The sequence below is a fragment of the Paraburkholderia tuberum STM678 genome, assembly GCF_902833905.1.
Taxonomy (GTDB): domain Bacteria; phylum Pseudomonadota; class Gammaproteobacteria; order Burkholderiales; family Burkholderiaceae; genus Paraburkholderia; species Paraburkholderia tuberum.
On sequence record NZ_CADFGP010000037.1, the window covers coordinates 1 to 56738 of the forward strand.

51 protein-coding genes and 9 pseudogenes (1 of these 60 running past the window's edge) are annotated in these 56738 nt (G+C 63.0%); 24 read left to right on the forward strand and 36 right to left on the reverse strand.

From position 1 onward, the window contains the following. Positions 1-303: 303 nt before the first annotated feature. The 8 genes and pseudogenes from HWY30_RS27250 to HWY30_RS41875 form a co-directional block, all read right to left on the reverse strand. A complete protein-coding gene (locus tag HWY30_RS27250; protein ID WP_244145027.1) occupies positions 304-537 on the reverse strand; it encodes an ArsR family transcriptional regulator in 234 nt (77 codons plus the stop codon). A gap of 444 nt (positions 538-981) precedes the next feature. Next, the gene (locus HWY30_RS27255) at positions 982-1584 is read right to left on the reverse strand and encodes a DUF1326 domain-containing protein (protein WP_090811189.1); all 603 of its coding nucleotides are present in this window, start codon (positions 1582-1584) and stop codon (positions 982-984) included. 238 nt (positions 1585-1822) lie between these two features. Beyond that, the gene (locus tag HWY30_RS27260; RefSeq protein ID WP_167368795.1) at positions 1823-2104 is read right to left on the reverse strand and encodes a CopD family protein; all 282 of its coding nucleotides are present in this window, start codon (positions 2102-2104) and stop codon (positions 1823-1825) included. A gap of 736 nt (positions 2105-2840) precedes the next feature. Then, positions 2841-3443: an SCO family protein gene (locus tag HWY30_RS27265; RefSeq protein ID WP_090811184.1), complete on the reverse strand. Its 603-nt coding sequence runs from the start codon at positions 3441-3443 to the stop codon at positions 2841-2843. Positions 3444-3979: 536 nt separating this feature from the next. Next, complete coding sequence (locus HWY30_RS43055) at positions 3980-4171, reverse strand: hypothetical protein (RefSeq protein ID WP_425199406.1); 192 nt, start codon at positions 4169-4171, stop codon at positions 3980-3982. Continuing rightward, positions 4092-4652, reverse strand: coding sequence for an IS110 family RNA-guided transposase (locus HWY30_RS43060; protein ID WP_425199407.1), 561 nt, complete (start codon positions 4650-4652; stop codon positions 4092-4094). The genes HWY30_RS43055 and HWY30_RS43060 overlap by 80 nt, the downstream gene beginning before the upstream one ends. Further along, positions 4567-4953, reverse strand: a complete 387-nt coding sequence (locus HWY30_RS43065) for an IS110 family transposase (protein ID WP_425199408.1) — start codon at positions 4951-4953, stop codon at positions 4567-4569. The genes HWY30_RS43060 and HWY30_RS43065 overlap by 86 nt, the downstream gene beginning before the upstream one ends. Positions 4954-5193: 240 nt before the next feature. Then, positions 5194-5383, reverse strand: a pseudogene (locus HWY30_RS41875) (transposase); the annotation flags it as partial. Positions 5384-5599: 216 nt separating this feature from the next. Here HWY30_RS41875 and HWY30_RS27280 point away from each other — a divergent pair. Further along, positions 5600-6415 (forward strand): annotated as a pseudogene (locus HWY30_RS27280) (phage integrase family protein); the annotation flags it as partial. A 26-nt stretch (positions 6416-6441) separates the two neighbouring features. On the opposite strand, the gene HWY30_RS27285 reads toward HWY30_RS27280, so the two are convergent. From HWY30_RS27285 to HWY30_RS27300, 3 genes and pseudogenes are all read right to left on the reverse strand, one after another. Continuing rightward, positions 6442-7476: a PDDEXK nuclease domain-containing protein gene (locus tag HWY30_RS27285; RefSeq protein WP_090811182.1), complete on the reverse strand. Its 1035-nt coding sequence runs from the start codon at positions 7474-7476 to the stop codon at positions 6442-6444. 254 nt (positions 7477-7730) lie between these two features. Continuing rightward, complete coding sequence (locus HWY30_RS27290; protein WP_244145028.1) at positions 7731-8636, reverse strand: hypothetical protein; 906 nt, start codon at positions 8634-8636, stop codon at positions 7731-7733. A gap of 187 nt (positions 8637-8823) precedes the next feature. Then, a pseudogene (locus HWY30_RS27300) lies at positions 8824-9868 on the reverse strand (DNA-binding protein). Between HWY30_RS27300 and HWY30_RS27305 the strand changes: the two are divergent. Next, positions 9837-11021: a tyrosine-type recombinase/integrase gene (locus HWY30_RS27305; RefSeq protein WP_090811891.1), complete on the forward strand. Its 1185-nt coding sequence runs from the start codon at positions 9837-9839 to the stop codon at positions 11019-11021. The pseudogene HWY30_RS27300 and the gene HWY30_RS27305 sit on opposite strands and share 32 nt — an antisense overlap. Positions 11022-11598: 577 nt before the next feature. On the opposite strand, the gene HWY30_RS27310 is transcribed toward HWY30_RS27305, so the two are convergent. Beyond that, positions 11599-13596, reverse strand: coding sequence for a PhoX family protein (locus HWY30_RS27310; RefSeq protein WP_090811175.1), 1998 nt, complete (start codon positions 13594-13596; stop codon positions 11599-11601). A 182-nt stretch (positions 13597-13778) separates the two neighbouring features. After that, a pseudogene (locus HWY30_RS27315) lies at positions 13779-14080 on the reverse strand (hypothetical protein); the annotation flags it as partial. Here HWY30_RS27315 and HWY30_RS27320 point away from each other — a divergent pair. Together HWY30_RS27320 and HWY30_RS27325 are read left to right on the forward strand one after the other, a co-directional pair. Further along, positions 14074-14514, forward strand: a pseudogene (locus HWY30_RS27320) (IS6 family transposase); the annotation flags it as partial. The pseudogenes HWY30_RS27315 and HWY30_RS27320 sit on opposite strands and share 7 nt — an antisense overlap. After that, positions 14424-14927 (forward strand): annotated as a pseudogene (locus tag HWY30_RS27325) (MBL fold metallo-hydrolase); the annotation flags it as partial. The pseudogenes HWY30_RS27320 and HWY30_RS27325, both read left to right, overlap by 91 nt. Before the next feature lie 209 nt (positions 14928-15136). Here the strand turns inward: HWY30_RS27325 and HWY30_RS27330 are convergent. After that, positions 15137-16066 (reverse strand): LysR family transcriptional regulator, encoded by a 930-nt coding sequence (locus HWY30_RS27330; RefSeq protein WP_090811173.1) that lies wholly within the window; start codon positions 16064-16066, stop codon positions 15137-15139. Between the two features lie 327 nt (positions 16067-16393). Between HWY30_RS27330 and HWY30_RS27335 the strand changes: the two genes are divergently transcribed. From HWY30_RS27335 to HWY30_RS27345, 3 genes are all read left to right on the forward strand, one after another. Next, complete coding sequence (locus HWY30_RS27335; RefSeq protein ID WP_244145029.1) at positions 16394-18274, forward strand: ATP-binding protein; 1881 nt, start codon at positions 16394-16396, stop codon at positions 18272-18274. Between the two features lie 229 nt (positions 18275-18503). Continuing rightward, entirely contained in the window at positions 18504-19616 is a 1113-nt protein-coding gene (locus HWY30_RS27340; protein WP_090811171.1) for a BMP family ABC transporter substrate-binding protein, read from the forward strand. 26 nt (positions 19617-19642) lie between these two features. Beyond that, on the forward strand, positions 19643-20179 hold the full coding sequence (locus tag HWY30_RS27345; protein ID WP_090811169.1) for a nucleoside deaminase: 537 nt from the start codon (positions 19643-19645) through the stop codon (positions 20177-20179). 151 nt (positions 20180-20330) lie between these two features. Here the strand turns inward: HWY30_RS27345 and HWY30_RS27350 are convergent, their stop codons facing one another. Then, positions 20331-21398 carry a purine-nucleoside phosphorylase gene (locus tag HWY30_RS27350; protein WP_090811167.1) on the reverse strand — a complete coding sequence of 356 codons (1068 nt, stop codon included), beginning with the start codon at positions 21396-21398 and terminating at the stop codon, positions 20331-20333. A 154-nt stretch (positions 21399-21552) separates the two neighbouring features. On the opposite strand from HWY30_RS27350, the pseudogene HWY30_RS27355 reads away from it, so the two are divergent. Beyond that, a pseudogene (locus tag HWY30_RS27355) lies at positions 21553-21696 on the forward strand (IS6 family transposase); the annotation flags it as partial. On the opposite strand, the pseudogene HWY30_RS27360 reads toward HWY30_RS27355, so the two are convergent. From HWY30_RS27360 to HWY30_RS27390, 7 genes and pseudogenes are all read right to left on the reverse strand, one after another. Next, positions 21689-21922 (reverse strand): annotated as a pseudogene (locus tag HWY30_RS27360) (GntR family transcriptional regulator); the annotation flags it as partial. The pseudogenes HWY30_RS27355 and HWY30_RS27360 sit on opposite strands and share 8 nt — an antisense overlap. Positions 21923-21975: 53 nt before the next feature. Next, positions 21976-23586, reverse strand: a complete 1611-nt coding sequence (locus HWY30_RS27365; protein WP_090811165.1) for an HAL/PAL/TAL family ammonia-lyase — start codon at positions 23584-23586, stop codon at positions 21976-21978. Positions 23587-23605: 19 nt separating this feature from the next. After that, a complete protein-coding gene (locus HWY30_RS27370) occupies positions 23606-24397 on the reverse strand; it encodes an ABC transporter ATP-binding protein (protein WP_090811163.1) in 792 nt (263 codons plus the stop codon). Positions 24398-24422: 25 nt separating this feature from the next. Then, entirely contained in the window at positions 24423-25169 is a 747-nt protein-coding gene (locus tag HWY30_RS27375; RefSeq protein WP_090811160.1) for an ABC transporter permease, read from the reverse strand. Positions 25170-25187: 18 nt separating this feature from the next. Continuing rightward, the gene (locus HWY30_RS27380; RefSeq protein WP_090811158.1) at positions 25188-25910 is read right to left on the reverse strand and encodes an ABC transporter permease; all 723 of its coding nucleotides are present in this window, start codon (positions 25908-25910) and stop codon (positions 25188-25190) included. Between the two features lie 94 nt (positions 25911-26004). Next, entirely contained in the window at positions 26005-26865 is an 861-nt protein-coding gene (locus HWY30_RS27385) for a transporter substrate-binding domain-containing protein (RefSeq protein ID WP_090811156.1), read from the reverse strand. 534 nt (positions 26866-27399) lie between these two features. Next, positions 27400-27561 (reverse strand): hypothetical protein, encoded by a 162-nt coding sequence (locus tag HWY30_RS27390; RefSeq protein WP_176078954.1) that lies wholly within the window; start codon positions 27559-27561, stop codon positions 27400-27402. A gap of 327 nt (positions 27562-27888) precedes the next feature. Here HWY30_RS27390 and HWY30_RS27395 point away from each other — a divergent pair, with 327 nt between their 5' ends. Together HWY30_RS27395 and HWY30_RS27400 are read left to right on the forward strand one after the other, a co-directional pair. Next, positions 27889-28488, forward strand: a complete 600-nt coding sequence (locus tag HWY30_RS27395; protein WP_090811154.1) for a LemA family protein — start codon at positions 27889-27891, stop codon at positions 28486-28488. 51 nt (positions 28489-28539) lie between these two features. Continuing rightward, positions 28540-29298 (forward strand): M48 family metalloprotease, encoded by a 759-nt coding sequence (locus HWY30_RS27400; protein ID WP_244145030.1) that lies wholly within the window; start codon positions 28540-28542, stop codon positions 29296-29298. Here HWY30_RS27400 and HWY30_RS27405 read toward each other — a convergent pair. Then, complete coding sequence (locus tag HWY30_RS27405; protein ID WP_090811152.1) at positions 29253-30170, reverse strand: mechanosensitive ion channel family protein; 918 nt, start codon at positions 30168-30170, stop codon at positions 29253-29255. The genes HWY30_RS27400 and HWY30_RS27405 overlap by 46 nt on opposite strands. A 438-nt stretch (positions 30171-30608) precedes the next feature. Here HWY30_RS27405 and HWY30_RS27410 point away from each other — a divergent pair. From HWY30_RS27410 to HWY30_RS42735, 6 genes and pseudogenes are all read left to right on the forward strand, one after another. Further along, positions 30609-30932 (forward strand): annotated as a pseudogene (locus HWY30_RS27410) (hypothetical protein); the annotation flags it as partial. Beyond that, entirely contained in the window at positions 30925-31176 is a 252-nt protein-coding gene (locus tag HWY30_RS43070) for a helix-turn-helix transcriptional regulator (protein WP_090811150.1), read from the forward strand. The pseudogene HWY30_RS27410 and the gene HWY30_RS43070, both read left to right, overlap by 8 nt. A 149-nt stretch (positions 31177-31325) precedes the next feature. Further along, positions 31326-31811, forward strand: coding sequence for an Hcp family type VI secretion system effector (locus tag HWY30_RS27420; RefSeq protein ID WP_090811148.1), 486 nt, complete (start codon positions 31326-31328; stop codon positions 31809-31811). A 12-nt stretch (positions 31812-31823) separates the two neighbouring features. Next, positions 31824-32342, forward strand: a complete 519-nt coding sequence (locus HWY30_RS27425) for a DUF2778 domain-containing protein (RefSeq protein ID WP_090811146.1) — start codon at positions 31824-31826, stop codon at positions 32340-32342. Further along, positions 32323-32589, forward strand: a complete 267-nt coding sequence (locus HWY30_RS27430) for a hypothetical protein (protein ID WP_090811144.1) — start codon at positions 32323-32325, stop codon at positions 32587-32589. The genes HWY30_RS27425 and HWY30_RS27430 overlap by 20 nt, the downstream gene beginning before the upstream one ends. A 130-nt stretch (positions 32590-32719) precedes the next feature. Beyond that, a complete protein-coding gene (locus HWY30_RS42735; protein WP_311734922.1) occupies positions 32720-32860 on the forward strand; it encodes a hypothetical protein in 141 nt (46 codons plus the stop codon). Between the two features lie 268 nt (positions 32861-33128). Here the strand turns inward: HWY30_RS42735 and HWY30_RS27440 are convergent, their stop codons facing one another. Next, the gene (locus HWY30_RS27440; RefSeq protein ID WP_090811140.1) at positions 33129-33392 is read right to left on the reverse strand and encodes a DUF1348 family protein; all 264 of its coding nucleotides are present in this window, start codon (positions 33390-33392) and stop codon (positions 33129-33131) included. Positions 33393-33483: 91 nt separating this feature from the next. After that, on the reverse strand, positions 33484-34341 hold the full coding sequence (locus HWY30_RS27445) for an oxidoreductase (protein ID WP_090811887.1): 858 nt from the start codon (positions 34339-34341) through the stop codon (positions 33484-33486). Between the two features lie 115 nt (positions 34342-34456). Here HWY30_RS27445 and HWY30_RS27450 point away from each other — a divergent pair, with 115 nt between their 5' ends. Together HWY30_RS27450 and HWY30_RS27455 are read left to right on the forward strand one after the other, a co-directional pair. Then, entirely contained in the window at positions 34457-35431 is a 975-nt protein-coding gene (locus tag HWY30_RS27450) for a LysR family transcriptional regulator (protein WP_090811886.1), read from the forward strand. A 199-nt stretch (positions 35432-35630) separates the two neighbouring features. Beyond that, entirely contained in the window at positions 35631-36488 is an 858-nt protein-coding gene (locus HWY30_RS27455; RefSeq protein WP_090811137.1) for an MBL fold metallo-hydrolase, read from the forward strand. Between the two features lie 180 nt (positions 36489-36668). On the opposite strand, the gene HWY30_RS27460 is transcribed toward HWY30_RS27455, so the two are convergent. Next, positions 36669-37601, reverse strand: coding sequence for a LysR family transcriptional regulator (locus tag HWY30_RS27460; protein ID WP_090811135.1), 933 nt, complete (start codon positions 37599-37601; stop codon positions 36669-36671). Positions 37602-37790: 189 nt separating this feature from the next. Between HWY30_RS27460 and HWY30_RS27465 the strand changes: the two genes are divergently transcribed. The 3 genes from HWY30_RS27465 to HWY30_RS27475 all read left to right on the forward strand — a co-directional run bounded on the left by HWY30_RS27465 (position 37791) and on the right by HWY30_RS27475 (position 43731). Further along, a complete protein-coding gene (locus HWY30_RS27465) occupies positions 37791-38591 on the forward strand; it encodes a putative hydro-lyase (protein WP_279613305.1) in 801 nt (266 codons plus the stop codon). A gap of 149 nt (positions 38592-38740) precedes the next feature. Next, on the forward strand, positions 38741-40048 hold the full coding sequence (locus HWY30_RS27470) for an MFS transporter (RefSeq protein ID WP_090811131.1): 1308 nt from the start codon (positions 38741-38743) through the stop codon (positions 40046-40048). A gap of 50 nt (positions 40049-40098) precedes the next feature. Continuing rightward, the gene (locus HWY30_RS27475; RefSeq protein ID WP_090811129.1) at positions 40099-43731 is read left to right on the forward strand and encodes a hydantoinase B/oxoprolinase family protein; all 3633 of its coding nucleotides are present in this window, start codon (positions 40099-40101) and stop codon (positions 43729-43731) included. A gap of 146 nt (positions 43732-43877) precedes the next feature. Here HWY30_RS27475 and HWY30_RS27480 read toward each other — a convergent pair whose 3' ends face one another. The 5 genes from HWY30_RS27480 to HWY30_RS27500 all read right to left on the reverse strand — a co-directional run bounded on the left by HWY30_RS27480 (position 43878) and on the right by HWY30_RS27500 (position 49904). Beyond that, positions 43878-44213: a helix-turn-helix domain-containing protein gene (locus tag HWY30_RS27480; protein ID WP_409259726.1), complete on the reverse strand. Its 336-nt coding sequence runs from the start codon at positions 44211-44213 to the stop codon at positions 43878-43880. Between the two features lie 80 nt (positions 44214-44293). After that, positions 44294-46249 carry an ABC transporter ATP-binding protein gene (locus HWY30_RS27485; protein WP_176078955.1) on the reverse strand — a complete coding sequence of 652 codons (1956 nt, stop codon included), beginning with the start codon at positions 46247-46249 and terminating at the stop codon, positions 44294-44296. Continuing rightward, a complete protein-coding gene (locus tag HWY30_RS27490) occupies positions 46249-47241 on the reverse strand; it encodes an ABC transporter permease (RefSeq protein WP_090811125.1) in 993 nt (330 codons plus the stop codon). The genes HWY30_RS27485 and HWY30_RS27490 overlap by 1 nt, the downstream gene beginning before the upstream one ends. After that, positions 47238-48191 carry an ABC transporter permease gene (locus tag HWY30_RS27495; RefSeq protein ID WP_090811123.1) on the reverse strand — a complete coding sequence of 318 codons (954 nt, stop codon included), beginning with the start codon at positions 48189-48191 and terminating at the stop codon, positions 47238-47240. Before HWY30_RS27495 ends, HWY30_RS27490 begins: the two co-directional genes overlap by 4 nt. A gap of 132 nt (positions 48192-48323) precedes the next feature. Next, positions 48324-49904, reverse strand: a complete 1581-nt coding sequence (locus HWY30_RS27500; protein WP_090811121.1) for an ABC transporter substrate-binding protein — start codon at positions 49902-49904, stop codon at positions 48324-48326. Positions 49905-50220: 316 nt separating this feature from the next. Here HWY30_RS27500 and HWY30_RS27505 point away from each other — a divergent pair, with 316 nt between their 5' ends. The 3 genes from HWY30_RS27505 (at position 50221) to HWY30_RS27515 (ending at position 53364) form a co-directional block, all read left to right on the forward strand. Beyond that, positions 50221-51111 carry a GNAT family N-acetyltransferase gene (locus HWY30_RS27505; protein ID WP_090811119.1) on the forward strand — a complete coding sequence of 297 codons (891 nt, stop codon included), beginning with the start codon at positions 50221-50223 and terminating at the stop codon, positions 51109-51111. Positions 51112-51371: 260 nt separating this feature from the next. Next, positions 51372-52772 carry an aspartate aminotransferase family protein gene (locus HWY30_RS27510; RefSeq protein WP_090811117.1) on the forward strand — a complete coding sequence of 467 codons (1401 nt, stop codon included), beginning with the start codon at positions 51372-51374 and terminating at the stop codon, positions 52770-52772. An 88-nt stretch (positions 52773-52860) separates the two neighbouring features. Next, a complete protein-coding gene (locus tag HWY30_RS27515) occupies positions 52861-53364 on the forward strand; it encodes an Lrp/AsnC family transcriptional regulator (RefSeq protein ID WP_090811115.1) in 504 nt (167 codons plus the stop codon). A 93-nt stretch (positions 53365-53457) separates the two neighbouring features. On the opposite strand, the gene HWY30_RS27520 is transcribed toward HWY30_RS27515, so the two are convergent. The 5 genes in view from HWY30_RS27520 to HWY30_RS27540 are tightly spaced (at most 11 nt apart) and all read right to left on the reverse strand, a layout consistent with a single transcriptional unit that may run on beyond the window. Then, complete coding sequence (locus tag HWY30_RS27520; protein WP_090811113.1) at positions 53458-53859, reverse strand: helix-turn-helix domain-containing protein; 402 nt, start codon at positions 53857-53859, stop codon at positions 53458-53460. An 11-nt stretch (positions 53860-53870) separates the two neighbouring features. Continuing rightward, positions 53871-55043, reverse strand: a complete 1173-nt coding sequence (locus tag HWY30_RS27525) for an NAD(P)/FAD-dependent oxidoreductase (protein WP_090811111.1) — start codon at positions 55041-55043, stop codon at positions 53871-53873. Then, positions 55040-56416: an FAD/NAD(P)-dependent oxidoreductase gene (locus HWY30_RS27530; protein ID WP_090811108.1), complete on the reverse strand. Its 1377-nt coding sequence runs from the start codon at positions 56414-56416 to the stop codon at positions 55040-55042. Before HWY30_RS27530 ends, HWY30_RS27525 begins: the two co-directional genes overlap by 4 nt. Further along, positions 56395-56706, reverse strand: a complete 312-nt coding sequence (locus HWY30_RS27535; protein ID WP_090811106.1) for a (2Fe-2S)-binding protein — start codon at positions 56704-56706, stop codon at positions 56395-56397. Before HWY30_RS27535 ends, HWY30_RS27530 begins: the two co-directional genes overlap by 22 nt. Further along, positions 56703-56738, reverse strand: partial view of an amino acid ABC transporter ATP-binding protein gene (locus HWY30_RS27540; protein WP_090811881.1) — the end only. Its footprint extends 741 nt past the window's final position; only the last 36 of its 777 coding nucleotides appear in the window; its start codon lies off the right edge, out of view; the stop codon is at positions 56703-56705. Before HWY30_RS27540 ends, HWY30_RS27535 begins: the two co-directional genes overlap by 4 nt.

The window sequence follows — 56738 nt, forward strand, 5'->3', positions numbered from 1 at the left end:
AAATGAGCGTCGATTCGATTCGTTATCCAGAAAATTTGACGCGTCTTGATCTGCAAGCCGATCCGACAGTTCATTAATCAGCGTTTCCCTAGATGATGCCATACCCCCGATGAAGTCAACGCGTCTATGCTTTAATTAACCGGCGCGGTGGGTTCGATAGCCGGAAAACATCGGGGCTTGCCTTGCAGGTCAGTTGCAAAACGCGTCATTCCTCCTTCGGTGGCTCATCAAATTCGGATGGCGGATGCTCACACTCGTGTTCAGCCACGTCGCTGATGACACGCTTTACGTGGTCGTCAGTTGCTACACAGAAAATCTGTTTTCCGCACCGATCGGCGCGCAGCACCCGGGCTGCAAAAGCCGCAGGTGATGGCTGACGAGCGTTTGCGCCAAGCCATATTTTGCCGCGATGCAGGAAACGCACATCGGCACGCGAAGGCATGCTGCAATTATTTTCAGGCGGGTCGGATCGCCCATCTGCCGGAACATCTCTACCCGTTCCGCGACCTGGTCGTCGGTCAACTCGGATGCCTGCATTTTTGCATTCCAAAAAGTCACGTCGCCAAGAGATGACGCACCGCCGCATGCACGGAAATGCCACGGTTGCCCGTCTCCTGCCAGGGGCCATCGGGATATCGAAGTCGACCAATGGTTCTCGACACATTAACGTGGCCGGGACCCGGGCGCGACGAAAAGGCTATGTACGAAGGGTCGAATTGGGCGATTAGCTATCCCCAACCGAGCGATGGCGGCTGCACCTTCAAGGTAGCCCTTCGATCGGAGCCAGGTCGAACGGCCGCGACGGGTTGGCGGATTCAACCGGTATGGTTCAGATAGCGTGAATACGGTCCTTCATCCAATCCCCACAGTGCCAGCCAGGCCGAAAGCACCGGCCCGGCTAGCAATGGCGGAAAAAGCCTTGAGCGCGAAGCGGACTTGAAGCGGACTTCATCGCGAGGCTCGGTGGCCGTTGGAGGAGAGTCAGGCCTGGAAGTTGAAATGGCCTTGGGTGGCGTTATGACCCGTCAGGTTGAGGTCGACCTTGAGCAGAGGGTTTTTCATCCGGTAAGCGCTCGCTTTGCTGATGATCGCCGGGGAGCATGGTGTCGTCGAGATGGAATTACCGAGAAGCACCGCGGGGGCGCCGCTCGGACTCCAGTACGGCTCGAGTTCCGCATGAATGTCCGCGCCAATATCGAGTTTGCCTTTACCGCCCTGAAGGTCGAAGATAATGGGCGCGCGCTCGATCGAGACGATTTTTCCGTACATATGGGCGAAGTCGGCCAGCGGGCCGCCGCGCTCGCCCCGGTAGACGCTGGAGAGCGCCTCAAACTGGACATCGGTGGCCCGGTCATCGATGTACACGGCTACCTGCCAGTTGCCCTGCAGGATATTGCCAGGAATGAAGGTGGCACAGGCCACCGTCAATCCAGAGACCTCAATGTCATCGATCGAGCCCTTGTCGAAGTGGTGGGCGATCGCGGCGCAACAGCTGCCATTGTCGGCGTCCTCACCTATGCAGCAAGGGCAAAGTACGTTGCAATTACACACTTCCAGAATACTGCCGTCGAGTTTGTAGCTCACGTTAGCCTCCTTGCGCCTTTACACGCCTCGCGCCGTCACCTCGCCTTCAACGGCTACTGGCATCAAGAATAGACCATTGATGCTGGCCGGAAAGGCGCGGATTCACACTACGGGCGTTCATTGGCGCGAACTGCCGGCTCTCGATCATTAGTGAGCCTGATCCACGTTCGTCGAAGCGACGGACTGTCGGGGTTCGGATACCCGGGTGATGCGAGCGATGGCTCTAACGTAACCAGGCCTACTCGCCCGAGGGCGCCGTGTGGCCAAGCACGCCGGCGGCCGCCAGTACCGCCAGCATGGCGACGGCTTCGACGGCCAGCAGACGGTCGAAGCCGCGTTGCGCGTCAGGGTAAGCGGGACCGCCATCTGCCGTCGCGGCCTGCGAGCGCGGCAAGTGGATCATCCGGTTGTAGCCGCCCAGCAGCACCGCCAGCGTGACGCACACGAACTTAAACGCGAGCGGGCGTCCATACGGTACGCTGAGTAACGGGGCAGTGAGGTGGGCCGTATCCTGCGTCACGTTATAAATGGGCTCCGTGTGGCAGCAGGCCGAGACTGCCCGGTGCGGACAAAACGACTGAAAGTGACGTTCGCGAACGTCACTTGTTGGCCGGCGGATTCGCGTAGCGTCGCTCGCAGCATCTGAAGCACGCGGCGCATATTCTTCTCACACGATGCTGTGTCCGGCCAGAAGCAGCCGATCATGTCAGGAAAACGTATGCTTGCTTCTTCCTGGTGACCGGACGCCAACGCGGCACGGGCCAATCGCAATGATCGCGTGCCTGGCGCGTCCCGGTGGGCCTGTTGGTCAACCTGGCGAGCGCGTGGCTGCTCGGCGACCATCACGGGCATGGTTACGAAGACGAGGCGCAGAAGATCTTCGCTCCGTCCGGTGTGTTTGCCGTTTCCATCTTCGAAGATGGCATCATGCGGTGCTCCAGCGCTTTAAGGGGTTGTCCCATGTCACGGTCGAGGTCCAGCCTGCTCAAGCGGTGGCGTGATCCACGATGCTACTGGCGCCACACACTTGTATGCCAGGAAACCTTGCGTTGAGCGTGCATAGGGATTCTGGTCGTAGCCGGTTATTGACCAGCTGAACGCGGTGGTATGCGTGGAACTTCGGGCGGCGACAACAAGCGCTCCCCCGGGCGAATCTGGCCGGAATCTCCGACGTACGTTCGACTCTATCTGTTGAAAACACCGTGGGTGCGCGGGCTCGTTCGCGGCCTCTTCAGCACCGTCGCGGGCGCCTGTCGTCAGGTCTCGTCGGCCAATTGACGCAGATCGTGCACAAATGCGTCGACCGGATCGTCGTCCGCACCGATCAGGCGTGCGTGCCCTTTCGCATCGAATATGTAGATCGCCGAGCTATGGGTTACCTCGTATCCACCGTTCGCGCGGGGCTTGTCAGCCTGGTACGCGACGCGATAGCGTTGCGCGAGCGCCTTGATCGCGCTGTCGGAACCGGTCAGGCCGACGTCGTGCTTTGCGTCAAACGCATCGACATACGCATGCATCACTGCGGGCGTGTCCCGCGCCGGGTCGACACTCACGAACAGGACCTTCACATGCTGTGCGGCGCCGCCCAGTTGATGCGTCACTTGGGCCAGTTTGGCCAGCGTCTCCGGGCATACGTCCGGGCAATGCGTGTAGCCGAAGTAGACGAGTGTGACATCACCTGCCAGGTTCGCCTGGCTAATCTGCTTGCCGGCGTCGGAGGTCAACGCGAAATCCAGATCGGGCAAATGCCCCTGGACGTCCGTGAGCTTCCACGGCTCTTCATGGTGGCAGGCGGCAAGTGAAACAGAGAGCGTTGCGCCGACAACGAGACGCACACAGCGATCAAAGAATGGGGGCATGGATTGGTGCGGCATTGCCGTCGCAAAGATCAGGATTGGGAAGTACAGTCTATTGCGGAGAGCTTTCATTCGTCTGCCCGCGTAGTGCCTCATCCGCTTTTCAACTCTCAACGACAAGGCTCCATTCGAGGGCCGTTGCGCCACAGGCCGCGTCATCCGAGCGCGCCGAAATGTCGCGCGTAAGGCGGGAAGCGAAGAGGGAATGCTTAAGGCTACTACAAGGGCTTCCCCATTGAGCGCAAGCACAAATGTGGTTTTCTGTTGTCGCAATGTTGCCTTGCCGACGTCGTGTGAGAAGGTGAAGGACTGCGGTACTACAACCGGTCATGTTGGGCTGACGGCCCGGACCCTGATGAAAGACGCGCGCAAGGGCCTCGTTCGCTGACCGGGAATGAAATCCCTGTAGCCTTATCAGGTATGCCTCGCGCAGGTCCAACCCGCTTCACATCACCGCTGGCAGTGCAAAGTGATCGTTTATTCGCTCATGGTACCGTTGCTTCTTATTCGTATGCGGTTGATGAACACATCCGTGGAGCTCACGCGGCGGCTGGCTCGTGCTTGAAGTCGTCGCCGTACTTGAGGACCGCCCACGCCATTCGCGCATTCTTGGCTGCGATCGCCACGGCCGCGCGCCAATATCCGCGCCGCTCAACGAGGCTTCTCACCCAACGGCTGAAGCGGTCCTGCTTCTCGCCGAGATTCGCGATGACGGCGCGCGCACCGTTCACCAGCAGGCAGCGCAGGTAGGCGTCGCCCGCCTTCGTGATGCGTGATGCTGCCAAGCCGCTGCTTGCCGCCGCTGCTATGCTGCCCCGGCGTCAATCCGAGCCACGCGCCTACCTGGCGACCATTTTTGAAGTCATGTCCGGCACCGAGGCTCGCAAGCAGTGCGCTCGCCGTGGTCGGGCCGATACCGCGCAACTGCATGAGCCGCCGGCTACGTTCGTCATCGCGCGCAATTTGGCGAATCGCGCGGTCGTATTCGGCAAGCCGGGCCTCGATGTTGCCTGCGTGCTCAAGCAGATCGCTGATACAGCGATTGGCCCAACTGGGTAAAGAATCGAGATGGACTGTGATCTCTCTTCGCAGACGCTCCGGGCTTTGCGGCAGCACCACGCCAAATTCAGAAAGCAGGCCACGTATCCGGTTGTAGATTGCGGTCCGTTCCTCGACAAAGCCCTGCCGCGTTCGATGCAGGCAGAGCCTCACAGATCGCCGCTGCGTCCGCCGCGTCGTTCTTGCCGCGCTTGCCCGACATACGGTACGGTGCCACGAGCTTCGGCGCCATCAGCTTCACGGTGTGGCCATATTGCTGGAACAGGCGGGCCCAGTGATGGGCGCCGGAACAGGCTTCCATGCCGATGAGGCAAGGCGGCAGCTGGGCGATGAGCAAGATGAGTTGGTCCCGCATGACGCGCGGCCTAACCAGCACAACCTTGCCGGACTCGTCCACTCCGTGAATCGCAAACACGTTCTTGGCCAGATCGATTCCCACGGTGACAACAGGCATGGACTTCCCCTCTTGTTGGTGTTGATGAAGGTTCGAGACTCCATCATGGCACTGTGATACCAATTCGCGGCTTCCACCGTAGCCTCGGGACGGGGGAAGTCCCTTTCATTCGCTGAACAAGCCGCGGAATCGGCGACGCGTCAGCAATTTGAACGTTGTCAAGTCATGAAGTCGAGCTTGAGCGCATGCTTTTCGGCCCTCCCGGGCCTGCTGGCGGCCACTTTGCCCGCCGTTCGCCCACTATGGGCGTACCGATGCCATCAGTTGCCTACGCGAAAGATAGACGTTCGCCAGTGCGAGCGCGACGAACGCCCGATTAGCGTTCTTTGCCAGCCCGCGATAGCGAACCTTGGTAAATCCCCACACACAGTCGCTTCACGACCGCGAAGACATGTTCCACCCGGGCGCGAATCTTCGACTTGTTGCGGTTCTTGCCGCGCTGCACCTCGTCGACTTCGCCGCCCGCACGGCGGGTGCGCTGATTGGTGAAGTCGCGCGCCCTGGGTGCCTTGCTGTGGATCAGCGCGTTCTGGCTCGCATAGGCGCTATCCACCTTCATTACAAAGGCTTCAACACTACTACGAGAAGCTCCGCCCCTCGCTCCGACATCGGTATTCTTCCTCATGGTGTTTGCCATTTGTCATTCTCCCCTCGCGCCGTGCGCGTGCTGCGCGCCCAAGGCATCACGACGCTGGCCGACCGTGCGGATGCCGCGACGACGCCAATGGTGGAAAGCGGTCCCCGGTCTCGGCGCGGCGAGTGTGCGCGCGATCGAGCAGTTCTTCGCCGCATGGCCCGCCCTCACCGAAAAGGCCCGCGCGCTGGTGGTGGCAAGCCAGCGTGGTGACATCGTGCCGTGGGAAACCCTGCGGCTGCCTCACGAGGTCGATGGCACCAGCGGTACGTTCCGCGCGCTCGTCGCGACCTGTCCGCTGGACGCGTCCAATGACTATGAGGCCGTGCAGACCTGGCTCGCGCTGCAGGAGTCGCCCGCCACGCGGCGCACCTACCGCAAGGAGGCCGAGCGCCTGATCCTGTGGGCGATCGTCGAGCGGGGCCGCGCGCTGTCGTCGCTGACGACCGAAGACGCAATCGCCTACCGGGCGTTCCTGCGGCATCCCTCGCCGCGTGCACGCTGGGTGGGTCCGGTACGGCCGCGTACGTCGCCTGACTGGCGGCCGTTCGACGGCAATCTCTCGGACCGTTCGGTTGCGCACGCGCTGTCGATCGCCGGCGCGCCGTTCCGCTGGCTGATCGAGCAACGCTACGTGCTCGCAATCCGTTCTCAGGTGTGAAGGTGCGTGGCGGCAACGGCGCAGCGACGCTCAATGCATCGCATGCTTTCACCGAAGGCGAATGGGCGCTCGTGCGCACGAGCGTCGACGGACCCGAGTATCCGGACCGGACTGCGTCCGGCGCACCTTCAACCGGCTGGAGCAAGGCGGCCGCGCGCGACAAACGGTCAGTCGCCGGATCCTGGCGATCGAATCATTCGCGCCGCTTGTCCTGGAGCCGTGATCTTGCGGCTTCAATTGACTGGTGCAATTTCGCCTGTAACTGCTCTCGTGGCGGCAGCACAGTCAGATACTCTGCGACATGGATACCGCTTTTATCGAGTTCGAGCAGCTCGATCTGCTCCTGCTTCTTGCCTGCACACAGGATAATGCCGAGCGGCGGTTCCTCGTCTGGCTCCTGTTCATGTTTCGCGAGCCAGCGCAAATAAAGCTCCATCTGACTCTTGTATTCGGCCTTGAACGCGCCCAGCTTGAGTTCGATTGCAACAAGCCTTCGAAGCTTGCGGTTGTAAAAGAGAAGATCAATGTAAAAATCGTCGTGATCAATCAGCAAGCGTTTCTGACGAGCCACAAACGTGAAACCAGCACCAAGTTCGAGAAGGAACTGCTCCATCTCTCGCAGGATCGCATCCTCCAGATCCTTTTCGAGGTAGTGATCGTTGAGACCAAGAAAATCCAGCACATACGGGTCCTTCAGCAACGCGTCGGGAGGCACACGTCGTCCGTCCCTCAGCATCGCGAGATCCCGCCGGATTGCGTCTTCGGGTTTCCGCGAGATTGCACTGCGCTCAAAAAGCATTGAGTCGATGCGCTCCTGCAACTGCCGCGTGGACCAGCGTTCGACACGGGCAAGTTCAATATAAAAATCACGCTTCACCGGGTCGTCGATGTAGATCAGCGTCTTCAGGTGCGTCCAGCTCAATTCTCTCCGCACTGCGGAGACCATCGCTTCGTCGGCAAAAACCTCCGCAAGACGCATGCAGTGGCGCAACTGCTTGTCGCTCCAGCCGCGCCCGTATTCGGCGGTAAGCTGACGCGCCAACGATCCGATCACCTGTTGCCCGTACTCCGCGCGGGCGCCCCGCAATACCTCTGCCTCAATACGATGCCCCACCTGCCAGTACAGCAGTGTCAGTTCTGCATTGATCGCAACGGCGGCCCGTTCGCGCGCCGAATCGATCAGCTGTCGGACTTCGTCAAGCAAGGAGGAAGGCGTAAGGTCGTTCATACTTTCATGCTCAGGTGTGCGGCTACCGCCGCGTTAAAACTGCCCGCGGACGGCCCAATCTGTCTTCAAACCCGTCACCGGGGCTTGCGCCGGCGAGCGTCCGAATTGTCTCCGCAGTGCGGAGACAATTACGGATACCTGTTCGGCCGCGCGGCCGTCTCCTCGCCCGGGCGAACCGTCCGCCCCCGAGTCGCATCTCGCGAATGATTGCAGGACGACTGCCCGATGTGACCATTCGCGGCCTCGCTCACCGATCAACGGTGCTGCACTTTCCGTGTCGCCATGTAGGTGTCGAACAGGCCCGCATGCAGCCGGCTGAGCTCCTGGCGCAGCCCGATGAGTTCATGCTGGTCGCCTTCGTGCTCCCGGCGCCGGATCTCCCCGAGCAGGGCCGTCGCGCGCGATGCCGCCTGGTCACGCTGTACGCGCGCCTCACCTAACCTGCCGGCGAGCGCCGGCTTCACCAACAGCAGCCATGCCGGAAACCAGGAATAGTCGTCGACCTCGCCGGTGCCAGGGAATTCGGCATCGAAGCGCCGGCGCAGCGCGTCCAGCGAAGCATCACCCAAGGTGGGCAACAACGCCACGAACCTCGCCGGCGCCAGCCACGCCAACTGCGCGAGCAGCGGCCACGCCGCATCCAGGCCAGCCGCCCGGTAGCGTGCCTCGGTCATCCACGCAAGCGGTGCCGGGATGCGCGACCAGGACTCGATGGCTTCGACTGCTTCAATCGCAGCCGCCCCGTCGCCCGCCAGAAGCCACAGCGGCACGGCGTGACTGTCTGCGTCGGCGGTACGAAACGGTAGCGATTCAGCCCGCTGAGCAAGCGCTCGCCAGCACGGCGTGAGCCACGACTGAACATTCTGCGCGGGCAGCACCCGCCGGGCGGCAAGTACGACCTCGTCCTCGAGATGCCGGCGTGCGCTGGCCAGCGTCTCGTGATCAGAAAAGGGCGTGGGCGATCCGCGTTCCAGCTCACGAACCAGCACGCTCATCGCTGGGAGCGCGCCATCGTCCGGATATTCGCCGGCGAGCAGCTCCAGTGCCGTTCGCGCCGCCACCGCATCGCGCCGCTGCAGCGGCTCCAGCACGTCGTTACGCAACATGACATCACGGCTGTCGGCGAAAATGTCGAGCTGCTGAATGGTGGGCTGCTGCATGTTCATCCCGCTCAGAAGAGCTGATCGTGAAGAGCGGCCAGATTAGCCCACTTCACCGTGCTGCGGAAGGTGCTGCCGTCTTCGTGCACCGACTCGATGATCATGCGCACGGTCCGCTCGCCATAGCGCATCAGCGCGCCGATCGGCGGACAGACCGGGGCCTTCCGTCTCTTGCGCGGGCGGGGTTCTATTTTCCATCCCTCTTTCCCCGCTTGCGGTGCACTACGGTCTTGCTGGCTGGCGCGGGCGTGACGCGCGGCGCGCGTGAAGGGCGTGTCGCCACCGGGCGCGCCGGGGTGGAGGCGGACTTCGCGCGGGCTGGGCGGGCGTCGCGAGTATCCGCCTGCCGCAGTGCCGCCGGTTGTTGCTGCAGCGTGACGTTCGTGGCCAGCACGGCACCGAGCCGTCCCTGCAGCACGCCCGCCTGGTGACGCACGTCCCCGAGCTGCGCCTGCAGCGCCTCGACCGCCCGGTGATGGTCCGCCCCGCGACTGTCGGCCCGCTTCACCGCGGCATCGAGGTCCTTCTGCAGCTTCGCGGCCGCACCCCGCTCGCGGTCGATCTCCAGCAGCGCGCGCTTTTCCGACGCTCGCAGGCGCTCTTCGGCGCGTTCCGCGCTCTCGCGCAGCTTCTCGAGATCCCGCGAGAAACCTTCGCACCTTGTCCAGTTCACGGTCGCGCACGAGCGCCTCGGCCTTGAGCCGGACGACCTCGGCCTCGCACGCCTGCCGCGCCGCGTGGCCCTCGGCCTGCGCCTTTTCCAGTTCGCGCACCTGGACCTGCGTGGCAAGGAGCGCCGCCGTGCGCTGTTCGAGCGCGGTCTCGACGCGACCCAGTTCGTCGCGGGCAGCAACGACCGACCGTCGCGCCTCAACGCGTTGCGCCTCGACCTCGTCGCGCAGCGCGTCGAGCGCGGCTTCGGCAGAGGCGGTTGCGCGGGTCCAGAGCGCCGCGACCAGTTCGCCGGCAGCCGGCCCCAGATCGGCGGGCAGGTCGGGGTGTTCGATGCGCACCCGGCTCCTTTCGCGCAGTTCGGCCCAGAATTCACCGAGTACCTGGGTCGGCGTGCTCATGCTGCCGCGCTTGACCAACTGGTAAAGCCGGTTCGCGGTCGGCGTGATCCCGAAGCGGAAGAACAGGAGCGCGCAGACTTCGCGGTACAGCTCGCGGGTCTTCGGGAATTCGCCTTTCAGGCGGTCGATTTCAACCGAGAGGCGGGTTTCGTCGGGCAGGACGCCCCTCCATGCGCTTGAACTGTCTGCCGACCTCGACGGCCGCGATGGCAGCAACCGGGCGCGCGGGCATTCACAGATCGCCGCCCACGACGACCTGAATGCGGTCCGCGCATGGCTCGCGCGGGTCGCCGACAAAAAGACCACCTTCGAGAATTACCGCAAGGAAGCCGAACGGCTGCTGCTATGGGCGATCGTGCAACTGGGCAAGCCGCTGTCGTCGCTCACGCACGAAGACCTGCAACTCTTCCGGCAATTCCTGAAAGACCCGTTGCCGCACGCGCGCTGGGTCGCCGACGGCGGGCGCAAATACCCGCGCCATGATCCGCGCTGGCGGCGGTTCTACAGGACGCTCCGGCCGAGTAGCCAGTACCAGGCGATGGTGATCATCAACGCGCTGTTCGCGTGGCTCGTCGAAGCCGGCTATCTGGCTGGCAACCCGCTGTCGCTGTCCCGGCAGCGCATCCGTCGCTCAAAGCCACGCATCACGCGCTATCTCGACCACGAACTGTGGCACGAAGTGAAGCTCCATATCGACAGCTTGCCGAAGGACACCCCGCGCGAGCGGGAGCGCTACCTGCGCGCACGGTGGCTGTTCACGCTGTTCTATCTTGGCGGCCTGCGTATCTCGGAGGTCGGCGGCAACACGATGGGCAGTTTCTTCTGCCGGCGCGATGCCGACGGCCACGAGCGCTGGTGGCTCGACGTGCTGGGCAAGGGCGACAAGGAGGGGCTGGTGCCCTCCTCGGCGGAAATGATGATGGAACTTGGGCGCTACCGGCGTGAGCGCGGCCTGTCCGCCCTGCCGTCAAGACATGAGGACACCCCGCTCGTGCTGCCGCTGGGCAAATCCATGCAGCCACTTCCCCGCTCCGCGCTGCATACGATCGTGAAGGCGATCTTTGCCGGCGCGGCCGAACGGCTCCGCCTGCGTGGCGACGGCTTCGCGGCACAGGCGGACCTGCTCGAACAGGCCTCCGCACTCTGGTTGCGCCACACCGCGGGTTCGCACATGGCCGACGGCGGCGCCGATCTGCGTACCGTGCGCGACAACCTGCGCCACGCGTCCCTGACGAGCACCAACATCTACCTGCACACGCCCGACGAAGAGCGCCATCGGGAGACGGTGGAAAAGCACCGCATTGAATGGTAGGCCTTGCCTGACCGGTCAGTGGCGTGTCGCTGCGGTCGGGAAAGCCAGTTCGAGCATGAAGCGGACAAAGCTGTAGGCGAACAGCAACGCGAGCGGTAACGACGCGACGACGAATGCCGGTTTCAAGCGGCGCCGGGCGTGCCCCGGGCGTGCCCCGGGCGCTCCGCATGTGCATCGCGCCGATGCTGCGCGACCACCCACCGCAGATCGCCGCCCGCGGTATTGCACGGTACGGGCCGCCGCGCCTTCTTCGCTTCCAGCGATTTCATAACCGGTTTTCTCCGGAGCGCCTTACCCTGCTGAAAGGCCGGGAGCATGAAGGGGGTGACGGTATAGCCAGCCGACCGCAATCCGCCCCGTAGTCGCTGACTATCACCACGCAGTTGCCTGAATGCAGGTCTATGTCACAGTTCGAAGAGTGTCTTGCGAACACACAACTTTGCCTCCCGGCTTCAATAAAAAACCCCCTCCAGAGAGCGGGCGATGAACCGCTCGCGAACCGTGCTTTTCGTATCGGATCAACGCGCCATCAATTTCCCCACAATGAGACTTGCGAGGATCTCTGCGAGCCTTGCCGTCACACCAGCTTGATCGATGTCGGGTCTGCTGTCAGATAGCCGACCGACGCGCCGAAGCGATCCCTGTAATTCGCGCGCACAAGCGGATCGAGCGTGTCCCTGAGCGCCTGCGTATGCTGGCTGCCCCAGTCGCCGGCATGCTGGAAGTTGCTCATGATGTAGGTCCAGCCGTTGAGTTCGTCGACCGCATGCAGACCGGTCGATTCGGCGCCGGCGGGTGTCGACAGCAGACGCGTGAGCTGCTTCGTGTCGACGTTGTACGCCCAAAGGAAATTGTTCACGTGGTAGCCGCTGTCCTCGCCGATAAAGAGCGTGCGCAGCTTCTCCGAGAATTTCAGGTTGTCCGGGTTGGCGACCAACTCCGGGTCGGCCTTGTTGCCGAGCGCGTCGGCGGCGATGTCCTTGCCGACCAGCAGCGCGCTGGTGTGCACCGGCACCCACTCGCTGTTGATCGCGGCACCCTGGTTATCCTTCTGGCCGCCCGCGAGCTTGTGCTGAAGCACGCCGCCGGCGTTGATCGCGGCGTCGACGGAAATGTTGCTCTCCGGGTTCCAGCCCTTCGCGTTGCCCTTCACCATCGAGTCGACGATGTTCTGCAAAGCGGAGTACGCGATCTTGTCCTTGATGTTGACCGTCGTCCCTTCCATCTTCGTGAAGCCCATGCTGCCGCCCGCCAGGTAAGCGTAGCGATGGGTTTCGAGGAAAGCCGCAACCTTCTCCTTGCCCGGCATGATCCTGACCCACTGCGCAGTGCCGCCGGCGAAGATCTTCCGGTAGTTAGCGTCGGCAGGATCGGTCCACTTGACGTCGATGACGTCCTGCGGCCGATTCGACTTAGCCATGGCCTCGACTTCCGCGCTCGTCGCGTGACCCAGTTTGATCCACGTCAGGTCCGCGCCCGCCGCGGCCGGATCGACCGAGAAGCCCGCGCCCACTTTCGCCACATACAACGTGCCGGCCGACAGGTCCTTCTCGTTGTCCGCCACGAACATGAAGAGGCCGCTGTTGGTCGCGTCGTCGCCCATCAGGACCGTGCGGTTGTCCGGCATCACCTGCACCAGTTCGTGCGAAATGCGCCCGAGGCAATAGTGTTTTCTGACCGAGCCGGTGCCATCCGCCTTGACCGTGATTTCCGGCAGATGACCATAGAGATACGGGTTGAAAGCAATGTTCGCGTTGCCGTACAGGTTATCGTTGAACGCCTTGTACTGCGCCAGATTGCTCGAACTGGCCGTGAACGCATCCGGCTCGTATTCCTCGCTCGACAGATGCGTGTTCCACGGCGACAGGCTCGCGCCGCAGGTAATCCACAGTCCATTCGCGGGCGACGTGTCGACGTTGTGATACTTGACGAGCGTCAACTTGCCGGTGGCCGGATCCTGATCCAGCGTCAGCACCGCGATCGGCGACGGGAGGCGGCCATACATGTCACTGCCGGACTGCGAGCGCGTCGTGTATTCGAACTGGACCACGGCGAACACCGTGTTGCCCTTTACGCCGGCGACCTTCGCGCCATCGATCTTCAGCAGCGACGTACCGTCCGGCGAGTCCGAAAAGAACTGGCGCCGTTGCGCGGGCACCGAATCGTCGTCGATCGGCTGGTTGTTGATGTCGAAGTACCCGCCTGCCAGCACGGTGCCGCCGTTGCCGTCCGGGACCAGATCGCCGGTCATGAAGAACGGCTGGTACGCGAGTTTGTAAGCCTTTTGGGAGCCGTCGGAATACGAAACCGTCAGGCCTGAGCCGACCGTGGTGGTTGCCATCAGCGACGGATTGGCGAGCGACGGCGCCGGCATGCTGGTGAAAGACGCCGAAGTGAAGTTCGCGACCGGGGTGGCAGGCGTAGTAGGCGTGGTGGAATTGGCCGACGGAGTCGCCAGATCGCCGCCGCAAGCGGTCAGCATCGACGCCGTGGCGATGCCGCCTAGCGGCAGCATCGGCGCACCGGCAAGTAGTTTCAGGGCCTTGCGGCGGGAAATGTCGAACGGCTCTGCCATGTTGTCGTGATCCAGGGTTCGGGTAGCGTGGGTGAATGCACAGCCGGCACGCAGTCAGCCCCAAACCAATTGGTTCACGCTCGCGCCGCTATGACGCGAGGATTCTATGAAGTTAATATGAAAGAATATTGACAGGCGTTAGTAATTTTTGAATCAGCCTGGTCAGCCGGCCTGCCCCGCCTCTAGCCCGGGCGGCGAAATTCGTTTTCGACCCAGGCCACGGCGCTCGCCTTGCTGAGCTGAAGCTGGGCGCGACCTGCACTTGCGCCGACTGCTCGCCGAAGGTGTCGAGCGCGGTCAGCAGCGCGTACGGTTCGATGTCGTCCGCAACGATGTCCAGCGTGATGTCGAGTTCGTCGTTACCGTCCGCGCTCGCCACCCGCACTTCTTTATGGAGTTGCGCACGCAGTTGCTGCTCATGGCGGCGCAGGACTTCTGAGGCGGTCTTCACCAGCGTGTTGAACGCCGACGTGTCGAGAATACCTGTATCGCGCCGTCAACAAGGCCGGCAACACCATCGACTTTCTGTTACGGGCCCATCGGGATAAGACTGCGGCGCGGCGGTATTTCGAAAAGTCGATGGCCCTGAATGGCGAACCCGAGACTGTGACGATCGACAAAAGCGGCGCCAATATGGCTGCGTTGCAAGCCATCAACGCCGAGCGCGAAACGCCCATCAAGATCCGGCAGACGAAGTACTTGAACAATATCATCGAACAGGACCCCCGCGCGATTAAACGGCGTACCCGCTCCATGCTCGGGTTCAAGAATTTCCGGTGCGCACGCATCCTGCTCGGTGGCATCGAGGTAGCTCAATGTCGGAGGACGTGGACACAGCCGGACAAGTTACCTTTCCGAATGCGGAACTTGTTGCTCATCAGCGAGAGGTCGAATTTTGGCAGGATGACGGAAATCTAAGTCGTGCCAGCGAGCGTGCCCGCGGTAACTTCCTGATAGCCCGTCAAGTGTTCGACGGCTACCGCGACAAGCTCCGTACTTTCGACGAGGGCGAAGTGCTGCCCGGTATCAGAGCGATGCCGCTACCGGGACACACAGATGGACACTCCGGATATCTTCTCGAATCCCATGATCAGGGCCTGCTTGTTTGGGGAGATATTGTTCATTTTCCTCACATCCAGATTAAACGGCCAGACGTATCGATTGCATTCGATCAAGACCCTGCCCTGGCAGCCACCACACGTTCACGGCTTCTGGACCTGGTCAGCTCGGAGGGACTTTTGATCGCCGGTATGCATTTGGGGGAACTCGGCTTCGCGCGAATAAAGCGAACGAGCGGAAGCTACGGTCTGCTTTATGAGACCGAAGTATGAGGCCGCGAACAGAAGCAACCATGTCTGATACCGGTCCGGCACTCTGCACTGGACCAACGACGAACACTACGCCAGCGTTCCCACATCAACGCCTTCTGGCTTTCGCTGTAATAGATCCGGCGCCTCTGTTTCATTTGCAACACTCCCGCCGCTCATGCGACGTTCATTGTGTTGCATCGACCGGTTGAATCCGCTGTAGTCGATCCGGGCTAAGCTTGACGCGCCCACGCAGTCTGATGCTGAGTCGCCCCGTTGCCTCCAATCTCGCCCATCAGATAATCGATGAACGACGCTATTCGCGAAGAAACGGCTGTATTGCGGTAATAGACAGCATGGATTGGCTGACGGACGTCCTTGGTCTGACGGGCGAGGATCTGCACGAGACGCCCTGTTTCGCGGTCCCGGTCGGTCATGAAATCCGACAGGCAGACAACGCCCACGCCTTCGAGCGCCAGTTGACGAAGCGTCTCGCCGCTCGATGAACTTGCCACCGGCTCGATACGGTACGGCTCACCGTCGGCACCGAGCAACGGCCAGACATTGAGCGACTCCGGTTGTGTAAAGCCCAGCAGTACGTGCTTGCCAAGGTCAGCGACCTCGCGCGGATGTCCGTGCGCCTCAAGATAGTCGGGACTCGCAAGAACACGCATGCGGCTACTGCCAACAAGCCGGCTATGCAGCGTCGAATCCTTGAGCCGGCCAATTCGAATAGCGACATCGGTGCGGCTCTCGAGTAGATCGATGATGCCGTCGTTCGTGTTCAGCTCCAGGTGAACGTGCGGATAGCGCACGCGGTAGCCTTGCACAAGCGGTGCGATCACGTGCAGCATGAAAGGCGACGCTGCATTGATCCGCAGGAGCCCCGACGGGTTTTCCCGCCGCGCGACCATCTGTTCCTCCGCGCTTTCCACGGAATCGATGATGGCGCGCGCGTGTTGAAGGAACGCGCGCCCTTCCTCGGTCAGCTCCATCCTGCGCGTGGTCCGGCGCATCAAGGTCGTTTTCAGCTTTTCCTCGAGGCGCCCCAGCGTCCGGCTGGCCGCCGACACTGTCAGGTCGAGATGTTGGGCAGTTGCCGTCATCGAGCCGGTATCGACCACGGCCATGAAAGTCGCCAATTCGTCGAGGGTGATATTCATTCTTGATTTCTTTTCAAAAGAATTTTGTTTATAGACCGGTTTGTGAACAAAAGTAAAGCTGGCAGACTCGGCCCGTCAGAATCCTCAATTCCTTCGCGAGGGAATGCAGCCGCCGGAGGGCGCAGGCGCGCTGTCGAGTCTGGTGAGACAAAACTTTCTCCAATGTCACGGAGATTTAATAAATCAAACAGGCTGTTTCTGGAGACATACGCCGCGACGTTCAGGCTTGCGCAGACCAGGCGGGCAACTAACTCTGCTTAGCCGGAATGCGACTGACATCGGCATAAAGCCGGCGCGCAACTCACCTCGATCAATGCGAGCACAAACATGACGGTTACCGAGCGACCCGCGACTTACGGCACCAGCATGATCGACCTGGGCCGGTTTCAGATCGATTTGGAGATGCGGACGCTGCACCAAAGCGGCACGCTCGTACCTGTCGGATCTCGCGCCTTCGATATTCTTGCCGTGCTCGTGTCGGCCGCTGGACGACTCGTTACGAAAGACGAATTGTTGGATAGTGTCTGGCCGAAAACCGTCGTCGAAGAAAACAATATCCAGGTCCATCTGTCCGCGTTACGCAAAATACTTGGTGAGGATCGCAACCTGATTGTCACGATCCCTGGTCGCGGGTATCAGTTGCGACGACGACCCGTTGAGAGCCCGGCTCCTGCGGTCGAGTCCCGAGCCTTCAGACGTAGCCTGCCGCTACGCGAAACCCGGCTCACAGGCCGCGACGCGGCCGTTCGGCAGATCAGCATGTTGCTCCAGACTACGCAGGTATTGACGCTGACTGGAGCCGGCGGTATTGGGAAGACGAGCCTGGCGATAGAGGTAGCACGGCAGGCATCGAACGATTCTTCCCGCGCTGTGTGTTTTGTCGACCTTGCCACGGCAACAACCGAAGATGCGGTCCTATGCGAGGTCGCCGAAGCATGCGGGCTGTCCACGCTCGATGCTGCAGTCGACATTGCGCAACTGGCTGCGGCGGTTTCCGGCAAACGTCTGCTCCTCGTGCTGGATAACGCCGAGCATGTGATCGACGCGGTCGCGCGGATCGTCGACGCACTCGTAGCGGCAAGCAAAATTCTGCGTGTGATGGTAACGAGTCGTGAACCGCTTCGCCTGATGCAAGAGACGGTGTACCGGGTCGAGCCGCTCGACGTGCCGCCTTCGCATTCAACCCATGCGGAGATCGTCCAGTTTTCAGCGGTAAAGTTGTTTTTGCTGCGCGTCAATTCAATCCAACGGTATGCATACGCCGGCTGCGAGGAAATTCATCTCATCGGCGAGATCTGCCGCCGGCTGGACGGCATTCCTTTGGCGATCGAGCTGGCAGCGGCGCGCGTCGCTGGCCTCGGCATTGGGGGTGTTCATCGCTATCTGCACGACCGTTTCAGTTTGCTGACGGGCGGCTACCGGACCGCTCTGCCACGCCATCAAACCTTACGTGCGACGTTCGACTGGAGTTTCTTCATCCTGAATCCATGCCATCAGTTACTGTTCAGGCGCCTCGCGGTATTCAGCGGCGGCTTTACGTTCGATGCGATGTGCGCGGTGGTGTGCGACGAGAAATACGCTGTGGCGGACGCGATCGGCGGCATCGGCGATCTGGTGGCGAAATCGCTCGTCAACATTGAGCTGGAGGGGCCGGTAAGCAGGTATCGCCTTTCCGATTCGGCACGTGCCTATGCGCTGGAGAAGCTGCATGCGCAAGGCGAGCAGAGGCTGATCGCGGCGCGCCATGCACGCTATGTCTCCCATTGCTTGCGACCGTGTCTGGCTGACAGTCTCGCTGAACAATTGGACCTGGAAATCGATTTCCGGCAGTCGCTGGATGATGCACGCAGCGCTTTCGATTGGGCGTTCTCACAGCATGGCGATACGCGGATTGGAGTCGAGCTCGCGGCAGGTCTCACAGAGGCGCTGCTCGATGCGGGCCTGATTCACGAATGCTGCACGCGTGCCGAGCAGGCCATCGATGCGCTTGAAGAACTGCCCCCTGCCTCGGTGGACTCAGACACCGAAATGCGCGTACGTGCCGCTCTCGCCTCGGCATTGATCTATGCTCAGGGGCCCGTGTCAAAGTCGGCACAATCGTGGACGGAAGTGCTGGCTCTTGCTGGCGATACAGGCGACGGTTCTGGTGCAAATAGTGAAGGTGAATCGGTTAAAGTGTTGCCCCCCGATCTCATCATCCGACAATGATATCCGAGCGCGGCCTGTCGCTGGCCCACACGACGATCGCGGTCTCCTATTCGAACTCCGCGATCCGCAGGCCAATTTCCCAATGGCTTCATATCCATTCCGTTATACGACACATAACGAATCGATATTTCGGCCTTGATATTGACTCACCATCATCGCTGACGCGACGCAGCCAGTCGGCTGGACGACTGGCGTCGTCTCCTTCCCGTTCCCTATCTTCGGAGACTCCATGAGAACAAACTTCGCTCGCGCGGTGGTGCGCTCACTGCGCCCTGCGGTTACGCTTTTAGCCGCGCTTGGCATCTATGTCGCGTTGAGCCCCACTGCCACCGCCGCGGTGCCGATGGGCGTCGCGTTCGTCTACCTCGGCAACCCCGGTGACGCTGGCTGGACCTACGCACACGAACAGGGTGTGAAGGCGATCGAGGCGAGGTTCGGTGACAAGATCAAGGTCACGCGCGTCGAGAACGTACCCGAATCCGCTGACTCGGAGCGCGTGTTTCGCGACCTCGCGAACAAGGGCAACAAGATTATCGTGGGCTCGAGCTTCGGATTCCAGGACTTCGAACTGAAGACTGCAAAGGATTATCCCGACGTCGTCTTCGAGCATGCGACCGGATACAAGAAGGCCACGAACTTTGCGACCTATGACGTGCGCACGTACCAGAGCGCCTATCTGGCTGGGCTCGTCGCCGGCTATACGACGAAGACGAATACGCTCGGCTTCGTCGCCTCGGTGCCGGTCCCGGAAGTGGTGCGCAACATTAACGCCTTCACAATGGGTGCGCGTTCGATCAATCCGAATGCGAAGGTAAAGGTCATATGGATCAATAGCTGGTTCGATCCAGGCAAGGAGAAACAGGCGGCCGAAACGCTGATCGGCCAGGGAGCCGACGTGCTGATCCAGAACACCGATTCGACGGCGACAATGCAGACTGCCGAGCAGAGGAAAGTGCACGCGTTCGGTTGGGACTCGGACATGAAGAAGTTCGGCCCGAATGCCCAACTGGGCGCATGCGTGAGCTACTGGGGCGTCTACTACTCTCACCTGATCGAACAGGTGCAATCCGGCACGTGGACCAACGCGCCGACGTGGTGGGGTCTCAAGGAAAAAGCAATCGACCTCGCTGACATCAACACTGCAGCCGTATCGCCTGCCGCGCAAAAGGCGCTGGCGCAAAAGCGCGACGACATTATCGCGGGCAGATTCGATCCGTTCTCCGGACCGATCAGGGATCAGAATGGCGCGATCAAGGTGGCAGCCGGCACGTCGCTGCCCGACGCCGAGCTGCTGCGGCTCAACTGGTTCGTGCAGGGGGTCGAGGGCACGTTGCCGAAGTAACCCAGCCAACGTGGAGGAGACACACTTTGAGCCTTGTCACTTCTCCGAAACAGAACGCGTCGGCGTTCCCTGAGCAGGGGCTCGCGCCGACACGCGAGCAGATCGTCCGCCATCTGCGTCATGCAAGCGTTATCGCAGAACGTGCGATGCTGTTGGGCCGTCACCCGTTTGGCGCCATACTCGTCGGGCCCGATCAGGAGTCGGTTCTAATAGAACAGGGCAATGTCGATTCCGTCAATCATGCGGAAGCGGTGCTCGCGCGTATCGCCGCGCTCAACTTTACGCCGCAATTCTTGTGGGGTTGCACGCTCTATACGACGGTTGAGCCATGTTGTATGTGCGCAGGCACGGCATATTGGGCCAACATTGGGCGGGTGGTTTTTGCAATGACGGAAGAGCGCCTGCTGCAAGCCACGGGCAATCATGCAGAGAATCCCACGATGAGTGTGTCGTCGCGGTATGTCTTCGACCATTGCCAGAAGCGCATTGAACTGGTTGGGCCCGTGGCCGAGGTCGAGGAAGAAGTGATGCAGGTGCAGCGCAGGTTCTGGGGACGCCGATGAGCATGGCGCATCGCGGCCTTATGTTCGCATCATGCCGCGCGCGCGGAGCCGCCACCGCCCGCGCAGCGGCCGCCGCAGCAACTGACGACAACGGTGGACACGAGCGCTGTGCAGACCGGCACGCGGTACCCTTCACCACGCCGCAAACGCGCTACCGCTGCGGTACGCCGTCGCGCCACTCGCCCCAATGCGTGACGATGTCCTGCACGAGCGGATTGCCCGTGAGGAACAGATTGTCGATCGCGATCGTGAAGCCGCCCTGCGACGAGTAGTTGAGCAGATTGTCCGCGCTCGACTGGCCCGCGTACGGCCGGTCGAAGTCCGAGCCAGCGCGCAGCACCGCGACACGGTTCAGGTCAACGCGATGCACGGTCGCCGCGCGCGTCAGCGCCTCGAAGGTGGCGTTGTCTTCCTGCTGCGTCGTGCAATAGGTGCCCTTGCCGTCGGTCAGGATCTTCGTCCATTGCCGCGCGCGCTCGCCGAGATCGGTGCCCGACCACCAGGTATCGCCCGCCAGCGTGTCACACTGGATCACGGTCGGCGGACGGTTCGCGGGCGCATAGTTGTATTTGGCGCGGGCAGCCTGCGCCTGTGCGTCGTCGGTCAGCGTCACGTTGCGCGACAGCGCGAATGCCGCGTTCGAAAGCGCCGGATTGAGCTGGAACACTTCGGTGCGATAGTCGAGCGGCGGCTTCTGCGTCGGGCCCGTCGTGTTGATGCCGAGATAACCGGTATTCCAGCCAGGCGGAATTTCGCGTCCGTCGATTTCCCATTGAATCCCGAAGTCGACGAGCCAGTTCGCCCACGCAGCGGAACCGACGGTGCCCTGAAGCGGATCAATACCAGCGATGCCCGCCACCATGAAGTACGTATGACGCAAGTCGAAACGCGGCGAGAACGTCAGCGCCATGATCGACGCGGCGGCATTCGCGTGCCCCATGCCCGTCGTCATCACGCAGACCTCCTGGCGATTGCAGTGTACGGCAGGGTAGTCAGGAGACAGGCCCGCGACGGTGATGTCCTGCCACGGGCCGAGATGATCGAGCCACACCTGGCCTTCCGGACCGAACATCGAAATGATCATCACCTTGACCGGCCGGCCATGCGACGCGCCGTCGTCCTGCGCGAAGCTGTCGTCGGCATGCGCGATGGCCGGTGCAACTGCCGCGCCTGCCACGAGCAACGATGAAATCGCTGCACCAAAAGCACGATTTAGCATAAGAGGTCCCACCTGATATGTAAGAACTGCGGTTGCGAAAAGTGAGTCGCGTGCCGTGTTGTCGACTGACGTCGTGGTTTTTTGTCGGCGTGCAGCGTGGGACCTGGGCGTGAGCCGTTCAGGTGACAGTGAGTATAAGCAGAGAAAAATCTGAATTGCCAAGCGGACGAATGTCATGCTCGGCTTTAACCGTTTCAGGAACGCCGCGATCACTCTGGCAGGCATTGAGTTGACGCATCGCATTCGCAAAGGCCAATTCAACCTGGCGAAGCTCGGCCTCAAAGATACCGCCGCGTGAGAACACGTCGTGCGCTCAACTCGCGCAACACGCGCGAAACGGTCATGCGTGCGACTCCGGACTCCTTGACCAACTCGGTTTCCGAAGGGATTGCGTCTCCAGGCTTCCAGGTGCCATCGGCTATGCGCTCGATTACATAGCGCTTGATCTGTTCGTATGCTGGCGCAAGCTTGCGCTGCGGCTTCAACCGCTTCGCCTCTCCACCCGCCTGCGCCGCCTCAGTCATGACTGTCCTGGTTGCACCGTGAACGATTTGCGCGGCGCCGCGCGACGCCAGCCTCAAGTACCCACCGCCCCGGGCAAAGCATCGTTCGCCGAGGCCGCCGCGCTGCCCGCCACGCAGTCCGTTGGTGCCGGAATGCAGAAATCCCGTGAGGGCCGGACCGTCAGCGGGCCGGGCAACGGCGGCGGACCATCATCCATGATCATGTGGAATGCGCGTGTGATGTCGTCCGCAAGCGGACGGTCGTCACGGTAGGTCGGCAAGACAGCGCGAACCTGGCTATACAACGCCTGCGTATACGGCGCGCGCTCGGCCGCGATAGGCTGCAGGTCGTATGCCTGAACCGCGGCAAGCAGTTCAATGCCAAATATGCGGCCGCTGTTGTCGATGACGGCCAGCGCCTTGAGCGCGGCCGGCGTGGCGTGGCAAAGGTGATCTTCCTGCAAGCCGGACGTCACACCGCCGTCGAGGCTCGCGGGCGCGGCCTCGCGGCGGTTCTGCGCGACCAGCGCCGCCGCCGTGTATTGCGCGATCATGAAGCCCGAGCGCGTGCCGCTCGCTTGCGCGAGAAACGCGGGCAACCCGCTCACGAGCGGATTGACGAGACGATCGAGACGCCGCTCCGCCATCGCGGCCACCTGCGCGACCGCAACCGCGAGGCTGTCCATGGCGAGCGCGATCGACGCGCCGACGGCGTGCGCCTGCGAGAACACGCGCGGCTCCTCGGGCGTGCCGGCGATGATCGGATTGTCAGTCGTCGAGGCGAGTTCGCGGTTCACGACTTCGGCCGTCGCAGCCAGCACATCGCGCGCCGCACCGTGCACATGCGGAATCGTGCGCATGCTGAGTGGATCCTGCGTACGCCGTCCGAGTGCCGCCGCCAGCAGACCGCTGCCCAGCAGCGCCGCGCGCATGCGCGCGCCGACCTGCGCAAGGCCCGGTGAGACGCGATACGCGAGCGAGCCCGCGTCGAACGCCACCATCTGCCCGCCGAGATTCTCGAAGCTCATCGCCGCCACGGCGTCAGCCCAGTCGAGCAGCCGGTGCGCGCGTTGCAGCGCGAGCGCCGCGAGCCCGGTCACGCACGGCGTGCCGTTCACGAGGCTCAAGCCTTCTTTCGCTTCGAGCGACAAGGGTTCGAGCCCCAGCCGGCGCAGCGCCTCGGCGCCGCTGATGCGCTCACCACGCCAGTTCACGTGCCCCGCGCCGACGCACACGAGTGCGATATGCGCCATGTGGCTCAGATAGCCGACCGAACCGAGCGCGGGCACTTCGGGCAGGCAATCGGCCCGAAGCAGCGCGACGAGCCGCTCGACGAGTTCGACGCGCACGCCCGAATGCCCGTGCGCGTAATTGTTGATGGCTGCGGCCATGATCGCGCGCGTCTCCTGCGCGCCGAGCGACGCGCCGACGCCCACCGCGTGGCTCATCAAAATGTTGTGCGAAAGCGTGTGCTGTTCGGCCGGCGACACCACCACGTCGCACAACGCGCCGACCCCCGTGTTCACGCCGTAGGCGCGCATGCCGCGCGCGATGATCTGCTCAACGAGCGCGCGCGCGGCGCCAATGCGCTCGCGCGCTTGCGCGGAAAGCTCGAGCGGTGCGCCTGCCGCGACGGCGCAGACTTCGCGCCAGTCCAGCGGGCTTCCGGTACGGATGACGGTCATGATGAACCCCGACGATGGATCAATGTGCGTTGCGGTCCTGATGGCTCGACACGAACTGGCGGAAGCGCTCCGACTTCAGTTCGCCGAATACCTCCGCGGGCGTGCCGTCCGAATCGACCTGGCCCTGATCCAGGAACATCACGCGATTGGAAACGTGTTTCGCGAAGCCCATCTCGTGCGTGACGACGAGCATCGTGCGGCCCTCGTCGGCAAGCGTGCGCATGACGCGCAGTACTTCGCCCACGAGTTCGGGATCGAGCGCCGAAGTTGGCTCGTCGAACAGCATCACCTTCGGATGCATCGCGAGTGCGCGCGCGATTGCCACGCGCTGCTGCTGGCCGCCCGAAAGATGTGCGGGATAGTGGCCGCGCTTGTCGGCGAGGCCGACCTTCGCGAGCAGCGCCTCGGCTTCCTCGACCGCTTCGGCGCGGCTGCGCTTTTGCACGCGCATCGGGCCTTCGATCAGGTTCTGCAGCACCGTCATGTGCGACCACAGGTTGAAGTTCTGGAACACCATACCGAGCTGCGAGCGCACGCGGTCCACCTGGCGGCGGTCGCCCGGTTGCAGCTTGCCGTCACGGCGGCGCTTCATCTTCAGCGCTTCGCCGGCAAGCGCGACGGTGCCGTCGTCGGGCATCTCAAGTAGGTTCAGGCAGCGCAGGAACGTGCTCTTGCCCGAGCCGCTCGCACCCAGGATCGAAATCACGTCGCCTTCGTGGGCGTCGAGCGAAATGCCCTTGAGCACGTGATGGTCGCCGAACGACTTGTGGATGTTCCTCACGGACAGGGCGACCGGTGCGACTGCGTTCATACGATTCTCCGGAAAGATGGGCCGATCAAGACGCGACGCGGCGGGTTTCGAGTTGCGTGACGGGACGGCGCACGACGGTGGGCGCGGCGCGCAGATGGCGCGAGAGGCGCCGCTCGACGAGGCCGATGAGGCGCACCACGAGGAAATTCAGGCATAGATAGATCAGCGCAGCGCACGTGAACACCTCCGTCGTGCGATAGGTCTGCTGAATGATCTGTTGCGCGACGCCAGTCACTTCCCAGACGGTGACAAGGCTTGCGAGCGCCGTCGACTTGACGAGCAGCACGGCTTCAGTCGAATAGGCGGGCAGGCACTGCCGCAACGCGATGGGGCCGATCACGCGGCGCAGCAGCGCGAAGCCCGACAGGCCGATTGCATGACCCGCCTCGATCTGCCCGACCGGCACGGCCATCAGGCCGCCGCGGATGATCTCGGCGGTGTAGCCCGCCGTGCACAGCGCGAGCGAGAGCACGGCGCACACGTAGGGCTCGCGCAGCACGGGCCACAGGAAGCTTTCGCGGATCACGCCGAACTGTCCGAGCCCGTAGTAGACGAGAAACATCTGGATCAGCAGCGGCGAGCCGCGGAACACGAGAATATAGGCGCGCGCGAAGCGGTTAGGCAGCCAGTGCGGCGAGACGCGCATCGTGACGATCACGAGCGAAAGCAGGCCGCCGAGCACGAGCGAGGTGAAAAAGAGGCTCAGCGTGGTCGGCACGGCGGCAACGAGCTGGCGCGTCGTGTCGAGAAGAAAATCGAAATCGATATGCATGATGAGGCCGCCCTTGCGTCAGTTGCGCGCGAAGTTGCGCTTGAAGGAGCGGCCGACGATCGTCTCCGCCCGGCCGAACACACGGTTCGAAACGCCCGTCATCGCGAGATAGAGCGCTCCGCCAACGACGAAGAACAGGAAGTACTGGTGTGTCGATCCCGCCGCGACCTGGCTGGCACGCAGCAATTCGACGAGACCGGTGACCGAGATCAGCGCCGAGTCCTTGAGGCTCAACTGCCACACATTGCCGATACCCGGCAGTGCGAATCGCAGCACCTGGGGAATAAGAATGCGGCGCGCCATGGTGAGCGTCGGCATGCCGATCGCGCGCGCAGCTTCGAGTTCGCCGCGCGAGACAGCTAGCACGGCGGCGCGATAGACCTCCGTCTGATACGCGCCGGAAATCATGCCCACCGCGAACGCGCCAATCACGAACGGCGGCACGCCGATGAAGCCGTCGGCACCGAACCACTGCCCGATCGAGGACACCAGCGTCGAGCCGCCAAAGTAGAACAGGTAGATGACAAGCAGTTCCGGCACGCCGCGGAAGACGGTCGTGTAGAAGTCGCCGATCACGCGCACCGTGCGAAAGCGCGAGAGCTTTGCCGCTGCGACGAGCGCGCCGAATACCGCGCCGATCGCGAGCGCCGCAAGCGTCAGCACCACCGTCATGAACGCACCGAGCAGGAGCAGGCCGCCCCAGCCATCGGTCCCGAAGCCGAGCATTTCGAAAAGAGCCATCAAGCCACCTCACCAAGCCTGCGAAACAAGCCGCGCGGCATCAGCCTTTCGAGCCGGATCAGGCCGAAGCGCGCGGTCACGTTGTGAGCGACGCTCAGGGCGTCACGTCGGTCTTGAACCACTTCTCCGAAAGCTTCTTCACAGTCCCGTCGGTAATCGCCGACGTTATCGCCGCGTCGAACTTCGTCTTCAGGTCCGCGTCCTGCTTGCGGAACGCGAGGCCTTCGCCCGGCCCCCAGATCAGGCCGCCGATCTTCGGGCCGGCCGTCACCGTCGGCATCGCTTCCTTCTTGTCGGCATTTGCGGCGTAGTACGTCACATCGTCGAACGACGCGTCGATGCGGCCATTGGACAGATCGAGATCGCGTTCCGGCGAGGTCTTGTAGACGCGGATCGACGCGACATCCTTGAAGTTCTCGTTGATGAAGCGCGTATAGACCGTGCCCGACTGAATGCCGATGGTCTTGCCCTTGAGCGCCGTGCGCAGCGCCTGGACGGCGGGCGCGTTCGACTTGGCGTCGGTGTCGAGCTTCAGCGACGCCGGCGTGTCGGTTGCCTTCGGCAGGATCTTCGTGTCGGTGACCGCGAAGGTCGCCGGCGTGGACGCATACGGCTTCGAGAAGGCAATGATCTTCTCGCGCTCTGGCGTGATCGAGATCGCATCCATCAGAACATCGAACTTTCCGGCTTGCAAGCCGGGAATCATGCCGTCCCAGTCCTGCGCCACCAGATTGCACTTGAGTTGCGCCCGCGCGCACAGGTTAGCGGCGAGTTCGGGTTCGAAGCCGCCCAGCTTGCCGCCCGGCAGCGTCATGTTCCAGGGCGCGTAGCCGCCTTCGAGGGCGATCGTCACTGTCGTCCAGTCCTTCGCCTCGGCGGTGTTGCCCGCAAGCGCTGCTGCTCCAAATGCGGCACCGATCAAACTCTTGACCAACCATCTGCACTTCGCCTGCATGTCCACACTCCTTGGATTGCCGAAAACTTCATTACGGTAGCGCGCCAATCGCGGTTTCGTCTTGTCTAGACAAGATGCGGGAAGTCGAATTTTGGCGCAAGCGCAATTTCTGAAAATGTCGCCGATTCAGGGTATCCACCAGGTCAGGGGCTCGGATCTGGCGCTTTACCCCGCCTGGCGGCGAACGCACAGTGGCAGTCACGGGTAAATCGCATCAGCGACGATGCCGATGCAGTTCGTCGCTGGGCGATAGCCGGGGAAGGCCTTGTCTACAAGTCGCGACTGGACCTCATCGACGATCTGAAGGCAGGTCGACTGGTGGAGTTGTTTCCGCCGGCGTATTGGAGCCTTCGCCGCTGCACTTGATTTGTGCTCACCGTGCGCAACTGACACCGACGATCAGCGCGTTGAATGCCTTCCTGCGCGAGCGCTGCTCTGCATTGCTGGCCAGCTACCTCTCGGGAGGCTCCCGATCTGCGTAACGAAGTTCGCCCTTTCCTGATCGTCTCAATGAGTCGACCGAAGGCTCAGGCGCTAGCTCAGTGTCTTGAACTGGATACCCGGCCAGGTGAGTTTTGGCAGCCTGCTTTCCAGGCAGGTGCGGAGTTCCTGCACCTGCGCCGCTTGGTCGGAATCTTCCGGTCTGGTGAGGTAATACGCGTCACCACTTCCAACGGCGGTTTTAAACGGCAGCACGAGTTGCCGCTCGTCGATCGCGTCCTGTCGACCAGCTGCATCTCGCCGACGACGTTGCACCCGAGGTCCGCGCGAACGTCGCGGTCATTACGACGCTCTCCGCACAGATCGCCATCGTGGAAAAGCGTCTTCGAAAAAACGTCGCACACACGCGGACTGCGCCCTCTTTACTCCAGTACCCGGCAATTGATGGAGCACGCTTAATTCGTACCCTTTGTCTTATAACAGTTTCACGAATTGATTGAATTAAATGTCATTTCACTTATCCTGTTTCCATAGTCGCGCGATGGTCCAAACCAGCAGTCCTCTCGTCGGAGGTCACGGCCAATGAGTCCCGTCGTCGTCACCCTGCTCGTGCTGCTGGGCGTCGGGCTACTGCTCGCGCTCCGCCTCATGGGCATCTACAACGGGCTAGTGGTCGCCCGGAACCGCTTCGCGAACGCCTTCGCCCAAATCGACGTGCAGCTCAAACGCCGCTACGAGCTGATTCCGAACTTAGTCGAAGCGGTCAAGGGCTACATGGGTCACGAAAGGGAGACGCTCGACGCCGTCATCAAGGCCCGCAACAGCGCGATGGCAGCCGAGCAGAAAGTCGCCGCCAACCCCAGCGACCCGGCGGCCATCAAAGGGTTTAACGAGGCCGAGGCCCAGCTCGGCGGCATTCTGGGCCGGCTCTTTGCGCTATCCGAAGCGTACCCGGACCTCAAGGCCAACCAGAACATGCTCGCCCTGCAGGAGGAACTGAGCTCGACCGAGAACAAGATCGGCTTCGCCAGGCAAGCCTTCAACGACGCCGCCACCGACTACAACAACCAGCGCGAAGTCTTCCCAGCCGTCATGGTGGCCGGCATGTTTGGTTTCAAGGAAGCGTCACTGCTCGAAACCACAGAGGCCGAGCGCGCAGCGCCCAAGGTGTCGTTCCGGTAACCGGAACCGCCACGGCTCCGTGCGCTTCACGCTCTCAAAACCGCGCCGGCCATGGCCACCAATTTCTTTCAGCAGCAGGATTCGGCACGGCGCAAGACCTTCCAGCTGGTGGTCTATTTCGTCCTCGCGATCCTGATTCTGATCGCCCTCGTGTACGGTCTGTTGGTGGCGCTCAGCATGTATGGCGCTCACGAGCCAGTGTCCTGGTGGCAACCTGACATGCTCCTGCTCGCGGCGCCGGCGGTGGGCATCCTGGTCGGCGGTGCCAGCGCGCTCAAGGTGGCCCAGCTCGCTTCTGGCGGGCAGGCCGTCGCCTTGATGTTGGCGGTAAGGAGGGTGCCCGGCACGACCACCGACGCGCGGCAGAAGCGGCTGCTCAACGTCGTCGAGGAGATGGCCCTCGCTGCGGGAGTGCCGGTGCCCCCCGTATATGTTCTGCCGGAGACCGGCATCAATGCCTTCGCGGCCGGCTACGCCCCGGGCGATGCTGTGGTCGCCGTCTCCCAGGGCTGCCTCGACTACTTGACCCGTGACGAGCTGCAGGGCGTGGTGGCGCACGAGTTCAGCCATATCCTCAACGGCGACATGCGGCTCAACATCCGGCTGATCGGCCTGATCTTTGGGATCATGGCGTTGTCCATCATCGGCCGCAGCCCCAGTTCCTGCCGCAGCGTCAGACGCGTCCATTGCACAGCTCGCCGCAAAAACTGGCGGGTTCCGGCCGGCCTTCCCACGCCAACAGCGCGGGATCGAAGAACCGGGGGTTACACCCCCTGCTCCGGTTTTCTGATCGCGGATGACCCTGCCTGACCGGCGGCTGCGCCGGTGACCGACGCGGCCGTCGCGCTCGGCACGATGTGCAATTCACGGGTGCGCAACGGCAGCGAACATTGCGCGTCGGTCAATGTTTGACGCACCCGGCGCGCGAGTTCCCAGCGCATGGTCCAGAACATGTCCGTGTTCGACCAGACGCGGATATTCAGCACCGCGGTGCTGTCGTCGAAGCGGATGACCATCACCTGCGGCGCGGGATCGCGGAGCGCACGCGGGTCGGCGGCGGCGAGCGTGCGCAGCGCCTCAAGCGCGCGATCCACATCGTCACCGATCGAGATCTCCACTTCGAGATCGAGCCGGCGCATCGGATTACGGCTGAAGTTGCGGATCGAATTGCTCCACAACGCGCTGTTCGGCACGTATTCGCAGATGCCGTCGGGTTTGGTGAGACGCGTCGTGAACAGATTGACTTCGTCGACCGTGCCCGCGACACTGCCGGCTCCGCCCTCGATATAGTCGCCGACCTTGAACGGCCGCAACACTAGCAGCATGATGCCGGCCGCGATATTCTGCATCGTGCCTTGCAGCGCGAGACCGACCGCAAGACCGGCTGCGCCAAGCACGGCAATGATGCTGGCCGTCTGGATGCCTAACTGCGACAGCGCACCGACGATCGCGACAATGCGAATGCCCCACAGGCCGATGTCGCAGAGGATCGGTCGCAGCGTGGCGTCCATGCGTGATTGACGCGCAAGAAGCCGGCTCAGCGACATCGAAGCGCGGCGCGCGACCCACCATCCGATCACCAGTATGCCCGCAGCGGCGCCCAGATGAATCGAGAACGCGGTGAGCATATCCAGCAGGAAGGCCCATCCGCCCGGACTGATTTCGACGAGAAGATTCTCCATGTGTCTTGACGATCCCTATATTGGACAGCGGGTAGATTGCCGCGCGCGAGCATCGACGGTATACGTGGACGAACTCGACTGGCTTCCGGGAATTTAACCAGATAACTTCCGTTTTGGACATTATCAGCGGTTAAAGCTGCGTGTTTTTTCTGAGCTGTTATCCAGATCGCTTCTGTCGTAACGGCAGCCGCCCGAGCTAGCGGCTGCCCGCCCCGAGTTCCGTGAACGGCCCCGCCGGCGTGACTTCGAGGAGACGGAAACGATGTCCTCACGCCCCGTTCGACCTTCTCTGCAGGCGTTTCGATAACCACTCAAGATACCCACAGAAGCTGGGCACAAGCCTGTGGAAAACAGGCTCATGACTCGCTCAACTCATTGAGCGCATTGGTTTTCACTCACATGCTTCCGATAGGTCGGCTGCGTCGCGGCCACACGCGTGTCGGACGAGCCGCCGTCGCCGCGGCGGCGCTCTCGCTCACCTTCATCGTGCGCGGCGCGCTGCACGTACCGATTGAAGGATCGGTCGCGCTCTTTCTCGCTGGCGCGGCGCTGCACCTGTTCGCCACCACTTCGATGGGCATTTTCATGGCCACGCTCGCGCGCAGCATGCCGCAGTTCGTGCAGAACGTCATGCTCGCCGCGCCCACCACGCATTTCGTCGAGCTCGGCCAGGCCATACTCTTTCGTGGCGCGGGCATCGCCGTGGTCTGGCAACCCTTCCGGTGGCTCGCGGCGATAAGAGGTCACGCAGCGCATGAATGAGCGCCTGCTACGCCGCGCCGAGGTCGAGCAGCGTATCGGCCTGACCGGATCGACGATCTATCTGAAGATCGCGCAAGGCAAGTTCCCCAAACCCATCAAGGTCGGCGTGGCGGCGGTGCGCTGGCGTGAAAGCGAGGTCAATCAATGGATCGCAGGACATCCACCCGACCCGCATCGCGCGGGTCTTTTTTTGCCTGCGCGCTGCGCTCGATCAGATCGCAATCACACTTCCGATGTTTGTTAAATCACGTCAAAGTATTGGCAGTGCATAGCATCCCCGTTGCAAATGCTTGCGTATCTGGGTAAAAGATTGTCCGTTCGTAGTGCATACCTTATTAAAAATGAGGTCGTAACCATGCAGCGCTCATTTGACCATTCAAGGAAAAATTCAAGATGCCAATTCCTGCCCATATGTGGCTGAAAGATGATGGCGGCGCAGACATCAAAGGCTCGTCAACCGTTCAGGATCGCGAGGGAAGTATTGAAATTATCGGCTTCAGCCACGGCGTGAATCTGCCGGTTGATGCGGCTAACGGCAAGATCACCGGCGCGCGTGCGCACTCGCCGATTGCGTTCGAAAAGGAGTTCGATGCGGCGACGCCTTATCTTTACAAGGCCGTGGCGAAGGGGCAAACGCTGCAGTCCGCCGAGATCAAGTGGTATCGCATCAACGATGCAGGCAAAGAGGAAGTCTATTTCATGATGACGATCGAAGGTGTGAAAGTGTGTGGCATCAACCCCGGCATGGCTAATACCAGGCTGGCGCAGGCATCCGCACTCAATCACGTTGAAGCGGTCTCCATGATGTACGACCGCATCACGTGGCATTACCTTGATGGCAATATCAAATACACCGATTCGTGGAATGAGCGCGGATAAGGGGGCGTGACAATGGCCTATCAGGGTAAGTTTTTGGTGAACAACGAGCAGTTTTCACCGCTCACAATTTTCGGTGTCGGCACGTTCGACGCGTATTCTGGAAACGGTCAATACCGCAATCGCGGTGGCTGCACGGCTGTGCCAAGTAACGGTCCAATCCCTACCGGAAAATACTGGATCGTAGACCGGCCCACTGGCGGTATCGGGTCTCAAGCTTGGGCTTCGATCAAGGACACAGTTAATTCAGCGATTGGGAGTGCGGTACATCATCGCGAATGGTTCGCACTGTATCGGGATGATGGACTTATTGACGACGTGACATGGATTGATGGTGTCAAGCGCGGACAATTCCGGTTGCATCCGGCAGGTGGCGAAGGTATTTCACTCGGCTGTATTACGCTTCCGAGCCGCACGGATTTTCTGAGAATCCGTAACGCGCTGCTGCACACCATGACCATTCCTGCCGGCAATTCGGGGCTTCGCGCCTACGGAACAATTGAGGTCATCACGTATGGCAACACTTGTCCGTAGGCTGTTCAAGGTGGCGCTATTTGTCGGCCTGTTCTGCCTTTCCGTGCCCTACGTCCACACATACCCTATACCGATGCCGGAAAGGCAGGCGCTTGCGTGGTTACACGCTGCAAATCGGCTTGGCATTCGCGACCCGGATGATTTATACATCCCGGTCATGCTGCTGGCTGATCTGCTTGTGGCGACGCTTGCCTATGTGGTGATCATGAGGCTATGGCGGCGCTATCGCGGCAAAAAGCCACATTGAGAAATAGCGAGTGACGGCCGCGCTTGTCCGTAGGCTTTTCAAGGTCGCGCTCTTTATCGGCCTATTCCTTCTATCCGCGCGCTACATTGGCCGGAATGGGCCGATGCCAGAGAGTGAGGCGCTTAGGTGGTTGAGCATCGCCAACGGCCTTGGCCTGCATGAAGCCGATGATGTTTATGTCCCGGTGATGCTGACGGTTTGGTTGGTCGTCGCTGTAGTGGCTTATATCGCAATCATGAGGCTATGGCGGCGCTATCAACGCAAAAACTAACAGGGTCGATGAGCAGCGATCGGGCCGAATTCATTCCTGCGCGGTCCCGTCCAGTCCGGCGCGTGATGATCGCGTTGCGGGGGTTAACTGGTGGGTCAGAAAGTGCGCGTTTGCTCAGAGCCAGGCGGGACAAGGCTTTGCACGGCGCGCGCGAATTTTGGTCTGGAAGGCGATCCCTTCGATGATCCCGGTGATATCCGCGATTCTGGTGGAACTCGTCCTGATCTCGCTCATCGTATCGACCAACGACGGTGCTCAGCGCAATTTTTCAAAGACCCAGCTCGCTCAGACCTGGGTGATCGTCGGGGCGGCGACCCAGCGGCGAATGGAACTTGCGATCGCTTGCCTTGATCGGCATGTCGTTGATACAGGCATACCGGTGGTGCATCAGACCATCAGGTCCAAACTCCCAGTTCCCGTTTCCGTAGGAGCGAAACCAATTACCAGCGTCTTCCGCAAGTCGAACCTTCTCGATTGCCGATTCAAGGGTGAACGGTGGGATGTGCGGGCGCACTTCAGCGTTTATGGACATCACAGACTCCCCTTATCCAGGCGGGATTGAGACAAAAATGGGCACTACTCAGCAGCGCAACCGCGCTACACGTTCGTCATCTCGAGAGAACTCAGTCTGAGAAATCGGTTGACGCCGACAGTGCCTTCCATGTTTCAGTTTCCGTAGCCACATAGGCGTTCTTTTCGGCTATCGCCTTCAGCGTGTCGGTTCCGAGCGGCAGACGCAGTGGCGGTCTCGGTACATCGACAAGCGTGACGAGGGCCTTCGCAAGCTTCTGCGGGTCGCCCGGCTGATTGTGATTCATTCCTTCAGCGAATCGACGCACGTTGCCCGACGTCTCGTCGTAGTCGTCGATGACCTCCTTGCCGACGACGAGCGACGACGCATCGAGGAAATTGGTACGGAAATAGCCGGGCTCAACGACGGTCGCGTGAATGCCGAGTGGCTTCAACTCCGCGTGGAGCGCTTCCGTAATGCCTTCGACGGCGAATTTCGTCGAGCAATACACCCCGAATCCCGCCGCCGAGCGATAGCCGCCGATCGAGGACACGTTGATCACATGGCCCGAGCGCTGTCCCCGCATCACTGGCAGCACCGCACGCGTGACATTGAGCAGTCCAAAAACGTTGGTGTCGTATATGCGACGCACGTCTGCGTCGGCCGATTCCTCTACGGCTGCGAGCAGTCCGAAGCCGGCGTTGTTGACCAACACGTCGATCCTGCCAAACTTTGCCAAAGCTGCCTGCGCGGCTCTTTTGGCCTGCTCCTCGTCAGTTACGTCGAGCGCGACCGGCAACAGCGCAGATGATTCGCCGAGACGCTCAATGATCGCCCGAACGTTGCGTCCCGCCGCAACCACTGCATTTCCGTCCGCCAGGGCCGCTTGTGCGATCAGTGCGCCTAACCCGCGTGAGGCGCCCGTAACGAACCAGACGCGCTTGAACTCGTGCTTCGTAGCGTTGCTCATGATTTGCTCCCGTTTCGTGGTGAACGTGAAGAGAAGCATAGGGCGCGCGATTAACAGCTACTAGGCATCGAATGCTAGACTCATAATCAACCAATATTTGCGAATGGACTCAGCCATGAATGAGGTCCGGGCGATTTCGGTGTTCGTCCGCGCAGCAACGCTCGGCAGCTTCCGTCGGGCAGCTGCGGACCTGGGCATCTCGCCGCAGGCCGCGAGCCACGCGGTCATGCAGCTCGAAAAGTCGCTTGGCGTCCGGCTGTTTCATCGGACAACGCGAAAGTTGAGTCTGACCGAAGAGGGGCAAAGACTATTGCAAGGTGTCGAGCCAGCGCTCGCTATGTTGTCGTCCGCGATTGACGATGCTCGCCGTTCAGGGGAAGAAGTTGCGGGGCCCCTACGGATAAGCGCTCCGACGGCACTCGGGCGAACGGCACTCTGGCCATCGATCCTTGAGTTTGCGGCGCTATACCCTGACGTGCAGATCGATATTCGCTTCGACGATCATTTCACGGACCTCGTCAGCGATCGCGCCGACGTCGGCTTGCGCGGCGGGTCCCCGCCTTCCGAGGGGGCGATTGCCAGGCGACTGCTACCGATTCAGTTGATCGTATGCGCGTCGCCAGCCTATCTCGAACGGTACGGCACGCCGAAAACCGTGGACGAGCTCGATGCGCATCGTTGTTCTGGATACCGGCGTGCGAACACCGGCAAGCAGGCGCCGTGGGAATTTATGGTGGGCGGGGAGATTGTGTATCGGGAGATGGCTGCTTCGGTCTGTTCGAACGATATCGACGCGGAAACCGAAGCGGTACTGGCCGGCGTGGCAATTGGGCAGCTTGGAAGTTTCTCGGCCGTCTCACACATCCGGGCTGGACGGCTCGTGCCTTTGCTCACTCAGCATTTGACCCAGCGCGAGTCGATTTACGTCTACTACCGTCGCCGGACGGAACAACCGCTGCGCGTGAGAACCTTCATCGACTTCATCGTTGCGCGCCTCGCGGACAACAGTCAATTTTTCCTCACAGCAGAGGAGTTGGTTACTTCGACGAGCAGAAGCGGCCGCGCCAGGAGCAGACGAAGTGCCGCGTAGGGGTGTCTGTTGCGGCAAGCGTAGCCAGCCGTGGTAAATCACGCGCCAAACGCAGACAAGGCTTCGTAGCGGGACAAGGGCGTGGCGAACGAGCCGTTTGCGCCTGTACATCAATGATCGTGTAACAATCCCTCCAACGACCGCGAGACGCCAGCGAGCGTCGAGCCGGCGGATGCGCACGTCAGCCCGGGAGCATCAGATGAAGCCCATACGTAATACCGACTCTGCTTCAGGAGAGTGGTACATCGACACTGCATGCATCAATTGCGGTGCATCTCGTCACGTCGCGCCTGGGCTGATCGTCGAGCGCAACGACAAGAGTGTCTTCGTTCGGCAGCCGGCCACACCGGAAGAGCAGCTTGATGCCTGGCGTGCGGTGCTCGTATGCCCTACGGCGTCGGTACGCAGCGAAACGAAACAGCCTCGTCCGAACGCAGCGATCTTTCCGCAGCAGATCACATCGGGCGTGTGGCGCTGTGGATTCAACGCACGGTCGTCGTTTGGCGCGCATTCTTATTTTGCCGCGCGTCCGGAAGGCAATCTGCTCATCGACTCCCCGCGCTATGCGGCGGAACTCGTGAAATGGTTCGACGGCGCTGGCGGTATTGCGCACATTCTGCTGTCGCATCGTGACGACGTCGCAGACGCGGACAAATACGCGCGTCAATTCGGCGCGCGCGTCTGGATTCACCGCGAGGACGTGTCGGCCGCCCCATATGCGACGGATCTGCTCGACGACGGTTCAGCACTGAGCATTGCGGCCGGCGTGCGCGCGATCCCTGTACCCGGGCACACTCGGGGTAGCGTCGCGTACCAGCTCGATGATCGCGTGCTGTTCTCGGGTGATTCGCTTGCCTGGAGCCCACGCCAGCAGGACCTCGTCGCGTTCAGGGACGCGTGCTGGTACTCGTGGACAGCGCTCACCGAATCGCTCGGCAAGTTGGCCGCGTATCGCTTCGAATGGCTGCTTCCTGGTCACGGTTGGCACGCGCATTTGCAGGCTGCGGAAATGAATGCCCGCTTGCTCGCATTGGTTGCACGCATGCGAAAGGACTGAATTCGCTGTTTTTCGCTAAAACGCGTCGTCCTTGCCCCTGTGGAAACGCTTGAACTCGAACCGCACGTGCCAAACAATCGCCTCGACCAGGATCGACGAAGTCGTCAACGATCTGGAGCGCGGGGTCGAATGACTCTTTCTGGGTCGCTTGCCGCCTCCAGAGTCCGCAAGAGCCGGGCTCTATAGCCGCTCGATCAGGCGTCGGTCTCCCTGCTCGCAGTATTCATGACACGCCGCACGTGCCGCGTTCGCTGCGCCGTGCACGAAAAGCGGCGCATCCGCGCGTCGGGACATCGACACCACGATGGACGGCGGCGAGGGCTGCAGCGGCAGTTCGACCACCTCGCCTCGCGCGATCAGATCATCGACGAACAGACGCGGAATTGCCGCCACGCCGAAGCCATCGCGCACGAGTTGCACGATCACCGAAATCGATGGCGAACCCGTAATGCGCGTATCCGCGAGCGGCACGCCGTTGGCGAGTGCGAGCTTGCTGACGATGTCCTCCAGCGCGCGATGAGGCGCCGTCCCGCGCCCGAATGTGAGGATCGGATGACGCAGCACGCGTTTCGCGAGTCCGCTGCGCGAAGACGGCAGCAGCCCCGCGCGCGCGATCCAGTGCACCGGATAGTTCGCGAGCGCATCGCAGACGATCGATTCCTCGTCGCTGCCTTCCACGCGAATGATGAGATCGAGTTCGCCCGCCATCAGACGCCGCTGCAGCACCACGCTCACGTCCACCGCAAGCTCCACTTCGAGCTGCGGATAGTCCTTCGAGAGCCGCCGCAGATAGTCGGCAAGCCAGCTATGCACGACCGTCTCGATCACGCCGAGTCGCAACTTGCCGCGCATCGCGCCTTCATGTGACGCGGCGGCCTGCAACTGGCGCGTCGCCTCGACCACGGCCTTCGCGTAGCCGAGCAGATATTCGCCGTTCGGCGTGAGCCGAAATTCGCGGCTCTCGCGATCGACGAGCACGGTATGCAATTCGTCTTCCAGTGCCTTCAGGCGCTGCGAGATCGCCGCCGGCGTGGCGTGAAGCGCGGTCGCCGTCGTGCGGAAACTGCGCAGCTTGGCAAGCGTGACGAAGGTTTCGAGGAAGCGCGTATTCATCAGTCAAAGGTGGGCAGTGCAACGGAAGCAAACCGCTCCAAAAATCTCAACGTGACTCGGGAAAACCCTCGATTCCATTAAGAAATTCTATTCACCTGGCGCAAAGAAAACTAGCTGGCGTCAAATTTTCTTCTTTTCTATGCTTGGCCTGACGGTAGGCAAGACGCATCGCCCACCGCAGACAATCCGATGCAACCGCCAGAGCACGCTAACACCATGACTCCATCCGAATTCCGCCAGGCCGTCCGTCACCGCGACTTCCGTGGCCCGACGGCCGGCCATTGCGGCGACTACGCGCAAGCCAATCTCGCGATCCTGCCCGCTGCGCACGCGCACGATTTCCTGCGCTTTTGCCATGCGAATCCGAAGCCATGTCCGCTGCTCGGCGTGGGCGAGCCTGGCGAGTTCCGCGTGCCGATGCTCGGGCGCGACATCGACATCCGCACCGACGTGCCCGCGTACAACGTATATCGCGACGGCAACCTGAGCGAGCGCGTCGAATCGATCGAAGCGCTCTGGCAGGACGATTTCGTCGTATTTGCAATTGGCTGTTCGTTCTCGTTCGAGCACATGCTCGCGAAGGAAGGCATCGGCCTGCGCCACGTCGAAGAAGGCCGCAACGTGCCGATGTACCGCACCAGCATCCCCAACCAGCGGGCGGGCGTGTTCGGGGGCGAACTCGTCGTGTCGATGCGGCCGCTGCGCGGCGCCGACGCGATCCGTGCCGTGCAGATCACGAGCCGCTTTCCGGGCGTGCATGGCGCGCCCGTGCATATTGGCGATCCAGCGGAACTCGGCATCGTCGATCTCGCGCGCCCCGAGTTCGGCGACCCGGTGACGATCCGCGCGGGCGAACTGCCTGTCTACTGGGCTTGCGGCGTGACGCCGCAAACGGCACTGATGGCCGCGAAGCTGCCGCTCGCGATTGCGCACGCGCCGGGCCACATGCTGATGACGGATATCACTAACGCGTCGCTGGCTATTTTCTGACCGTCCCGGCGGCGCGCCGCGCCGTCGTGCAACAAGCGATTCACAGCACCATGAAGCCATCGGGCCGCGCGGCCCGGAGGGAATGACGCATCCCTACGTTCGTGCGTGGCTTCGATCGTTTCCCATGCGTCTATCCATAGGAGCAGCAGATGGACAGCAAGACACTCACGGCGAGCGTCGACGATGCCGCCGACATGAAGTCAAGCACGGGAAGCCCGCAGCTTTCCTGGTATGCCGAAGCCGGTCCGCACGCGCGTCGCGCGTTCTGGAGTTGCAAGGTCGGCTACATGCTCGACGGCATGGACACGCAGATGCTTTCCTTCGTCATCCCGACGCTCGTCGCTACCTGGGGCATCTCGCTCGCGGACGCCGGCTTCATCGGCACGTTGACGCTGCTGTCCTCTGCGCTCGGCGGCTGGATTGCCGGCATTCTTTCCGATCGCATCGGCCGTGTGCGCACGTTGCAGCTCACCGTCTTGTGGTTCGCCGTGTTCACCGGCCTATGCGGCCTCGCGCAGAACTACGGCCAGTTGCTCGCGGCTCGCGCGTTGATGGGCTTCGGCTTCGGCGGCGAGTGGACGGCGGGCGCGGTGCTGATCGGCGAGGTGATCCGCGCGCGCGACCGCGGCAAAGCGGTCGGTCTCGTGCAGTCGGGCTGGGCGCTCGGCTGGGGCGTGGCGGCCCTGCTCTATGCGGTGCTGTTCTCCGTGATGGCGCCTGAAATCGCGTGGCGCGCATTGTTCCTGATCGGACTCGTGCCTGCCCTGCTCGTGCTCGCGATCCGCCGCTATGTGAAGGAACCTGAAGTATTCGAACAGGCCAGGGTTCAGCAGTACGACACTCAAGACACGCCGCGCTTCACTGAGATCTTCTCTCCCAGGCTGCTTTCGACGACGCTGCGCGCCGCACTGCTTACGACGGGCGCACAGGGCGGCTACTACGCGATCACGACGTGGCTGCCGACTTTCCTCAAGACTGAACGTCATCTCACGGTGATGGGCACGGGCGGCTATCTGGCGATGATCATCGCGGGCTCGTACGCGGGCTATCTGTGCAGCGCGTGGCTCACGGACCGCATCGGCCGCAAGCCGAACTTCATTTTGTTCGCGCTGGGCTCGATGGCGATTGCCTTCGCGTATACCTCGTTGCCGCTCACGAATGCATCGATGCTATGGCTCGGCTTTCCGCTCGGCTTTTTCGCGTCGGGCATTTTTTCCGGCATGGGCGCGTTTCTCACCGAACTGTTTCCGACCCGTGTGCGCGGCTCGGGCCAGGGGTTTTGCTACAACGTCGGCCGCGCGATCGGGGCGCTGTTTCCGGTGCTGATCGGCGTGCTGTCGAGCCGCTTCGGCCTGGGCACGAGCATCGGGATTTTCGCCGTGGCCGCGTATGGCGTACTGATCATCGCCGCGCTTACGCTGCCCGAGACGCGCGGTCGCGAACTCGAATCGGCCTGATTTTCACCTTGCGCACACCACTACCACTTTCGCATCACGACCACGACACCATGAAGCACGATCACGCCTCCGATGTTTGCACGCCGTCCCGCTGGCAGTTCTGGATCGACCGCGGCGGCACGTTCACCGATATCGTCGCGCGCCGCCCGGATGGCACGCTCACCACGCACAAGCTGCTTTCCGAACACCCGGAGCAGTATCGCGATGCGGCTGTCGCCGGGATTCGCCATGTGCTTGGCCTGCGAGCCGGAGAACCCATTACGTCGCGCGACGTCGAGATGGTCAAAATGGGCACGACGGTCGCGACCAACGCGCTGCTCGAACGCAAGGGCGAGCCGGTAGCGCTCGTCACCACGCGAGGCTTGCGCGATGTGTTGCGGATCGCGTATCAGAACCGCCCCCGCCTGTTCGATCTCGACATCGCGTTGCCGGAAGCGCTCTATGAGAGCGTGGTGGAAATCGACGAACGCATGAGCGCGCAAGGCGAAGTGGTCGCGACGCTCGATCACGCGGCAGCGGAGCGCGCACTGCGCGAGGTCTACCACAAGGGCATCCGCGCACTCGCAATCGTGCTGATCCACGGTTATCGCCACACGTCGCATGAAAGCGAGCTTGCGGATCTGGCGCGCCGAATCGGCTTCACGCAGATCTCGGTTTCCCACGAAGTCTCGCCGCTGATGAAGATGGTCTCGCGCGGCGATACGACCGTGGTGGATGCCTATCTGTCGCCCATCCTGCGCCGATATGTGGACCAGGTCGCCAGCGAAATGCCGGGCGTGAACCTGCAGTTCATGCAAAGCAGCGGCGGACTGACACGCGCCGATGTATTTCAGGGCAAAGATGCGATTCTCTCCGGCCCGGCGGGCGGTATCGTCGGCATGGTGCGCGCGGCACAGGCAGCGGGCTTCGAGCGCGTGATCGGCTTCGACATGGGCGGCACGTCGACGGACGTCTCGCACTTCAACGGCGAGTTCGAGCGCGTATTCGAAACGCAGGTGGCAGGCGTGCGGATGCGCGCGCCGATGATGAGCATCCATACCGTGGCGGCAGGTGGCGGCTCGGTGCTCGGCTTCGACGGCGCCCGGCTGCGTGTCGGCCCCGACTCGGCGGGCGCCAATCCGGGTCCGGCGGCGTACCGGCGCGGCGGCCCGCTCGCGGTCACCGACTGCAACGTGATGCTCGGCAAGATTCAGCCCGACTATTTCCCGCGCGTCTTCGGTCCGAACGCGAACGAGTCGCTCGATCGCGAGGTCGTCGCTGAACGCTTTCGGGCACTCGCCGATGAAATCTTCGCGGCTACGGGTCAGCGTCGCACACCAGAAGAGCTCGCTGAAGGTTTCCTGGAGATCGCCATTGGCAGCATGGCTAACGCGATCAAGAAAATTTCAGTGCAACGCGGCCACGACGTCTCGCAGTATGTGCTGACGACTTTCGGCGGCGCGGGCGGCCAGCATGCGTGCGGTGTGGCCGACGCGCTCGGCATGACGCGGGTGTTCGCGCATCCGCTTGCCGGTGTGCTCTCCGCTTACGGCATGGGCCTCGCGGATCAGACGGCGATGCGCGAGCGAGCGCTCGAAATCTCGCTCGACGACTCATCGCTTGCGACGCTGGAAGCCGCGCTCGATGCGCTCGCGGCCGATGCAACCGGCGCACTGCTCGAACAGGGCGTGGACGCCGCGCGTATCACGACTGAGCGACGTGTCCATCTGCGCTATCAGGGCACCGATTCATCGCTCGCAGTGCCAGCGGGCAGCGTCGATGCGATGCGCGCCGCTTTCGAAGCTGCGTATCGTCAACGCTATGCGTTCCTGATGGCAGATACGCCGCTCATCGCGGAACTCGCTTGCGTCGAAGCGATCGGCCATGCCGACGCGCCAGTCGATGCCGGCAGCCTGCCGCAGCGCGCGGCAGGCGACGCGCCCCATGCGCAGTCGGTTGTGCGCATGTATTCGAGCGGTAGCTGGCACGACGCATCGCTCTACCAGCGCGAAACGCTGTGCGCAGGCGACACGCTCGACGGCCCGGCGATCATCGCCGAAAAGAACGGCACGACCGTGGTCGAGCCGGGATGGCAGGCGGTGCTGACCGTTCAAGGCAACGTGGTGATGACCCGCGTGCAACCGCTGCCCACACGCCGCTCGATCGGCACCGAGGCCGACCCCGTGCGCCTCGAAATATTCAACAATCTGTTCATGTCGATTGCCGAGCAGATGGGATTGCGTCTGCAAAACACGGCGTATTCGGTGAACATCAAGGAGCGCCTCGACTTCTCGTGCGCGATCTTCGATGCCGCGGGCAATCTGATTGCGAACGCGCCGCACATGCCCGTGCATCTGGGATCGATGGGCGAGAGCATCAAGACCGTCATCGAGCGAAATCGCGGCGCGATGCGCGACGGCGATGTGTTCATGCTCAACGACCCGTATCACGGCGGCACACATTTGCCCGACGTGACCGTCATCACGCCCGTGTTCGCGGACGGTTCGGCCGAGCCGCTCTTCTACGTCGGCTCGCGCGGCCACCATGCGGATATCGGCGGAATCACACCCGGTTCGATGCCAGCCGCTTCGTCGCATATCGAAGAAGAAGGCGTATTGGTCGATAACTGGCAGCTTGTTTCAGCGGGCGTGCTGCGCGACGCCGAAACACGCGCGCTGCTCGCATCGGGCCGCTATCCGGCACGCAACGTCGCACAGAACATGGCCGATCTGCGCGCGCAGATCGCCGCGAACCAGAAGGGCGTGGACGAGCTGCGCCGCATGGTCGCGCAATTCGGCCGCGACGTGGTGCTCGCCTTCATGCAGCACGTGCAGGACAATGCCGAAGAAGCGGTGCGCCGCGTGATCGGCGCCCTCAAGGACGGCGCGTACCGTTACGAACTCGATAACGGCGCGGTGATCGACGTCGCGATTCGCGTCGATGCTGCGACGCGCAGTGCGACCGTGGACTTCAGCGGAACGTCCGTGCAACTGCCGAACAACTTCAACGCGCCGAAGGCGGTCTGCATGGCAGCCGTGCTGTACGTGTTCCGCACGCTCGTCGGCGACGACATCCCGCTCAACGCGGGTTGCCTGAAGCCCCTCTCGGTGATCGTCCCGGACCGCTCGATGCTCAATCCGGTTTATCCGGCAGCGGTGGTCTCGGGCAACGTGGAGACATCGTCCGCGATTACGAATGCGCTCTATGGCGCGCTGGGCATCGTCGCGTCCAGTCAGGGCACGATGAACAACTTCACGTTCGGCGACGCGCGCTACCAGTACTACGAGACGATCGCAGGCGGCAGCGGCGCGGGCGATGGCTTCTGCGGCGTCGACGCGGTACAGACGCACATGACCAACTCGCGCCTGACCGATCCCGAAGTGCTCGAATGGCGCTATCCCGTGCGGCTCGAGTCGCACCTGATCCGCGCGGAGTCGGGCGGCGCGGGACGCTGGCGCGGCGGTAACGGCGCGATCCGGCGCATCCGCTTTCTCGCGCCGATGACCGCGTCGATTCTCTCGAACAACCGCATTCACGCGCCTTTCGGCGCGGCAGGTGGACGCGCGGGAAGGCGGGGCAGCAATCGCGTCGAGCGCGCGGACGGCGAGATCGTCGCATTGGGCCATATCGCCAGCGTCGAGATGGCCGCGGGCGACGTGTTCGTGGTGGAAACGCCGGGTGGCGGGGGTTTCGGGGAAGCGTAATGCTTCATGGACTGCGGATGTTCAATGGCGGACAGCGGCGTCGGCTCCCCGATGCCGAGCAGGTTGCCCACGCTATCCCGGAACCAGGCAGCTCTTTCGCCTACCCCACTGCAACGCGTCCAGCTCATCTCCATCGGCCCCTCGCTTCATCTGAATGCGCTGCCCGATTCTGGCGAAGCAACGAAATGCCCCGGCGTCACGCCGACCGCGCGCCGAAAGTGTCGGCCAAGATGACTTTGATCGAAAAATCCGACTTCGGCAGCGACCTCACAGGGCGGGACGCCGTCACGCAATAGCCGTTTAGCGTGCTGAATTCGCACCAGACACACATAGCGATGAGGCGAAATACCCACCTCTTTGCGAAACAGGGTGGCGAAGCGCGAAACACTCAACCCGGCGGTGCCGGCGAGCGTCGCGAGGCTGACGGGCTGCGCGAACGAACTCTCGATAAAAGCCACGGCCCGCCTGATCGCGCGCGACATCGCCACGGTCCTGTCGCCTGCGCAGTCGTAGAAGACTCCGGTCATGTTCTATCCCCTCGCGCTACGTTTTCCTAGCGGCATCAGACCCGCACCGTGCCAGACTGCGCGAGCACGCTCGCCGCAGCAGCAGCGTCGGGGGGCCCGCTCTGGTATCGCTCCAGTTCCGCTTCGCTGCGATGGCACAGCACCTGCGCGCCGCTCGCGAGCGTGCGCACGCTCGGCGACGTGCGATTGCAGACACCGTCGATGCGCATCGGGCATCGCGCGAGAAATGTGCAAAGCTCCGGCTCATGAGTCGACTCACCGATCGGCGGCAACGTCTGATGACAACGCTCGCCCGCTTCTTCGAGCCAGCCGGCGCGAAGCTCCGGCGCCGACGACACGAGCAGATGCGAATACGGGTGATACGGCGGCGCCGACAACGCGTCGCGGTTGCCCGTCTCGACGCGGTGCCCAGCGTACAGCACGACGATGTCGTCGCTGATCGCACGCACCTTGGCGATGTCGTGCGTGATGAACAGATATGACACGCCGAGCTTCTTTTGCAGATCGCGCAGCAGCTCGAGAATGGCAGCGCCGACCACCGTATCGAGCGCGGACGTGACTTCGTCGCACAGGATCAACTTGGGTTCGGCGGCCAGCGCCCGCGCGAGATTCACGCGCTGTTTCTGCCCGCCCGACAGCTCTCCGGTGCGCCGCTGCGCCAGCTCGACAGGCAGGCGCACCAGGCCGAGCAGTTCGGCGACGCGGCGCCGCGCGGCCTCGCCCTTCATGCCGTGATAGAACTTCAGCGGACGCGCCAGCGTGCGCTCGACGGTGTGCGTCGGATTCAGCGCGGTGTCGGCGTTCTGGAACACGATCTGGATACAGCGAAACTGTTCGCGGCTGCGGCGGCTGAGGTTGGCGGCGAGCGGCTCACCGTCGAGCAGCAGATTGCCGCGCGCCATCGGCACGAGCCCGGCGATCACCTTCGCGAGCGTCGTCTTGCCCGAACCGGATTCGCCGATCACGCCTACCGTCTGACCACGATCGATCACGAGGTCCACGTCGCGCAGAATGACCTTGTGCGGCCAGCCCTTCGCGTCGGTGCGGCCGTAGCCGGCCGTCAGACCGCGCAGTTCGAGCAGCGGCGTGTTCGGCTGGGCTGCGTCCGGAGCCGCCGAGATGGAGGCAGCCGGGGCCACGGGCGTCACGGCAGCAATCAGGCTCTGCGTGTACGGGTGCGCCGGTGCATGCAGAATCTGTTCAGTGCGGCCCGTTTCGCGGATTTCACCATTGCTTAGCACGACGATGCGATCCGCCATCTGCGCGACCACCGCCAGATCGTGCGATACGTAGACGGCCGTCATTCCGCATTGGCGGATCACGCTGCGAAACGCTTGCAGCACGTCGATCTGCGTGGTGACGTCGAGCGCCGTGGTCGGTTCATCGAGGATCACGAGTTCGGGGTCGGTGATCAGCGCCATCGCCGCCATCAGCCGCTGCAACTGGCCGCCCGACACCTGGTGCGGGTAGCGCCGGCCGATCGTCTCCGGCTCCGGCAGCGCGAGCGCGCGGAACAGTTCGACTGCTTTGGACCGCGCGGCGCGCTTGCTGAGCGTGCCGTGAATCAGCGCGCTTTCGATCACCTGGTCCATGAGCGGGCGCGCCGGGTTGAACGCCGCGGCCGCGCTTTGCGCGATGTAGGCAACCTTGCGGCCACGCAATCCCGCGAGCGCTTTCGGCGAGAGCCCGAGCACGTCGGTGTCGCCCACCCGGATCGCGCCGCCCGCGATGCGGCAGCCGCTGCGTGCATGGCCCATCAGCGACAGTGCAATCGTGGTTTTGCCCGAGCCCGACTCGCCGATCAATGCGAGCACCTCGCCGCGCGCAATCTCGAAGTCGATGTCATGCACGATCGTCGTATCCGGCTCGCCGGGCCGGCTTCCCACCACGCGCAGGCCTCGTACCTCGACCAGATTCGACGGGGGTAGCGGCGCGGTCCTCGAGATGGTCTCAAAGGCCGCGTGAGCACGTCTGAAAAAAGGTGCCTTCATCAGTGGCCTCCATCGGCATCAGGCATGCCCTTGCGGCGGCCATGATGCGGCAGTCCGTCGATCAGCAGGTTCACGCCGACCGTGAGGATCGCGATTGCGATCGCGGGCAGGATCACGACCGGCACGCCTTCACCGAGGCCGGCGATGTTCTCGCGTACCAGCGAACCGAGATCGGCATACGGCGGCTGCACGCCGAGACCGAGAAAGCTCAGGCTGCTCAATAGCAGCACGACGAAAGTGAAGCGCAGTCCGGTGTCGGCGAGTATCGGATGAATCATGTTCGGCAGCATCTCGAAGCACGCGATGTAGAGCGCGCTTTCGCCGCGCGCCCGCGCGACCTGCACGTATTCGAGCGTGCCGATATTGACCGCCAGCGAGCGGGCGATCCGGTACGAGCCCGGCATGTAGCTGATCGCCGCGGTCACGATCAGCAACGGCAGTGACGAGCCGAACGCGGCGACGATCATCAGCGCGAACATCTTCGACGGGATCGACGTCACCGCATCGAGCAGCCGGCTCATGGTTTCGTCGATACGGCGGCCGGCTACGGCCGCCAGCAGTCCCAGCATGGTCCCCGTGAGCGCCGCGAGCAGCGCCGCCGCCAGCGCGAGCACGACCGTCAGGCGCATCCCGTAGATGATGCGGGTCAACATGTCGCGACCCAGGTAGTCGGAGCCGAACGGCAGCTTCGCGCTGAAGCCCGCGAATACGTCAGGCGTGAGGATCGCGCCGATCGAATGCGGCGCGAGCCACGGTGCGAACGCCGCGACGAACAACGCGCAACTGACCATCGCCAGGCCGATCCAGCCGCCGGTCGACAGGTTCATGCGTTGCGCGAGGCTGCGGCGGCGCACCGGTCGAGGCGCCGGGCCTCCGCCGCCGCCCCAGGACCGCGCGGGATCGGCGCCCTCCGGCATCATGCTGCTGCGTTGCACCGGTTCGAGCGCACCGAGCCGGTGAGGCGCATCGGAAGAAGGTCGAAGAATCGTCATGTCCGCAGCCTCGGGTTCGAGATGATGGCGCACAGGTCGGCTAGCAGCACGAGCAGCAGATAGCCGAGGCAGAACAGCAGCGTGCAGGCCTGTACGAGCGGGAAGTCGCGGTTGCTGACCGCGTCGACCATCAGGCTGGCGAGGCCCGGGTAGTTGAAGATGGTCTCGACGACGATCACGCCGCCAAGCAGATAAGACAGGCTCAGCGCGATTGCATTGGCGATCGGGCCGATCGCATTCGGCAGTGCGTGGCGCAGTACGATGCGGGCGGGGCTCGCGCCCTTGAGCATCGCCATTTCCACATACGAAGAACTGAGTTGCTCGATCACCGCGGCGCGTGTCATGCGGGCCATCTGCGCGATCACGACCGCGCACAGCGTGACGACCGGCATCGCATACGCGCGCAGAAAGTCGTGCAGGCTCTCGATCTCACCGCTGTACGACAGCGCCGACAGCCAGTGCAGCTTGACGGCCAGCACCAGCACCGCCAGCGTCGCGATCAGGAACTCGGGCGTGGCGACCAGCGACAGCGTACCGAGGCTCACGATCCGATCGATCAGCGAGTCGCGCTTGACTGCCGCAAGAATGCCCGCCGACACCGCGATCGGCACCGACACCCCGGTGGTGATCGCCGCGAGGGTCAGCGACTTCGGCAGGCGCCCTTCGATCATCTCGGACACCGGCAGATTGCTCGACAGCGACACGCCAAAGTTCGCGTGCAGCAGACCGACGAGCCAATGGAAGTACCGCAGGTATGCCGGCTGGTCGAGGCCGAACTGCAGCCGCAGCGCCGCGACCGTATCCGCCGTCGCCGACTGGCCGAGTGCGGCCTGCGCGGCATCGCCCGGCAACAGGTTGGTGATCACGAAGATGATGATCGAGACAATCAGCAGCGTCAGCGCAGTGACGGCGACGCGCCGGCCGATCAACTGGGCGATATTCCCGTTCATGGGCATGAGCTCCTCGGTTAGGCTGCGCGACACGGCGAGTCATACATGAGCCGTGCCGCTCGGGCGCGCTGCGGCTGCCTGCCGCGAGCGGCGCGGCGGGGGCCACCCGCCGCGTCCGGGCGCTTCAGCGGGTCACGCGTTCCACCACACGTACTCGGCGAAGTTGAAGCCCATCATCGCGCCGGTAGGCACGGGCTGGAGCCCTTGCAAGTGCTTGTCGTTCGCGTCGAGCAGGCTCAGGAAGGTCGGGATGCCAATGCCGCCCTGCTCCGATACCAGCACCTGCATGTCGCCGTACATCTGCTTGCGTTTCGCATCGTCGGTTTCCGAGCGGGCCGCGGCCAGCAACTGGTCAAACTTCGGGTTGTTCCAGCCCGACTCGTTCCACGGGGCGTCCGACTTGAAGAACTGCGTGAACAGCACATCGGCGCTCGAGCGCGGATTGACGTTGCCGAACCCGAGCGGATGCTTCATCCAGTGCGTCGACCAGTAACCATCCGCCGGCACGCGGTTGATCTCCAGGTTCACGCCGATCTTCGCGGCGGACTGCTGCAGCAGCACACCCATCTCGATCGAGCCGTTCGCATCGGTCGTCGCATAGATCGGCGGCAGCGTCGTACCGATTGCTCCGGCTTTCTGGAAGTGGAACTTCGCCTTGTCCGGGTCGTGGGGACGCTGCGGCAGCGACGCATTGAAGTAGCGGTGTCCGGGCGGAATCGGCTGATCGTTGCCGATCACCGCATAACCGCGAAACACCGCCGAGCGGATCTGCTCACGGTCGAACAGATACTTCATACCCTGCACGAAATCGGGGTTGCCCGTCAGCGGGTTGTCGCGGCGCATGATCAGATCGGTATAGAGACCCGACTTGGTCTCGCGCACCTCGTAGCCCGGCGTCGCGGCAATGCGCTGCGTCGCGCGCGGATCGACGGAATTGATCAGGTGAACATCGCCGGACAGCAGCGCATTCACCCGTGCCGAGTTATCGCCGATACCGATCAGCTCGATCTGGTCGAGGTAAGGGCCGCCGCCGGTCTTCCAGAAACTGTCGTTGCGGATGCCGACGGTCGAAACGCCGGGCTTGAACGTCTTCAGCTTGTACGGGCCGGTGCCGACGGCCGTCGTGAAGTCCGTCGTGCCGTCCTTGATGATCACGAATTGCGGCGTGGCAAGAATCACCGGCAGGTCCGCGTTGGCGGAAACGAGCGTCAGCGTGACTTCGTTGGGACCGGTCTGCTTCGCCTCCACGAACTGATCGGCCAGCGTCTTCACCTTCGACGCCGTTGCCGGATTCTTGTGACGCATCAGCGAGTAGACGACATCGGCGGGCGCGAGTGGCTTGCCGTCGTGGAACGTGACGCCTTTGCGCAGTTTGATCACCCACACTTTCGCGTCGCTGGTGTCGATCGATTCGGCGAGATTCATCCTCGGCGTCAGCGACGAATCGAGCTGCGTCAGGCTGCTATAGAACATGAAGAAGCGGATGTAATCGGAGCCTGCCGAACCCTTGGCCGGGTCGAGCGTATCCGCGGTCGAGGATGCGTCGTAGGCCACCCGGATCTTGCCGCCTTTCTTCGGCGTGGGTGCCGCGAATGCCGGGCGAGCCCCCGCCAGCAGACCTCCCGCGCCGGTGGCAAGGATGCCGCCGGCGGCCAGCAAACGCATCATGTCACGGCGGCTGAAGCCGCCCGTTTTGATTGGGTCGTCGTACATGCAACTGCTCCTCACTCGGGATTGAACGCGGGGTATCCAGCATTGGTGTTCGACGGCGCTCCGCGTGCTGGTCGCGGCGCGGTGGCATTGCATGAATCGATTTAAGCACTGCAAAAAATGGCGTTGATCGCGTATCGGTGGACTCGACCATTCGAAAACATGGTTTTGAGTGGTCAAAACAGCATGATTTGCCGCTCCTGGCGTTGACCCTGATGTTCTGGACAGGACGCCCCCCCCACGATGAGAAGTTCGTACTAGTCAATCACCGGGCAACGTGCAACAGTCGCGGCACGGCCGACTATTCACGGAGCGCCCCGTGTCCGATCCAACGCCTCACGCACGTTTCACCTACAGACGCCTGACAGCCGACGACATCCCTGCCGCTCAACGCCTGTCCGCCGCGATTGGCTGGCCGCATCGCCGTGAAGATTGGCGGTTCTCGGCGCGCACCGGGATCGGCTTCATCGCCGAGACGGCGGGCGCGCTGGTCGGCACCGTGGTCTGCTGGAAGTTCGGCGCGGATCAGGCGACGCTGGGCATGCTGATCGTCGCGCCGGAGCATCGCGGCGTGGGTATCGGCCGCACGTTGTTCGCGCACGCGCTCGACGAGCTTGGCAAGCGTGACATCACGCTCTATGCGACCGAGGCTGGCCAGCCGTTGTGCGACGCGCTCGGCTTCGAGCGCTGCGGCGCGCTCGACCAGATGCAGGGTGCGGCGTTCCGGCCGCCGCTCGTTGCGCTGCCCGCCAACGAGCGGCTGCGCCCGCTCGGGACGAGCGACGCGCAGCAACTCGTCGCGCTCGAATCACGCGCTAGCGGCCTCGATCGCAGCCACGTACTGCCGCCGCTGCTCGATCTGGCCGACGGTATCGCGCTCGATCGCGACGGCGAACTGCTCGGCTTCTCGCTGTTCCGCCGCTTCGGACGCGGCTTCGTGATCGGCCCCGTCGTCGCCAGCGCGTTTCCCGACGCCGTGCGGGCCAAGGCGCTGATCAGCCATTGGCTCGCGCTGAACGAAGGCGCGCTGGTGCGCATCGACGTGCCGCACGGGCACGGCCTGCGCGAGTGGCTAACCGGCCTCGGTCTCGCACGCTCGGAGACGGTCGTGAAGATGCGCCGGCTTGCATCCGCGCCAGCCGATGGCGAGTCGAGCCGCGCCGACCCGGGGCTGCATCAGTATGCGGTGATCGCGCAGTCGCTCACCTGAGCCAGCTGAAGCCACGCTGAACCTGAACCCGCTGCACCGCGGCGCCTCTCTCTTCCACACGCAAACACGCTCGCTCATGCACGGCAGCGTTGGGGTTCGCCCTGCTATTAAGCACACGCAGCAGAAAATGCTGTCTGCAGGGTGAAAAACGCTGCGTCGACGCTCTTTAGGCTTTTTTTTGGCTGAACGGCACGCATACGGCTGTCGCTACTATCGAGGGGTGACTCTTACCTGATCGCCACGTGCGGGGAACCACCATCATGTCAAACTCATCGCTGATCGACGCCGACCGCAAGCACCTGATTCACCCGGTCATCAACTATCGCGCGCACGAAGCGCGCGGCACCACCGTACTCGAATCCGGCCAGGGCGCGTATCTGCGCGATATCGACGGCAACGAACTGCTCGACGCATTTGCGGGCCTGTGGTGCGTGAACGTGGGTTACGGCCAGCAGAGCATCGTCGAAGCGGCGACGCGCCAGATGACGAAGCTGCCCTACGCGACCACCTACTTCCACTTCTCGTCGGAACCCGCGATCGAACTGGCCGAAAAACTGGTGTCGCTTGCGCCCGCTTCGCTGCAGCACGTCTATTTCACGCTCGGCGGCTCCGATGCGATCGACTCCGCGATACGCTTCATCACGCATTACTTCAATGCAACGGGGCGCCCGGCGAAAAAGCAGATGATCGCGCTCGAACGTGGCTATCACGGATCGTCGTCGGTCGGCGCGGGGCTCACTGCGCTGCCCGCGTTCCACCGCAACTTCGACCTGCCGCTGCCGCACCAGCTCCATCTGCCGTCGCCGTATGCGTACCGTCAGCCGCAAGGCAGTGACGCGCAAGCGCTGATCGCCGCATCCGTCGCCGCGCTCGAAGCGAAAGTCGCGTCACTCGGGGCGGAGAACGTCGCCGCGTTCTTCTGCGAGCCGATCCAGGGTTCGGGCGGCGTGATCGTGCCGCCGGTCGGCTGGTTAAAGGCGATGCGCGACGCGTGCCGCCGCCTCGACATCCTGTTCGTCGCCGACGAGGTCATCACGGGCTTCGGTCGTACCGGCCCGCTCTTCGCGTGCGAGGCCGAACAGGTCGAGCCGGATCTGATGACGGTGGCGAAGGGGCTGACCTCCGGTTATGCGCCGATGGGCGCGGTGCTGATGTCCGACGAAATCTACCAGGGCATTGCAGGCGATGCGCGCGATACCGCGGTCGTCGGTCACGGTCAGACCTACTCCGCGCATCCGGTGAGCGCCGCCATCGGGCTCGAAGTACTGCGGCTCTATCAGGAGGGCGGTCTGCTCGCGAACGGCATCGCGCAGGCACCGCGCTTTGCCGCCGGGCTCGACGCGCTGCTCGCTCATCCGCTGGTGGGCGACTCGCGTCATCGCGGGCTGCTCGGCGCGCTGGAACTGGTCGCGGACAAGAACTCGCGGGCACGCTTCGATCCGTCGCTGAAGCTGCCGGACCGGATCACGGCCGCAGCCTACCGCAACCGCCTCGTGTTCCGCGCATTCGGCGACAGCATTCTCGGTTTCGCGCCCGCGCTGTGCTTCGGCGAGGCCGAGTTCGAACAACTGTTCGGCCGTCTGCGGCGCACGCTCGACGACGTGCTCGAGCAGGCGGAGGTGCGTGCCGCATTGCGCGGCGCGAGCCGCGCGGCCGCCTGAGCGCGTGATAACATCGGCCTGCGCGTTGCTTGACCAAGGCGAAGCGCAACGAAGCGAAAAGCAGAACCTTCGACGGGCAGACCGATACATGACGACAAGCGGCGACACGAAGCTGGACCGGATCGACCTGCGTATTCTTTCGCAACTCCAGAAGAAAGGCCGTATCACGAACGTCGAGCTTGCGGACGCCGTGGGGCTCTCGCCGAGCCCCTGTCTGATTCGCGTGAAAAGGCTTGAAAAGGCCGGCTATATCGTCGGCTACGGCGCACATATCCAACTGCAGAAACTCGGTGACGTGCAGATCGTGTTCACCGAGGTCACGCTCGCCGACCATCGTCGCGAAGACTTCGCCAAGTTCGAGGCGGCGATCCGTCCTGTGGACGAGATCATTGAATGCCATCTGGCGAGCGGCGGCTACGATTACCTGCTGAAGTTCGTCACGCGCAGCGTCAATCATTATCAGAGCGTGATCGAAGGGCTGCTGGAGCGCGACATCGGCATCGAGAAGTATTTCAGCTACGTCATCATCAAGACGCCATTCGTGAAATCCGAATACCCGCTGGAAACGCTCTTCTCGCAGCAGCATCAATGAAGCGGTGATGGTTTCGGCTACGCGCAGCCGGCCCGATCGGGTCGAATGCGTTCGAGGCCACCGGCGCGACGCCGGTGGCCTGTCGACTTGCAGTCAACCATTCGCGCTCAGCCATTCCCCCGGCGTTCTGCCAAGCACACGTTTGAAGTGCCGGCATAGATGGCTTTGATCGAAGAAGCCCACCTCGGTCGCCACGATCGACGGCGGCAAGCCTCGTCGCAACAGGCACTGTGCATGCCGTACGCGCACTAGCCGCACATATTGCTGCGGCGACACGCCAATCTCCGCGCTGAAGCGCACCGCAAACCTCGAAATGCTCAACTGCGCGACGGCCGCCAGTTCGGACAGGCTGATTGGCTCGGCGAAACAGGCATCGATGAAGTCGAGCGCACGCTGCACGGCGCGGCTCACGCGATTCGGCGCGCGCGTCGGATGACGGCTCGCGCCCGCAAGCTCAGGCGCGGATGATGATGAGGTTGGGCTCAGGCTCAGCATCGACGCTCCGCTCACGCAACGCGCGACGTGGGCGGCACTGTCGGTGCCGTCTCCCGACTGGCCGCGAAGCGGCGGATGTCGAACGGCTCGAGCGGCGTGCTGGTGGCGCCGGTGTCGATCAGTTCGGCCATCGTGTCGCCTACGCCCGGACCAAGCTGAAAACCGTGGCCGCAAAAACCGAACGCATAGAACAGGCCGCTGGTCGTCCCGCTTGCGCCCATGATCGGCTTGTCATCGGGCATATAGCCCTCCACGCCGCTCCACACCCGGATGATGCTCAGCTTGCGCAGCATCGGCGCGACCCGCTGCAGCTGTCTGAACTGCAGCAACGTGCTTGACGGGAGAACCTTCGCGCGGCGTTCGTCGAGATACGCAGGCGCACGCGCGCAGCCGCCGATCACGATATTGCCGCGCGCGACCTGGCGGAAATACACCACCTCTTCGATCTGCGGCGACGACACGCCGACCACCGGCTGGATCGCATACGGCACGGGTTCGGTAACGGCCATCTGTGGACCGTTGACGGCGATCGGCACCGCTTCGCCGAATTGCTCCGACAGCAGGTTGCCCCACGCACCCGCCGTGATCAGCAGCACGGGCGCATGAAACGTGCGGCCGTCGGCGCTCGTGGCGCGAAACTCGGCGCCCTCTTTTTCCACCGTCACGACATCGCAGTTTTCGACGATCCGCGCACCGAGCCGAGCCGCGGCGCGGGCGAACGCGGGCGCCGCGAGGCGCGGATTCGCGTGCCCGTCCATCTGCGAATAGGATCCCGCCAGCACCTCCGCACCGAGAAACGGAAACCGCGCGCGCAGCGCGTCGCCGCGCAACAGGTCGAGCTTGAGACCGTAGTGCGCGGCCTCCTTCGCATAGGTTTCGAACTGGTCGGCCTGCTCTTCGCGATAACAGACGCGGACATGGCCCGACATCAGAAACTCGGCGTCGTGCTGGATCAATTCCGGCAGACGCCCCCAGATTTCGCGCGAACGGTTCGCCAGCGGCAACTGCGGCAGAAACCGCCCTTGACGGCGCACGTTACCGAAGTTGGTGCCGCTCGCCTGCTGCCCGACGAGCTGGCGCTCGAGCAGGATCACCGAGCGGCCCCGCTGCCTCAGAAAAAATGCGGCGGACGCACCCATGAACCCGCCGCCCACGATCAGAACATCGGCTTGTGCACGGTTCACTCGGTATCCTCCACGGTTGCAATGGCCAGCGGCTTTACCGGCGCCTGTCCACGAAGTCTGCCAACCTGCTCGAGCGGCACGTTCGCCGCCGCCGCGATCACCTCCGCACCCGCATGGCCGCAGTAACGTCCCTGACAGCGCCCCATACCGACACGGCTAAAGGCCTTGGCACGGTTCGCTTCCTGCGCGCCTTCATCGCGCACCACGCGGCGCAGTTCGCCCGCGGTGATGCCTTCGCACCGGCAAACGATCGTATCGTCGGACAGACGCGCCGCCTGCGCGGCAGGCCACGCAAACGCCTCTGCCAGACCCAGCCGGAAGCGATCCATTTTGCGCTGTTCACGCGTCAACGCGTCGAGCGTGGTCGCCGCAACGGGCCGCCCGAGATCGCTCAGCGCAGCGTGGGCCGCGAGCTGTCCGGCGACCTCGGCGCCGTCCGCGCCGAGCACGCGCGCGCCATCGCCCGCGATATAGACGCCCTTTTCGCTACTGCGACCGAGTTCGTCGATTTGCGGCACCCATTGCCGCGTGATCGCGTCGAACCGGAACGCACAGCGCGCGAGATCGGCAAGCTGGGTTTCCGGCCGCAGGTGATAGCCGAGACCGACCGCGTCGCATTCGACCTGCGCGACGTTGCCGCGCGCATCGCGAAAGCGTACGCCAAGCACGCCGTCGCCCGCAGTGCCGAGAATTTCGAGCGGCTCGATGCCGTTTTCCACCCGCACGCCTGAGCGCTTCAACGCGCTCACGAGCGCGCGGCCCTTGCGCAATACGTCGACGCGCGCCAGCAATTTGGGCAGCGCGCGCAAGCGCGCACCGGTCTTCGACGTGTCGAGTACTGCCGCTACCCTGGCGCCCGCCTGCACATACTGGTTCGCGACCAGATACAGCAATGGGCCGGTACCCATGAAAACGACCTGACGACCAATCGCGCAGGCCTGCGACTTCAGCGCGATCTGCGCGGCACCGAGGCTGTAGGTACCGGCGAACTGCCAGCCTTTGACCGGCATCAACCGGTCGGTCGCGCCGGGGCACAGGATCAGCGCGTCGTAGCGCAACACGCTCGCGTGTCCTTCATGCACGATATGCAGCTTGCCTTGCGCGACGTTCCACGCCAGCGTCTGCGGACGGTAATCGATCTGCGGGCGCAGTCGCTCGAAAGTTCGATGGAGGTTCTCCGCGCGCGCGGCTTCCGTGCCGTACAGCTTCGAATACGGCCGCGTGAAGCCATCGGGCTGACGCCGGTAGATCTGGCCGCCATCGCGCCTGCCTTCGTCGACGACGATCGGGCGGATGCCGGCCGCCAGCAGCGTTTGCGCGCAGCGCACCCCTGCAGGCCCTGCGCCGACGATTACGATGCGAGGTTCGACCATTGCGCCTCCGGTTGCGTCGTGACGACGCGCATGCCTGCTTCGACCACCGTGGTGCAGGCGCGCAGCCGCTCGCCGTCCGCGGTCCATACCCAGCAGTCCTGACACGCGCCCATCAGGCAAAAGCCCGCGCGTTGTTCCGCGCCGAACTCGGACTGCCGCACATGCCGCACCGAGCACAGCATCGCAGTGAGCAGCGTGTCGCCGGCCAGCGCTTCGACCGGCGCGCCGTTGATCGTCAGTTCGACTTTGGCGCGAACCGTCTCGCCTACGCGTACGAATCTGCCGTTCATGCCGCGGCTCCTGCCATACCGTCGGGCGCGAC

Bases quoted from the DNA above. Each gene is read 5' to 3' on its own strand.
- HWY30_RS27420 (WP_090811148.1), top strand. From the start codon at position 31,326: ATGCCAATTCCTGCCCATATGTGGCTGAAAGATGATGGCGGCGCAGAC.
- HWY30_RS27490 (WP_090811125.1), bottom strand. From the start codon at position 47,241: ATGACGATTCTTCGACCTTCTTCCGATGCGCCTCACCGGCTCGGTGCG.
- HWY30_RS27425 (WP_090811146.1), top strand. From the start codon at position 31,824: ATGGCCTATCAGGGTAAGTTTTTGGTGAACAACGAGCAGTTTTCACCG.
- HWY30_RS27365 (WP_090811165.1), bottom strand. From the start codon at position 23,586: ATGACCGTCATCCGTACCGGAAGCCCGCTGGACTGGCGCGAAGTCTGC.
- HWY30_RS27445 (WP_090811887.1), bottom strand. From the start codon at position 34,341: ATGAGCAACGCTACGAAGCACGAGTTCAAGCGCGTCTGGTTCGTTACG.
- HWY30_RS27495 (WP_090811123.1), bottom strand. From the start codon at position 48,191: ATGAACGGGAATATCGCCCAGTTGATCGGCCGGCGCGTCGCCGTCACT.
- HWY30_RS27480 (WP_409259726.1), bottom strand. From the start codon at position 44,213: ATGTCGCGCGCGATCAGGCGGGCCGTGGCTTTTATCGAGAGTTCGTTC.
- HWY30_RS27385 (WP_090811156.1), bottom strand. From the start codon at position 26,865: ATGCAGGCGAAGTGCAGATGGTTGGTCAAGAGTTTGATCGGTGCCGCA.
- HWY30_RS43065 (WP_425199408.1), bottom strand. From the start codon at position 4,953: ATGCCTGTTGTCACCGTGGGAATCGATCTGGCCAAGAACGTGTTTGCG.
- HWY30_RS27310 (WP_090811175.1), bottom strand. From the start codon at position 13,596: ATGGCAGAGCCGTTCGACATTTCCCGCCGCAAGGCCCTGAAACTACTT.
- HWY30_RS27475 (WP_090811129.1), top strand. From the start codon at position 40,099: ATGAAGCACGATCACGCCTCCGATGTTTGCACGCCGTCCCGCTGGCAG.
- HWY30_RS27370 (WP_090811163.1), bottom strand. From the start codon at position 24,397: ATGAACGCAGTCGCACCGGTCGCCCTGTCCGTGAGGAACATCCACAAG.
- HWY30_RS27485 (WP_176078955.1), bottom strand. From the start codon at position 46,249: ATGAAGGCACCTTTTTTCAGACGTGCTCACGCGGCCTTTGAGACCATC.
- HWY30_RS27470 (WP_090811131.1), top strand. From the start codon at position 38,741: ATGGACAGCAAGACACTCACGGCGAGCGTCGACGATGCCGCCGACATG.
- HWY30_RS43070 (WP_090811150.1), top strand. From the start codon at position 30,925: ATGAATGAGCGCCTGCTACGCCGCGCCGAGGTCGAGCAGCGTATCGGC.
- HWY30_RS27285 (WP_090811182.1), bottom strand. From the start codon at position 7,476: ATGAACGACCTTACGCCTTCCTCCTTGCTTGACGAAGTCCGACAGCTG.
- HWY30_RS27465 (WP_279613305.1), top strand. From the start codon at position 37,791: ATGCAACCGCCAGAGCACGCTAACACCATGACTCCATCCGAATTCCGC.
- HWY30_RS27350 (WP_090811167.1), bottom strand. From the start codon at position 21,398: ATGCTAAATCGTGCTTTTGGTGCAGCGATTTCATCGTTGCTCGTGGCA.
- HWY30_RS27455 (WP_090811137.1), top strand. From the start codon at position 35,631: ATGAAGCCCATACGTAATACCGACTCTGCTTCAGGAGAGTGGTACATC.
- HWY30_RS27450 (WP_090811886.1), top strand. From the start codon at position 34,457: ATGAATGAGGTCCGGGCGATTTCGGTGTTCGTCCGCGCAGCAACGCTC.
- HWY30_RS27510 (WP_090811117.1), top strand. From the start codon at position 51,372: ATGTCAAACTCATCGCTGATCGACGCCGACCGCAAGCACCTGATTCAC.
- HWY30_RS27500 (WP_090811121.1), bottom strand. From the start codon at position 49,904: ATGTACGACGACCCAATCAAAACGGGCGGCTTCAGCCGCCGTGACATG.
- HWY30_RS27430 (WP_090811144.1), top strand. From the start codon at position 32,323: ATGGCAACACTTGTCCGTAGGCTGTTCAAGGTGGCGCTATTTGTCGGC.
- HWY30_RS27535 (WP_090811106.1), bottom strand. From the start codon at position 56,706: ATGAACGGCAGATTCGTACGCGTAGGCGAGACGGTTCGCGCCAAAGTC.
- HWY30_RS27380 (WP_090811158.1), bottom strand. From the start codon at position 25,910: ATGGCTCTTTTCGAAATGCTCGGCTTCGGGACCGATGGCTGGGGCGGC.
- HWY30_RS27515 (WP_090811115.1), top strand. From the start codon at position 52,861: ATGACGACAAGCGGCGACACGAAGCTGGACCGGATCGACCTGCGTATT.
- HWY30_RS27400 (WP_244145030.1), top strand. From the start codon at position 28,540: ATGGCCACCAATTTCTTTCAGCAGCAGGATTCGGCACGGCGCAAGACC.
- HWY30_RS27290 (WP_244145028.1), bottom strand. From the start codon at position 8,636: ATGCAGCAGCCCACCATTCAGCAGCTCGACATTTTCGCCGACAGCCGT.
- HWY30_RS27405 (WP_090811152.1), bottom strand. From the start codon at position 30,170: ATGGAGAATCTTCTCGTCGAAATCAGTCCGGGCGGATGGGCCTTCCTG.
- HWY30_RS27250 (WP_244145027.1), bottom strand. From the start codon at position 537: ATGCAGGCATCCGAGTTGACCGACGACCAGGTCGCGGAACGGGTAGAG.
- HWY30_RS27265 (WP_090811184.1), bottom strand. From the start codon at position 3,443: ATGCCCCCATTCTTTGATCGCTGTGTGCGTCTCGTTGTCGGCGCAACG.
- HWY30_RS27335 (WP_244145029.1), top strand. From the start codon at position 16,394: ATGACGGTTACCGAGCGACCCGCGACTTACGGCACCAGCATGATCGAC.
- HWY30_RS27375 (WP_090811160.1), bottom strand. From the start codon at position 25,169: ATGCATATCGATTTCGATTTTCTTCTCGACACGACGCGCCAGCTCGTT.
- HWY30_RS27340 (WP_090811171.1), top strand. From the start codon at position 18,504: ATGAGAACAAACTTCGCTCGCGCGGTGGTGCGCTCACTGCGCCCTGCG.
- HWY30_RS27460 (WP_090811135.1), bottom strand. From the start codon at position 37,601: ATGAATACGCGCTTCCTCGAAACCTTCGTCACGCTTGCCAAGCTGCGC.
- HWY30_RS27520 (WP_090811113.1), bottom strand. From the start codon at position 53,859: ATGCTGAGCCTGAGCCCAACCTCATCATCATCCGCGCCTGAGCTTGCG.
- HWY30_RS27330 (WP_090811173.1), bottom strand. From the start codon at position 16,066: ATGAATATCACCCTCGACGAATTGGCGACTTTCATGGCCGTGGTCGAT.
- HWY30_RS27530 (WP_090811108.1), bottom strand. From the start codon at position 56,416: ATGGTCGAACCTCGCATCGTAATCGTCGGCGCAGGGCCTGCAGGGGTG.
- HWY30_RS27440 (WP_090811140.1), bottom strand. From the start codon at position 33,392: ATGTCCATAAACGCTGAAGTGCGCCCGCACATCCCACCGTTCACCCTT.
- HWY30_RS27395 (WP_090811154.1), top strand. From the start codon at position 27,889: ATGAGTCCCGTCGTCGTCACCCTGCTCGTGCTGCTGGGCGTCGGGCTA.